51 protein-coding genes and 4 pseudogenes (1 of these 55 only partly in view) are annotated in these 49,745 nt (G+C 68.5%); 21 read left to right on the forward strand and 34 right to left on the reverse strand.

The genetic code is table 11. From position 1 onward, the window contains the following. On the forward strand, positions 1-1,916 hold the 3' portion of the coding sequence (locus tag ASC87_RS13690) for a DEAD/DEAH box helicase (RefSeq protein ID WP_056662532.1). It extends 94 nt beyond the left edge of the window; the window shows 1,916 of its 2,010 coding nt (coding positions 95-2,010); its start codon lies off the left edge, out of view; the stop codon is at positions 1,914-1,916. 23 nt (positions 1,917-1,939) lie between these two features. On the opposite strand, the gene ASC87_RS13695 is transcribed toward ASC87_RS13690, so the two are convergent. The 12 genes and pseudogenes from ASC87_RS13695 to ASC87_RS13750 form a co-directional block, all read right to left on the reverse strand. Continuing rightward, the gene (locus ASC87_RS13695; RefSeq protein WP_056662535.1) at positions 1,940-3,106 is read right to left on the reverse strand and encodes a hypothetical protein; all 1,167 of its coding nucleotides are present in this window, start codon (positions 3,104-3,106) and stop codon (positions 1,940-1,942) included. A gap of 766 nt (positions 3,107-3,872) precedes the next feature. Continuing rightward, positions 3,873-4,328 (reverse strand): PA2169 family four-helix-bundle protein, encoded by a 456-nt coding sequence (locus ASC87_RS13700; RefSeq protein ID WP_056662537.1) that lies wholly within the window; start codon positions 4,326-4,328, stop codon positions 3,873-3,875. A gap of 139 nt (positions 4,329-4,467) precedes the next feature. After that, a complete protein-coding gene (locus tag ASC87_RS13705; protein WP_056662540.1) occupies positions 4,468-5,463 on the reverse strand; it encodes an OmpA family protein in 996 nt (331 codons plus the stop codon). A gap of 100 nt (positions 5,464-5,563) precedes the next feature. Then, positions 5,564-6,220, reverse strand: a complete 657-nt coding sequence (locus tag ASC87_RS13710) for a peroxiredoxin (RefSeq protein ID WP_056662545.1) — start codon at positions 6,218-6,220, stop codon at positions 5,564-5,566. Between the two features lie 136 nt (positions 6,221-6,356). Beyond that, positions 6,357-7,106 carry a sulfite exporter TauE/SafE family protein gene (locus ASC87_RS13715; protein ID WP_056662547.1) on the reverse strand — a complete coding sequence of 250 codons (750 nt, stop codon included), beginning with the start codon at positions 7,104-7,106 and terminating at the stop codon, positions 6,357-6,359. A 66-nt stretch (positions 7,107-7,172) separates the two neighbouring features. Further along, entirely contained in the window at positions 7,173-7,559 is a 387-nt protein-coding gene (locus ASC87_RS13720) for a DUF1801 domain-containing protein (protein WP_056662550.1), read from the reverse strand. Positions 7,560-7,602: 43 nt separating this feature from the next. After that, the gene (locus tag ASC87_RS13725; protein WP_056662555.1) at positions 7,603-8,010 is read right to left on the reverse strand and encodes a VOC family protein; all 408 of its coding nucleotides are present in this window, start codon (positions 8,008-8,010) and stop codon (positions 7,603-7,605) included. Between the two features lie 7 nt (positions 8,011-8,017). Further along, positions 8,018-8,503: pseudogene (locus ASC87_RS30745) on the reverse strand (helix-turn-helix domain-containing protein); the annotation flags it as partial. A gap of 59 nt (positions 8,504-8,562) precedes the next feature. Next, entirely contained in the window at positions 8,563-9,231 is a 669-nt protein-coding gene (locus ASC87_RS13735) for a DUF2894 domain-containing protein (protein WP_056662561.1), read from the reverse strand. Further along, on the reverse strand, positions 9,228-9,863 hold the full coding sequence (locus tag ASC87_RS13740; RefSeq protein ID WP_056662565.1) for an OmpA family protein: 636 nt from the start codon (positions 9,861-9,863) through the stop codon (positions 9,228-9,230). The genes ASC87_RS13735 and ASC87_RS13740 overlap by 4 nt, the downstream gene beginning before the upstream one ends. Then, positions 9,860-11,947: a DUF802 domain-containing protein gene (locus ASC87_RS13745; protein WP_056662568.1), complete on the reverse strand. Its 2,088-nt coding sequence runs from the start codon at positions 11,945-11,947 to the stop codon at positions 9,860-9,862. Before ASC87_RS13745 ends, ASC87_RS13740 begins: the two co-directional genes overlap by 4 nt. Beyond that, a complete protein-coding gene (locus ASC87_RS13750) occupies positions 11,944-12,606 on the reverse strand; it encodes a DUF3348 family protein (protein WP_056662572.1) in 663 nt (220 codons plus the stop codon). The genes ASC87_RS13745 and ASC87_RS13750 overlap by 4 nt, the downstream gene beginning before the upstream one ends. Positions 12,607-12,728: 122 nt before the next feature. On the opposite strand from ASC87_RS13750, the gene ASC87_RS13755 reads away from it, so the two are divergent. The 10 genes from ASC87_RS13755 to ASC87_RS13800 all read left to right on the forward strand — a co-directional run bounded on the left by ASC87_RS13755 (position 12,729) and on the right by ASC87_RS13800 (position 24,414). Further along, a complete protein-coding gene (locus ASC87_RS13755; protein WP_056662575.1) occupies positions 12,729-13,511 on the forward strand; it encodes an NPP1 family protein in 783 nt (260 codons plus the stop codon). Between the two features lie 65 nt (positions 13,512-13,576). Continuing rightward, a complete protein-coding gene (locus tag ASC87_RS13760; protein WP_056662577.1) occupies positions 13,577-14,584 on the forward strand; it encodes a hypothetical protein in 1,008 nt (335 codons plus the stop codon). Between the two features lie 375 nt (positions 14,585-14,959). Further along, positions 14,960-17,503 (forward strand): nitrite reductase large subunit NirB, encoded by a 2,544-nt coding sequence (gene nirB / locus ASC87_RS13765; RefSeq protein ID WP_056662580.1) that lies wholly within the window; start codon positions 14,960-14,962, stop codon positions 17,501-17,503. 22 nt (positions 17,504-17,525) lie between these two features. Continuing rightward, complete coding sequence (gene nirD, locus ASC87_RS13770) at positions 17,526-17,864, forward strand: nitrite reductase small subunit NirD (RefSeq protein ID WP_056662583.1); 339 nt, start codon at positions 17,526-17,528, stop codon at positions 17,862-17,864. A gap of 92 nt (positions 17,865-17,956) precedes the next feature. Beyond that, entirely contained in the window at positions 17,957-19,267 is a 1,311-nt protein-coding gene (locus ASC87_RS13775; protein ID WP_056662587.1) for a nitrate- and nitrite sensing domain-containing protein, read from the forward strand. A gap of 330 nt (positions 19,268-19,597) precedes the next feature. After that, complete coding sequence (locus ASC87_RS13780; RefSeq protein WP_056662589.1) at positions 19,598-20,410, forward strand: formate/nitrite transporter family protein; 813 nt, start codon at positions 19,598-19,600, stop codon at positions 20,408-20,410. 49 nt (positions 20,411-20,459) lie between these two features. Further along, the gene (locus ASC87_RS13785) at positions 20,460-22,196 is read left to right on the forward strand and encodes a bifunctional protein-serine/threonine kinase/phosphatase (protein WP_056662591.1); all 1,737 of its coding nucleotides are present in this window, start codon (positions 20,460-20,462) and stop codon (positions 22,194-22,196) included. 324 nt (positions 22,197-22,520) lie between these two features. Continuing rightward, the gene (locus ASC87_RS13790; protein ID WP_235582165.1) at positions 22,521-23,165 is read left to right on the forward strand and encodes a hypothetical protein; all 645 of its coding nucleotides are present in this window, start codon (positions 22,521-22,523) and stop codon (positions 23,163-23,165) included. A 228-nt stretch (positions 23,166-23,393) separates the two neighbouring features. Continuing rightward, a complete protein-coding gene (locus ASC87_RS13795) occupies positions 23,394-23,765 on the forward strand; it encodes a cupin domain-containing protein (protein ID WP_056662597.1) in 372 nt (123 codons plus the stop codon). 142 nt (positions 23,766-23,907) lie between these two features. Then, entirely contained in the window at positions 23,908-24,414 is a 507-nt protein-coding gene (locus ASC87_RS13800; RefSeq protein WP_369820763.1) for a GNAT family N-acetyltransferase, read from the forward strand. Here the strand turns inward: ASC87_RS13800 and ASC87_RS13805 are convergent. Genes ASC87_RS13805 through ASC87_RS13825 form a run of 5 tightly spaced genes read right to left on the reverse strand, consistent with a single transcriptional unit; the run spans position 24,357 to position 28,199 of the window. Beyond that, positions 24,357-25,100, reverse strand: coding sequence for a thioredoxin family protein (locus ASC87_RS13805; protein WP_056662600.1), 744 nt, complete (start codon positions 25,098-25,100; stop codon positions 24,357-24,359). The genes ASC87_RS13800 and ASC87_RS13805 overlap by 58 nt on opposite strands. Beyond that, positions 25,097-25,780 (reverse strand): PQQ-binding-like beta-propeller repeat protein, encoded by a 684-nt coding sequence (locus ASC87_RS13810; protein WP_056662602.1) that lies wholly within the window; start codon positions 25,778-25,780, stop codon positions 25,097-25,099. Before ASC87_RS13810 ends, ASC87_RS13805 begins: the two co-directional genes overlap by 4 nt. Before the next feature lie 48 nt (positions 25,781-25,828). Beyond that, positions 25,829-27,049 carry a hypothetical protein gene (locus tag ASC87_RS13815; protein WP_056662605.1) on the reverse strand — a complete coding sequence of 407 codons (1,221 nt, stop codon included), beginning with the start codon at positions 27,047-27,049 and terminating at the stop codon, positions 25,829-25,831. Positions 27,050-27,075: 26 nt separating this feature from the next. After that, complete coding sequence (locus ASC87_RS13820) at positions 27,076-27,762, reverse strand: hypothetical protein (protein WP_157604034.1); 687 nt, start codon at positions 27,760-27,762, stop codon at positions 27,076-27,078. 53 nt (positions 27,763-27,815) lie between these two features. Continuing rightward, on the reverse strand, positions 27,816-28,199 hold the full coding sequence (locus ASC87_RS13825) for a DUF1801 domain-containing protein (protein WP_235582166.1): 384 nt from the start codon (positions 28,197-28,199) through the stop codon (positions 27,816-27,818). A 197-nt stretch (positions 28,200-28,396) separates the two neighbouring features. Between ASC87_RS13825 and ASC87_RS13830 the strand changes: the two genes are divergently transcribed. Continuing rightward, entirely contained in the window at positions 28,397-28,936 is a 540-nt protein-coding gene (locus tag ASC87_RS13830) for a hemerythrin domain-containing protein (protein ID WP_056662616.1), read from the forward strand. A gap of 4 nt (positions 28,937-28,940) precedes the next feature. Here ASC87_RS13830 and ASC87_RS13835 read toward each other — a convergent pair whose 3' ends face one another. Further along, complete coding sequence (locus ASC87_RS13835) at positions 28,941-29,633, reverse strand: PEP-CTERM sorting domain-containing protein (protein ID WP_056662619.1); 693 nt, start codon at positions 29,631-29,633, stop codon at positions 28,941-28,943. A 109-nt stretch (positions 29,634-29,742) separates the two neighbouring features. Continuing rightward, positions 29,743-30,171, reverse strand: coding sequence for a GFA family protein (locus ASC87_RS13840; protein WP_056662622.1), 429 nt, complete (start codon positions 30,169-30,171; stop codon positions 29,743-29,745). A gap of 109 nt (positions 30,172-30,280) precedes the next feature. Here ASC87_RS13840 and ASC87_RS13845 point away from each other — a divergent pair, with 109 nt between their 5' ends. Genes ASC87_RS13845 through ASC87_RS13855 form a run of 3 tightly spaced genes read left to right on the forward strand, consistent with a single transcriptional unit; the run spans position 30,281 to position 31,798 of the window. Continuing rightward, positions 30,281-30,640 (forward strand): helix-turn-helix transcriptional regulator, encoded by a 360-nt coding sequence (locus ASC87_RS13845; protein ID WP_056662625.1) that lies wholly within the window; start codon positions 30,281-30,283, stop codon positions 30,638-30,640. After that, positions 30,624-31,127, forward strand: a complete 504-nt coding sequence (locus ASC87_RS13850) for an SRPBCC domain-containing protein (RefSeq protein WP_056662628.1) — start codon at positions 30,624-30,626, stop codon at positions 31,125-31,127. The genes ASC87_RS13845 and ASC87_RS13850 overlap by 17 nt, the downstream gene beginning before the upstream one ends. Positions 31,128-31,138: 11 nt before the next feature. Continuing rightward, entirely contained in the window at positions 31,139-31,798 is a 660-nt protein-coding gene (locus tag ASC87_RS13855; protein WP_235582167.1) for an HAD-IA family hydrolase, read from the forward strand. 4 nt (positions 31,799-31,802) lie between these two features. On the opposite strand, the pseudogene ASC87_RS31860 reads toward ASC87_RS13855, so the two are convergent. Further along, positions 31,803-32,018: pseudogene (locus ASC87_RS31860) on the reverse strand (transposase); the annotation flags it as partial. Between the two features lie 8 nt (positions 32,019-32,026). Between ASC87_RS31860 and ASC87_RS33785 the strand changes: the two are divergent. Continuing rightward, positions 32,027-32,098 (forward strand): annotated as a pseudogene (locus ASC87_RS33785) (hypothetical protein); the annotation flags it as partial. Between the two features lie 80 nt (positions 32,099-32,178). Here ASC87_RS33785 and ASC87_RS33215 read toward each other — a convergent pair. Further along, complete coding sequence (locus ASC87_RS33215; RefSeq protein ID WP_162255160.1) at positions 32,179-32,289, reverse strand: LamG domain-containing protein; 111 nt, start codon at positions 32,287-32,289, stop codon at positions 32,179-32,181. Positions 32,290-32,351: 62 nt separating this feature from the next. On the opposite strand from ASC87_RS33215, the gene ASC87_RS33515 reads away from it, so the two are divergent. After that, a complete protein-coding gene (locus ASC87_RS33515; protein ID WP_255358928.1) occupies positions 32,352-32,477 on the forward strand; it encodes a hypothetical protein in 126 nt (41 codons plus the stop codon). 106 nt (positions 32,478-32,583) lie between these two features. On the opposite strand, the gene ASC87_RS31865 is transcribed toward ASC87_RS33515, so the two are convergent. From ASC87_RS31865 to ASC87_RS31870, 5 genes and pseudogenes are all read right to left on the reverse strand, one after another. Then, the gene (locus ASC87_RS31865; protein ID WP_157604035.1) at positions 32,584-32,760 is read right to left on the reverse strand and encodes a hypothetical protein; all 177 of its coding nucleotides are present in this window, start codon (positions 32,758-32,760) and stop codon (positions 32,584-32,586) included. Positions 32,761-32,796: 36 nt separating this feature from the next. Further along, positions 32,797-34,506 (reverse strand): RICIN domain-containing protein, encoded by a 1,710-nt coding sequence (locus tag ASC87_RS13860; RefSeq protein ID WP_082568623.1) that lies wholly within the window; start codon positions 34,504-34,506, stop codon positions 32,797-32,799. A 133-nt stretch (positions 34,507-34,639) separates the two neighbouring features. Then, positions 34,640-35,308: a DsbC family protein gene (locus ASC87_RS13865; RefSeq protein ID WP_056662638.1), complete on the reverse strand. Its 669-nt coding sequence runs from the start codon at positions 35,306-35,308 to the stop codon at positions 34,640-34,642. Between the two features lie 945 nt (positions 35,309-36,253). Continuing rightward, the gene (locus ASC87_RS13870) at positions 36,254-36,673 is read right to left on the reverse strand and encodes a LamG domain-containing protein (RefSeq protein WP_082568625.1); all 420 of its coding nucleotides are present in this window, start codon (positions 36,671-36,673) and stop codon (positions 36,254-36,256) included. A 165-nt stretch (positions 36,674-36,838) separates the two neighbouring features. Continuing rightward, positions 36,839-37,524, reverse strand: a pseudogene (locus ASC87_RS31870) (IS5 family transposase); the annotation flags it as partial. Positions 37,525-37,633: 109 nt separating this feature from the next. Between ASC87_RS31870 and ASC87_RS33220 the strand changes: the two are divergent. Beyond that, positions 37,634-37,831, forward strand: coding sequence for a hypothetical protein (locus ASC87_RS33220; RefSeq protein WP_235582168.1), 198 nt, complete (start codon positions 37,634-37,636; stop codon positions 37,829-37,831). A 213-nt stretch (positions 37,832-38,044) separates the two neighbouring features. On the opposite strand, the gene ASC87_RS13885 is transcribed toward ASC87_RS33220, so the two are convergent. The 5 genes from ASC87_RS13885 to ASC87_RS13905 form a co-directional block, all read right to left on the reverse strand. Further along, entirely contained in the window at positions 38,045-39,211 is a 1,167-nt protein-coding gene (locus ASC87_RS13885) for a diguanylate cyclase (RefSeq protein ID WP_056662644.1), read from the reverse strand. A 171-nt stretch (positions 39,212-39,382) separates the two neighbouring features. Beyond that, positions 39,383-41,605: a hypothetical protein gene (locus ASC87_RS13890; RefSeq protein ID WP_056662648.1), complete on the reverse strand. Its 2,223-nt coding sequence runs from the start codon at positions 41,603-41,605 to the stop codon at positions 39,383-39,385. After that, complete coding sequence (locus ASC87_RS13895) at positions 41,595-42,317, reverse strand: hypothetical protein (protein WP_157604036.1); 723 nt, start codon at positions 42,315-42,317, stop codon at positions 41,595-41,597. The genes ASC87_RS13890 and ASC87_RS13895 overlap by 11 nt, the downstream gene beginning before the upstream one ends. Before the next feature lie 3 nt (positions 42,318-42,320). Next, the gene (locus ASC87_RS13900) at positions 42,321-42,611 is read right to left on the reverse strand and encodes a hypothetical protein (RefSeq protein ID WP_056662654.1); all 291 of its coding nucleotides are present in this window, start codon (positions 42,609-42,611) and stop codon (positions 42,321-42,323) included. Beyond that, a complete protein-coding gene (locus ASC87_RS13905) occupies positions 42,611-43,540 on the reverse strand; it encodes a LysR substrate-binding domain-containing protein (protein WP_056662657.1) in 930 nt (309 codons plus the stop codon). Before ASC87_RS13905 ends, ASC87_RS13900 begins: the two co-directional genes overlap by 1 nt. Before the next feature lie 82 nt (positions 43,541-43,622). Here ASC87_RS13905 and ASC87_RS13910 point away from each other — a divergent pair, with 82 nt between their 5' ends. Together ASC87_RS13910 and ASC87_RS13915 are read left to right on the forward strand one after the other, a co-directional pair. Then, a complete protein-coding gene (locus tag ASC87_RS13910; RefSeq protein WP_056662661.1) occupies positions 43,623-44,225 on the forward strand; it encodes a LysE family translocator in 603 nt (200 codons plus the stop codon). A 146-nt stretch (positions 44,226-44,371) separates the two neighbouring features. After that, a complete protein-coding gene (locus ASC87_RS13915) occupies positions 44,372-46,594 on the forward strand; it encodes a LamG-like jellyroll fold domain-containing protein (protein ID WP_056662664.1) in 2,223 nt (740 codons plus the stop codon). A gap of 71 nt (positions 46,595-46,665) precedes the next feature. On the opposite strand, the gene ASC87_RS13920 is transcribed toward ASC87_RS13915, so the two are convergent. Genes ASC87_RS13920 through ASC87_RS13930 form a run of 3 tightly spaced genes read right to left on the reverse strand, consistent with a single transcriptional unit; the run spans position 46,666 to position 48,640 of the window. Then, positions 46,666-47,142 carry a CopD family protein gene (locus tag ASC87_RS13920; protein WP_056662667.1) on the reverse strand — a complete coding sequence of 159 codons (477 nt, stop codon included), beginning with the start codon at positions 47,140-47,142 and terminating at the stop codon, positions 46,666-46,668. A gap of 10 nt (positions 47,143-47,152) precedes the next feature. Then, positions 47,153-48,112, reverse strand: a complete 960-nt coding sequence (locus tag ASC87_RS13925) for an Hsp33 family molecular chaperone HslO (protein WP_056662682.1) — start codon at positions 48,110-48,112, stop codon at positions 47,153-47,155. 3 nt (positions 48,113-48,115) lie between these two features. Beyond that, on the reverse strand, positions 48,116-48,640 hold the full coding sequence (locus tag ASC87_RS13930; RefSeq protein ID WP_056662670.1) for a gamma carbonic anhydrase family protein: 525 nt from the start codon (positions 48,638-48,640) through the stop codon (positions 48,116-48,118). Between the two features lie 35 nt (positions 48,641-48,675). Here ASC87_RS13930 and ASC87_RS13935 point away from each other — a divergent pair, with 35 nt between their 5' ends. Then, positions 48,676-49,467: a ferritin-like domain-containing protein gene (locus ASC87_RS13935; protein WP_056662673.1), complete on the forward strand. Its 792-nt coding sequence runs from the start codon at positions 48,676-48,678 to the stop codon at positions 49,465-49,467. The last annotated feature ends 278 nt before the right edge of the window (positions 49,468-49,745 follow it).

Consider the following 49,745-nt stretch of genomic DNA (forward strand, 5'->3'; position numbering starts at 1 on the left):
GTGCGCTGTGGCGCGTGACGCTGGAGCCGGGGTACGTCTATGCCGATGGCCAGCGGCCGGGCCAGGCGTCGGCCCAGGCCCTGCTGGACGACAGCCTGGATGGCGCGTCCGCGTGGTGGGGTGCGCCGGTGAAGGGCGGCGCCAGCGTGCTGGCGGTGGTGGCCGAAGACGACCAGCTGGTGTTGCAGAACGCGAGCGCACGGCCGCCCGGGCCGGACTGCCTGATCCGCCTCTACCCCACGCGTTTCCTCAATGCCGTGGCCGAGGCCTGGTGGGACACGCCCTGGGCCGAACGTGCGCTCGCGTGCCTGCCCGACCTGGCCCACCCGCAGCCAGTGGACGACGGTCCGGCACTGACCGGCGCACCGTTCCGCTGGCTGCGCGCGGCGCAGCGCCAGGCCCTGTCCCTCGTGCGGCACAGCAGCGCCTTCCTCTGGGGACCACCCGGCACCGGCAAGACCACCACGCTGGGCGTGCTGCTGGCCGAGTACCTGGACACCCGGCCCACGGCCCGGGTGTTGCTGCTGTCCACCACCAACCACGCGGTGGACCTGGCCACGGTGGCCGTCGACAAGGCGCTGCAAAAGGGCCGGCGTGAGCACTGCCGGGAAGCGGTGCAGCGGCTCGGCACACGCTTCGACGCCGCGGCCTATGCCGGCCGCGAACACCTGATCCCCACCGCCGACCGCGACCTGATCGCACGGCTTGCCCGCGCCGAGGCGGCCCGGCCGTCGTCGCGCGACGCCGCGGCGCTGAAGGCGTGGGCCGACCGCGTGGCCGCACTGCGCGACGCGCTGCGCACGTCGTCACTGCAGGTGTTGCAGCGTTGCCGGCTGGCCAGCATGACCACCACTCGCGCCGCATTCACGCTGAAGACCCTGCGGGAACTGGCACCGGACGGCGGGCCGCCGTTCGACCTGGTGGTCTTCGACGAGGCCAGCCAGGTGAGCCTCGCGCACGCGCTCGCCCTCATGCCACTGGGCCGCGCCCGGCTGTTCGCTGGCGACCCGCAACAGCTCTCGCCGGTGCTGCGGAGCACCGACCGTGGGGCGCGCCAGTGGCTGGGCCGCTCGGCGTTCGCCGAGAAGCCGCGCCAGGCGCCATCGGTCGCGCTGCTGGACGAGCAGTCGCGCATGGCCGGTCCCATCAGTGACCTGGTCAGCGACCTCTTCTACGACGGCGCACTGCACGTGGCCGCCGACGCGGCCGCCCTGCCCGGCTGGCAGGCGGCGCGCCAGCGTGCGCTGGGGGAGGTCGATGCCAACACCCACGTCCACGTGCACCGGCTGAAGACCGATGGCGCCTGGTCGGCGGCCGAACGAGGGCCGGTGCGCCGGGAGTCGGCAGAGGCCATTGCCACCCTGGTGGCCGCCGCGCTGGACAGTGGCGAGTGGCAGCCGCACGAGCTGATCGTGCTGACTCCGTTCCGCGCGCAGCGGGCGCTGATACGCCAACGCCTGCGTGCCCACGGTGTCTCCGAGGCCGTGAAGGTCAGCACCGTCCACCGCGCGCAGGGCAGCGAGGCGCCGGTGGTGCTGTTCGACCCGGCAGACGGCGCCCAGCCTTTCCTGCAGACCGAGGAAGCACAGCGGCTGGTGAACGTGGCCCTGAGCCGCGCGCAAGGGAAAGTGGTGGTCTTCCTGTCGGCGGCCGATGCGGCCAACCCGCTGCTCTCACCCATCGTGCAGCGCCTGCGGTTGGCCGGCGATGCACGCGAGGCGGTGCCCCTGCTGGACCTGGCCCGGCAGCCGGGCTTCCCGGCCAATGCGCTGGGCCTGCGTGTCCGTGCCGGACGCCACACCGGCGAGGTGTCGCGGCTGAGCCCGGACGGGCAGCAGTTCTGGCTGGTCAACGAACGCACAGGCGCCACGCAGCTCTTCGACACCGCGTTCTGGCGCGCCCGTGCGAGGGATTGATTCCGCCGGGGTCACGACCGACGTCAATGCCCTGGCCACCCGCGGGGCCGCAGCGACAGCAGGAACCCCTGGTGCCCGCCCGTGATGCTGTTGAACGCTTCGCCCGTGATCCAGCCGTGGTCGTTGATGCCGGTCGCAGCACCAAGGTACCAGCCCGCGTCGCGGGTGGCCGCGTCGAGCAGGCTGTTCAGGTCGATGGCCACGTTGCCGCGCCACAGCGCCGCATGCCCATTGGGGTCGTTGGCGAGCGAACTCCACCCGACCGCCAGGCCGGCGTTGTTGACATCGTGTGCGGCGGCAGTCTCGCCGCCGAGCGTGCCCAGGTCGGTCAGCCTGCCGCGGCGCCACATGACAGCGCGTGGTCCCGACTCCGTGCCCGGCGGGGAACTGCTGCCGACGATCAGGCCTGCGTCGTTGATCGCGTTGGCATGGTGCTCCGTTCCGCCCAACCCGGCGAGTTCGATCACGGCACCGTCGCGCCACACGGTCGCATGCCGGCCCGTGGGCTCCCCCGTGGTGCTCCAGCCCACGATGGTGCCGGCGTTGTTGATGTCGTTCGCCGAGCTGTAGACACCGCCCAGCGTGCCGAGGTCGGTCAACCGGCCGGCACGCCACAACGTGGCGTGCAACGGCGCCAGGGTCTCGGGGCCCAGATAGCTCCAGCCCACGATCAGTCCGGCGTTGTTGATGCCCGTGGCACCGCTGGCAACGGCGTTGTTCAGGACACCCAGGTCGACAGGGCGGCCGCCAACCCACAAGGTCGCGTGCGAGGACGAGCCGTTGGGGATGATGGCGACGGTGCTGTTTCCCACGATCTTGCCGGCATCGTTGATGGCCGAGGCACTGCCGCTGCCGATGCCACCGATCGTCGGGAACCGGGTGGCCGAACCGCGGTACCACAACGTGGTGCCGAAGTCGGCGGCTTCACCGGCCCCTGATGTGCCCACGACCTGCGTGGCGTTGTTGAGCGCGCGCCCGGAGCTCTCCGTGCCGTCCACCGGGGCCAGCAGCGTGAAGGCCTGCCGCACGGCCCGGAGGTCCGAGGCCGACACCTCCTCCCCGGTCACGCTCGCCAGCGCCTTCGACGCGTCCGCGTCGGCACTGGCCTCGGGGTTGTCATCCCCTCCCCCACCGCAGGCGGCCAGCGCCAGCGGGGCAAGTCCGGACATCACGAAGGTTCTGCGCTGCATTGCTGCTCCTCAACGGTGATCCACCCACCTTCCGGTACAGCAGACCACGCACGAGATGGGGTGTGAACACGACGTGGTCGGCCATCGTATGCCCGAGGCATGGGCGATGCAATCCGCTTCGCGGGGCATCGTCATCCAGATTCACGACGCCCAATCGGCCGTTGCGCATTCAGGCCATCCGGCCGGCGGATCAGTGGGCGAGCCGGTCCGCCAGGTGGGCTGCAGCGCGCCCCGCGCAAACTGGGAACCCGATCAACCCAGGCGAACGCCGGGACCCGCTGGACGCGTGTGCCTGAGCATGTGATGCAGAGCAAGTGGCGCCTGCAGCGGGCGCCAAGCGTTCCACATTGTCGAGAGAATCGTGAGGCGAGGAGTTTCAGTCCAGATGTGACCGGGACGTCGCGGCGCCTGGGCACGGTGGGCCCCGACCTCCGTCGGGGTGACGGGGATTTTCCCCGGACAGCAGTGTCACTGCTGTCCGGAATAATGCCCCCCAGTTGAAGCGTTGCCAGTAGGTATCGGGGAAGTAGCCTCAGCGACCGAGAAGCGACTCAATTCTCGAACTGACCACCGACGCTGTGGAGCGAGATGCGCAACGCCAGACAAGTGCCAGCGCCGGCGTGCCAGGCCAGGGTGGAGACCCCGGCCTGCGCCGGGGTGACGGCTGAGGCGAAGGCCGTGGGCAAGGTGTTGATCCGGCTGCGGTAGCGATGCGTCCGGAATGCACCACGCCCCGCCGCCTGCCGGCGGGGCGTGGGCACCGGCGTCAGGCCCGCACGCTGTCGCGCAGTGCCTTCACCTGGTCGTGGTTCGCGCGAGCGCCTTGAAGCTGGCGTTCGATCACCGTGCGGACGTCCGCAGGGAGCCCGGTGGTGGCAGCGGCCTTGCGGTACATCGCAACGGCCTTGTCCTCGCCACGTTCACATTCCGAGAGGATCGCGTGGTCCTCGTGGGCGCTGGTGGACACGGCCGCCTTGACCGCCACCCACCCGCGGTGCAGCGCGCCCATGGCGGTGCCGTCATCCTCGGGCTCGCCGCCGTATTGGCGCACGAAGCTCTGGAGTTCCGCGGCGGCCGCGGCACAGGCCGAGGCCCGGGCAGAAAGGGCCGACCTCACGGCCGCGCTGTGTGCCCGTTCCGCGCTGGTGCGAAAACCATACTCGCCGTCCTTCGACACTTCGACCAAGTCATTCAAGATGTCCACGATGTCGTCGTTGTCCACGTCAATCTCCTTGCGGTTGCGGAACCCACAGCATGCGCAAACCGGCCGGCGTTGGCTGCCGGAGGCGAGCCCGAAGCCACGTGCGCGCAGGCCTACAGCGGTTGCTCGCCGGATCTGCGGCCGTGGCCGGCGCCGGACGCTATTGCTTCACCAGCTCCACGCGCCGGTTCTTCTCGCGCCCCGCATCGCTGTCGTTCGACGCGACGGGGGCCAGTGACGCCACCCCTCTCGGCAGCAAGCGCTTCGCCTCGATCTTGTGGTTGGCCTCCAGCGCCTTGACCACCATCTCGGCGCGCCGCTGCGACAGGTCCGCGTTGGCGGCGAGGCTGCCCTGGCTGTCGGTGTGGCCCACGATGTAGACGTTCAGGGCCGGCTGGCTCTTCAGCAGCTTCGCCATCTCGTCGAGCGCGGCCTTGGATTCGGGCTTGACGTCGGCCTTGCCGGTGTCGAAGTACACGCCGTAGACGGCGACCTTGCCATCGTCGGCGATGCGCTTGGCCATGGTCTCGGCACTCAGGTTGGCGCTGACCTTGCCCGCTTCCATCGCCCGGCTTTCCACCAGCTCGATGTAGACACCACCGTTCTGCTTGTCCACCGGGTCCACCACGTAGACCGCCGCGTGCACCGTGGAGCCGTCGGGCCTGGTGCCTTGCGCCAGCACGTACCGCGTGCTGTAGCGCCCGTAGTTGAATGCCGACCAGTAGCTGGTGTCGGGGAAGATCTTCGTCCCCACACGCTCGAGCATGAGCCCGCCGAACTGCTTGCCACACGTTTCCTTCGCGCACGCGTAAAGCATCGTCAGGCCGGCCTGCTTCAGCGCGGCCTCGTAGTTGCGCATCACCTCGAGCGAAGAACGTTCCTGCGGGTAGTTGTAGGCCAGCCGCGTGTAGCGGCCCTCCAGCGGCAGCCACTTCTCGGGGGAGCGCTTGCCGTCGTCGATCACCTTGCCGGCGACCAGCTGGACGTCGATGTACTCCTTGGCTTCGTGGCCCACGAGCCTGGCGCCGTCGAACCGTGACAGCAGCGGGTGGTCCTTCACGCCCGTCACGGTGTCCTGCGCGGGCATGCCGAGGGCGTGGGCGAAACTTGCGGCGGCCAGCAAGCCGGCCCCGAACAACAGTTGGTGCTTTCTCATCTGTGCTCCCTGGTCAACAGCGGCGGATTCTAGAACCAGGGATGCAAGCCCCCGCGGCGGGGCACACGGGCCGCGGGAGGGGCAAATGCCGTCGGGGTGTTCAGCCCGGCTGCTTCGTGGTGCGCAGGTAGGGCTTGATGGTCTTGAAGCCCGGGAACGACTTCTCGGCTTCCTCGTTGCTCACCGCCGTGGTGATGATCACGTCGTCGCCTTGCTTCCAGTTCACCGGCGTGGCGACCTTGTGCTTCGCGGTGAGCTGCATCGAGTCGAGCACGCGCAGGATCTCGTCGAAGTTGCGGCCGGTGGTCATGGGGTACGTCAGCATCAGCTTGATCTTCTTGTCCGGGCCGATGATGAAGACCGAACGCACCGTGGCGTTGGTGGCCGCGGTGCGGCCCTCGGCGGTGCCGGCTTCGTCCGCCGGCAACATGTTGTACAGCTTGGCCACGGCCAGGTCGGTGTCACCGATCATGGGGTACTTGACGGTGGCACCCTGCGTTTCCTCGATGTCGGCCACCCACTTGCCGTGGCTCTCCACCGGGTCGACCGACAGGCCGATCAGCTTGCAGTTGCGCCGGGTGAACTCCGGTTCGATCTTGGCCATGTAGCCGAGTTCGGTGGTGCACACCGGGGTGAAGTCCTTGGGGTGCGAGAACAGGCAAGCCCAGCCGTCGCCGATCCAGCTGTGGAAGTCGATGGGGCCCTGCGTGGTCTGCGCGGTGAAGTTGGGAGCGGTGTCGTTGATGCGAAGTGACATGGCAGTCTCCGGTTGAAAGTGCCTTCAGCATCTTGCCGCGAGACGAGGTGCCTGTGAAAAAAAACGCTACTCGGCACGCATAAGGGAATACCCTTTGCATCGATCCAGACGTTTGCTTTCCGGCCTTCCCCCAGCCCTACCCGCGAAGCAGCGATGGCACTGACGCCACCAGCAATGCCACGCCGGACGCCGTCAGCAGGCACAGCACCAACTTCCTGAACGTGGCCTCGGAGAGGCCGACATAGAGGCGTCCACCCAGCAGCGCGGGGACAAGCATCGCCGGGGCGACGATGGCGAACATGGGCAGCATGTCGCGGGTGACGATGCCCTTGGCCAGATACACGCCCATGGTCACCATGAGCGCGGCCAGGTTGAAATTCTGGATGATGGCGCGCTGCTCATCCTTCTGGAAGCCCCGGAGGGTGCACCACAGCGTCGGAATGGTCCCCGTGAAACCGCCGAGGCCACCCATGATGCCGCCGACACCTCCGATGACGCCGTCTGCCAGCCTGCCGCCTGCCTTGATCTTCGGCAGGTGGCTCGCAAAGAGCATCGCGGGGCACCAGAGGATCAGGAACAGGCCCAGCGCCGCCTTGAAAACCTGCACGTCGAGCAGCGGAAGGATGGCCACGCCGATCGGGATGCCCACAAGACCGCCCAGCAAGAAGGGCAACAGCTTGGCCAGGTCGAAACCTCGCCGCACGGTCACCGCGGCAATGACCTGCCCCGTGAGCGCACCAAACACGGCCAGGGCCGCTGCAAGCTTGGGGTCGAGGGACCATGCCCAGAAAGACATGGCGGTCAGTCCGAAGGCAAAGCCGGACAGGCCCTGGACAAAACCGGCGACCACCGCGCCGATGGCTACCACGATCATTGCGTTGTCCATGCGCCCGGTGTTTCCTGTGGGTCTCTTGGTGTTGTTGCCTGGAAGGCGGGCCAGGCCCGACAGCGCCTAGGAAGCCTTGTTCAGCGCCACGGCTGCCCGGATGAGCGCCTTCAGCGCCTTCTCGTCGAGCTTGTCGCCCTCGTGGACATCGATGGCACGCCGCACGTTGCCGTCCAGGCTCGCGTTGAAGAGGCCCGACGGGTCATCGAGTGCGGCGCCCTTGGCGAAGGTCATCTTCACGGCCTTCTTGTACGTCTCGCCGGTGCAGATCAGCCCGTGGTGCGACCAGACCGGGTTCGACCACTTCCACTCCTCGACCACGCCGGGGTCCGCCGCCAGGATCAGCGCACGGACCCGGGCGAGCATCTCGCCCCGCCAGTCACCCAGGGTGGCGATGCGCTCATCGATCAGTTCGGCTGGCGACGCCACCGCGTTCACCGGGCTCTTGTTCATGCGATCCACCTTTCTCCGGACGACCCCGGGTTTCCGTTCATCGTCAGCCACGCGCCTGGATCATCTTCCACCCGTTCCCCGACGGGTCACGGAACCCGGCATCCACGGTGCCGAATCGTTCCACCGGCTCCTGCGTGAACTCCACCCCGCGGGCCAGCAGCCGGTCATAGGCGGCGCGGCAGTTGTCCACGGTCAGCACCAGCGGCGGCATCGCGCCCTTGGCCACCACCGCGCGCAGCGCCTGGGCCGTCGCCGCGTCATGAACCGGCGGCCCCGGCGTGAAGAGCCCCAGCTGGAACGACGGCTGGTCGGGATGCTGCACCGTCAGCCAGCGGTAGTCACCATTGCCCACGTCCGTGTGGACGCGAAACCCGAGCTTGTCGACGTAGAACGCGAGCGCTTCGGCCTGATCGTGGACGTACAGGCCCACCACTTGAACACCTTGACTCATCGGAGACCTCCTTGTTGTGTCGAGATCCGTTTATATCGTCGGCCTCGCGGCGCCGCTTCTCCGAAACTGCTGTGATGAGGTCGGGCCGCTGCGCGGCGCCCACGATGCAGGCGGGTACCCGGTCGAGCCCCTGGGCCGAGGCGGCCGCACGCGTGCGGATCGCGCTCGGGCTGTCGCCCGTGATGTCGCGGAAAGTGCGCCCGAACGTGCCCAGGCTCTGCCAGCCGGTCTGGAAGGCGATGTCGGTGATGGGCTGGTCGGTGTCGCGGAGCAGGGCCGTGGCCCGCTCGATGCGCCGCGTGAGCAGGTAGCGGTGCGGCGGGATGCCGAAGGCCTGCTTGAACGACCGCGCGAAGTGGGCTTCGGAGACGTCGCTCACACGCGCCAGCCGCTCGATGGGCCAGTCCTCGTGCGAAGCGGCGTCCATCCGGTCCTTGGCGCGCAGCAGGCGGCGCAGCAGGGCGGGGTCCTGGGTGATGGGGTCGTCGCTCACGTCGGCAGGCTCGTCATGGGTCAGCCCGTCACTGTAGCGCCTGCCGGCCGCCTTGCCCCTCAGGCCTTGCGCGTGGCCTTCGCGGTGGGCCGCCGCTTGCCGTCGCCCGACGCCGCGGCACGAGGTGTCAGGTCGCCCGCCCCACTGGCCTGCTCCAGCCACTGCAGCGTGTCGACGTGCGACATGAACGCGTCGAGGTACTCCGGCGACAGGTCGTGCATCGCCTGCAGCGCGCGGTTCACCACGTGCGACGAGTTGAGCGGGCCGGCCAGCGCCGGCACATGGGCCAGGGCCTGCCGCAGGCGGTGTTCCGCACGCAGCCGCGACCAGGTGCCCTTGAACGCCGTCATCGCTTTCAGCGGCCGCAGCGGTGCGGTGCGCGACAGCGGCACCTCGGGCTGGCGGGCGGCCGCGGCGGCCGACCGCACGGGCGTCGCGGCCGATCGGCCCAGGCGGTCCACCAGGGCGGTCAGTGCGGCCAGCGCACTTCGGCCCATGGCGGGCTCGCCGGGCGCCGCGCCGGCCTCGGCCTTGGGCACCGCGTGCCGGGCCATCAAGGCCTCGACACGCTGCACCAGCAACCCGCGGGCTTCGCCCTCCAACGTCGCCGCGCGGCGCGCCAGGGCCTCGATGACACCGAACGCCACGGGGTCGGCCGTGGCCGCGCCCTGCGCGCGCCAGGCGGCCACCGCCCCCACGGGATCGGCCACCGTGTCGTTGGCGCTCATGTCGCCTTGGGCCGCGGCGTGGGTGCCATCTCGACACGCCGGTTGAGTGCCCGGCCCGCGGCTTCGGCGTTCGAGGCCACGGGTTGCTCGGCCCCGAAGGCCGCGGCGAACACCGCGGGCGATGGCACCCCCTCCTCGATCAGCGCACGGGTCACGGTGAGCGCGCGCTGGGCGGAGAGCTCCCAGTTGTCGGCGAACTTCGCGCGGCCGGTGTCGCGCACCTGCCGGTCGTCGGTGAACCCGCTCACCATCAGCACCTCGTCGCGCGCGGCCAGGTAGGCAGCCAGTGGCCCGGCCAGGGTCTTCAGGAGTTGCCGCCCTTCGGGCTGCAGCTCGGCCGAGTTGAGGGCGAACAGCACGCTGCCGCTGATGGCGATGCGGCCGTTGGCCAGGGTCACGCGGCCCGCCGCGAGCGGAATGGCCAGGGCGCGCTCCAGCGCAGCGGTGCGCTGCGCCGCGGCCTGGCGCTGCTTCACCTCGGCCTGCAGCCGTTCGGCCAGGTCGAGCTGCATGCCCATCACGCACACCAGGATCAGCACGAAGGCCCCCAGCAGCCCGGCCATCAGGTCGCCGAAGACGGCCCACACCGGCGTGGCCGAATCGAGGCTGTCGTCCAGCTCGTCGTGGGTCATGCGGGATCGGCCTCCACAGGCACCCGGGTGAGCTGCTGCAGGTCCTCGAAGATCTGCTTTTGCGAACCGAGCGTCAGGTCGACGATCTCGCGCGCTTGCGCCACGTAGTAGGCCAGTTGTTCGTCACTGCGCGCCATCGTGTGGCCAAGCGCGGACTCGATGCGCTCCAGCTGAGCGATCATCTGCTCGCTGCTGCGGCTGAACAGCTGCACGGCCAGGCCGAAGCCTTCGCCCAGGCTCGCCACCTCGGCGGCGCCGCCGGTCACCTGCGCGGCCACGGTCTGCAGCGTGCGCGACTCGGCCGCCACGGTGTCGGCGAACCGTGCGCCCACGCGGTCCAGCACGTCGGTGGTGGTGTTCACCAGCGTGTCGATGGCGGCGCGCTGTTCGGTGCTGGCGTGGTTGACGGCGTCGAGCAGGCCTGCCAGCGTGGCCATCAGGCGGTTGCGTTCGTCCAGTGCGGCGTTGTCGCGCACCAGGCTGTCGCTGAGCGCATGGCGCAGTTCGCCGATGACCTCGGCGGCGGCCCGCGGCGCCTCGGAGGCCGCCTGCACCAGCCGCGTGATCTCGCCGATGGTGGCGCGTGCATGCGCCTCGGCCTGTGCGGCGATGGCCTGCGCGGTGTGCTCCAGCGTCGTGCAGATCTGCTGCTGGCGTTCGGCCACCGTGGCGCCATCCTGCAGGGCCTGTTGCTGAAGCGTCCGGGTGACGCCGGCCAAACCATCCTGGAACGCAGCCAGTCGCGTCTGTTCGCGCGCCGCTGCGGCAGCGTCCCAGGCCACATGGGCATCGGCCACGCTCTTCAGCAACGAGGCCGCTTGCTGCTCGAACCCGGCCACCGTGGCGGACCAGGCCTCGCGCGTGTGCGCCGACAGCACCTCGTTGCCCTGCCGCTGCTGGGCCAGCGCCTCGCCCCACGACGCGGACCACTGGTCGGCGCTGCGGTCCAGGCGCGCGGCCACGCCGTCCAGCAGCGTGGTGGAGCGCTGTTCGAAGGTTGCCGCGAAACGGTCCATGCCGGCGTGCAAGCCCTGCGTCACCGCCTCGCTGTGGCGCTGCTGGTCCGCCAGGGCGGCCTGCCAGCGCTCGGCCAGCGTGGTGGTGGTGGTGTCGAGGCGCGCCGTCACGCCGTCGAGCTGCTGCTGCACCGCGGCGGTGAGCGTGTGGCGCAAGGTGGTGGCTTCGCTGGTCAAGCCGGCCATCGTGGCCTGGACCGCGGGTTCGATGGCGGCACTGGCCAGGCGTGCGCTGTCGGTGAGGCTGGCCCTCAGCGTCCGGTCCACGGACTCGGCCAGCCCCGTGTAGGCGCGCTGGGCCTCGCCCTGGAACTCGGCTTGGCTGGCGATCAGCCGGTCGTGCAGGGCCAGGCCCTGGCGTTCCATCTGCACCACGAGGCCCTGCAGCTGGGTCACGAGTGCCGGCATCACCTCGGCCTGCGCCTGCAGCAGGCGCAGCGATTCCTCGCGCTGGTGCGCGCGCGAGAAACCCCGCAACGTGGTCGCTATGCGCGCATCCAGCTGCAGGCCCGTGCGCTGCCGCTCGCGCCGCGCGAGCGCTGACATCAGCCCCAGCATCGCCGAGGCCGCCACCCCCGCCACCGAGGTGCCGAAGGCCAGGCCCAGGCCCTTCACCGGTGCGGCAAGCGACGCGCGGATGGCGTCCACGTCGGTGGCGTTCTCGAGCGCGAGGCCCGTGCCCTTGAGCGTCACCACCATGCCGAGGAACGTGCCCAGCATGCCCAGCAGCACCAGCAGGCCGGCCAGGTAGGGCGTGAGCGATGGGCCGGGCAGCGCCACCCGCTCACCCTCCACGCGCAGCCGCACCGTGTGCTGCAGGCTCGGGTGCAACGGCGCGAGCCAGGTGCCCAGGGCCGCCGGAGGTTCGTGGGCCGCGCCCACCACCCGCGCGAGGCTGGTGGTGGCCTGCTGGAAGTGGTGCAGTTCCAGCGCCCCCATCAAGAAGAAGGCGCCGATGAGCAGCACCAGCGCCAAGGCGAGCAGGTTGCCGGGGAAGTAGCCCGCGCCCACCCAGGCGATGGCCGCCAGGCCCACCGCGAAGGCGGCGTGATGAAGTGATCTGTTCATGTCGGTTGGTGCGTGCGAAGTGTGTCCAGCAGGCCCTGCGCCGGCAGCAGCCGGTGCGCCAGTTCGGCCTGCAGCACGTGGTCCATGTCGGCCTGGAAGGTGTCCGGCCAGCGGGTGTGGTCGTCGCCTGCGGCGCGTGCCATCCGTTCGAAGTGCGCCTGCAGGCGCAGCGGCACGAGGCCCAGCAGGCCCCGTTCCTGCGCGGCGAGCGCGTGGTCCAGCACGGCGTCGATGGCGGCCAGGCGCGCAAGCGCGGGCGAGCGCCGCGACAGCGCATCGCGCAGCCGCTGGCGCAGCGCGCCAATGGCGTCCTGCATCGCCTGTTGTTGGGCGTTGCAGTGGCGGCGGTACGGGCCGAAGTCGGTCGGGCTCGACGCGGGTTCGCGGGGGCCTGCGGCGATGGACGCCTGCAGGGCCGCGCACACACGCTGGAAGTCCGCCTCCTCGCCGCCCTGCCCATGCGGCTGCCCGAGGGCCGTTGCAGGTGGACCGGCGTTCAACGCCGCGGACAGCGAGATGGCATCGGCCCAGCCGAGCCACTGGCCCAGGCGCTCGGCAAATGCCGGGCGGTTTTCCGCGGGTGGGGCGTCCGCCAGGCGAGCCAGGAGGCGGGTGAGTTCCGAACCGGCGACGCCCGGGCTGTGTGACCCGTGCAGCATGAAAGCCAGTCGAAGGTTCCGTGAAAGGACGGGCAGTTTACTACGGCCACGCCAGCCGCTTCACGCCATTGACATGCGGCACGGTCAGCATCGGCGCCTTCTCCAACCCCAGAGAGACACCCATGCTTCGCCAACTCGGTTTCACCGCCCTCGGCCTGCTGCTGGCCACCGCCGCCCTCGCAGACGACTTCTACCGGCTCGACGCCGCGTGGCCGGCCGGCGTCGACATCAGCGCCACCTACCCGGTGTTCGACTTCGATGGCGACAGCTGCCTGCCGAGCGCCGGCATCAGCCGCCAGGGTCAGCAGAACGGTGGCCTCGCCGCGTCGGGCAGCATCACCGGCGGCTGCCGCGCCGGCAGTTTCCTGAACACGTCCAACACCTTGCACCGGCACGCCTGCGTGCGCAGCGGTGGCGACATCTACTGCGGCCACTTCTACGCGCTGTACTTCCTGAAGGACCAAGCCACGGTGTTCGGCGGCGGGCACCGCCACGACTGGGAACACGCGGCCATCTGGACGAAGAACGGCGTGGTCACCCACGGTGGCTACAGCGCCCACGGCAAGCTGTACAACCAGGACGCGGCCACGCTGGACAAGCAGGACGGCCATGTGAAGATCGTGTATCACAAGGACGGCGCGACGACCCATGCGATGCGGTTCGCAGGCGCGGGTGAAGTGGCCGAGAACGCCTATGGGCAGTTCGTAACCCCCACCATCGTCAGCTGGCAGGTGCTGTGGGGCGATGGGCTGGGCAACGCACAGATGCGCGCCAAGCTCAACGGGTTCGACTACGGCTCCGCCACGATCCCGCTGCGCGACAACAACTTCCTCGACAACCTCAACACCTACAAGCCGGGCGCGTATCCGGCGTTCACGGCGGCGAGCCTGGATTCGGCCGGCTGATCGATCGAACCCGCTAGCATCCTCCCCCAACGGCCCCACCCCGGTGGCCGAGACATGAGGCACTGATGGCGAAGACATCCCCCTGGGTCCTGCTGGCCGGCCTGGCCTGGGCCACCGTGGCGGGCGCGAGCGAGCCCGCGTCCGGTTCGTTCGTGGCGGCCCAGTCGTGCGAGGCCTACCAGTCCATGCGCAAGCAGACCAACCCGGGCGGTGTACGGGTGCAGCCCGGCGTCGCCTACCCGGTGCGCGAAGCGAACGGCCCGGGGCGGGAATGGTTGCGCGTGGAGGTGCCGGGGGCCAGCGAACCCTTGCGGTGGGTGCGGGCCGACTGCGGCAAGGCGTCCGGCACGTCGGCCAGCACGTCGACCGCGCCGCCCGCCCGTCAATCGACACGCACGCCGGCCGGCGCCCAGTGCAGCATCGCCGGCCAGCAGGACAGCTACGTGCTCGCCATGTCCTGGCAGCCCGGCTTCTGCGAACACGTGAAGTACGAAGGCCGCAAGCCCGAGTGCGATCGCATGGCGGAAGGCCGGCTGGTTGTGTCGCACCTCACGCTGCACGGGCTGTGGCCGAACCGGCAGGCCTGCGGCACACGCTACGGCAGCTGTGGGGGTGCCGCGCTCGACCTGCGGCCCGACACGGTGGACTACATCCAGCCCTGGATGCCGAACTTCTTCTTCGAGCAGGCCTTCGGCCGGTACGAGTGGAACAAGCACGGCACCTGCGCGTCGATGGACGACGACACCTACTTCCGCCGGGCGGTGGACGCCGTGAAGACGATCGACCGCTCGGCCGCAGGCCAGTACATCGCGGCGAACGTGGGCAAGGCCATCTCGCGGAAGGCGTTCGACGAGCGGGTGCGCGCCGACACGGGCCGGACCGACGCGGTGAACGCGATCACCCTGCTGTGCACCAACAAGCACCTGTACGAGGTTCGGGTGCAGTTGCCGGTGGACTTCAAGGAAGGGGGCTCGCTGAACGACCTGCTGGGCGCCACGCTGCCGCCGCACCCGTCCGACGACAGGAAGGCGTGCCGGGGCGACGAGATCCTGATCGAGGCGAGCGGGCGCTGAGCGGCCTAGGCCGGCTGGCCGCCACGCCCCAACTTGGGGCCAACCCGCACCGCGACGACGCAGCCCTGGGCCGCCCACGGCCGAAAGACGTGCATTCCCCGCTGCCAACCCACCGCCAGAGGCTAAAAACGGTGGCATGGACGTTGCATACAGGTGTCCCGTCCGGCGGTGACGCTGCCCCCGGACTGATGAAACCCTCCGCTAATGATGGCGGAACCCTGGACGAACCCTGGCCCACGTGGCCGCTCGTCCGGTTGTTCCAACCCACACCCGTGGTTCCGCGGAGGGTGCGTTGTGTCGTCTGCCCTGAGGGTGGCCGAGGCACAGTGCCCTGCACCCAGTTCCCGCGCCGCCCGGATTCTTGCAGGATCAGACATGAAGATCATCGTTGTTGGCCACGGCATGGTGGGCCACAAGTTCCTTGAAAGCCTCGCCGAAACCGGCCTGTCGAACGTCGACGTCACGGTGTTGTGCGAAGAGCCGCGGCCAGCGTACGACCGCGTGCACCTCTCCGAATTCTTCAGCGGCAAGGCAGCCGAAGACCTCTCGCTGGTCGAACCCGGCTTTTTCGAACGCACCGGCTTCACGCTGCGCCTGGCCGCCCGTGCCGCGTCGGTGGACCGCCGTGCCCACACGGTGACCACCGCCGACGGCGAAGTGCTCCCGTACGACAAGCTCGTGCTCGCCACCGGCTCCAACCCGTTCGTGCCGCCGGTACCGGGGCGTGACCGTGCCAACTGCTTCGTGTACCGCACCATCGAGGACCTGGAGGCCATGAAGGCCGCGGGCGCCAAGTCCACCACCGGCGTGGTGATCGGGGGCGGCCTGCTGGGCCTCGAATGCGCCAAGGCGCTGCGCGACATGGGCCTCGACACCCACGTCGTCGAATTCGCCCCGCGCCTGATGGCGATTCAGGTGGACGAAGGTGGCGGCCGCGTGCTGCAGGCCAAGATCGAGGAACTGGGCGTGCACGTGCACACCGGCCGCAACACGCAGGAGATCACCGACGGCGCCCGCGCCCGCCACCGCATGGTGTTCGCGGACGGCAGCCACCTCGAGACCGACATGATCGTGTTCTCGGCCGGCATCCGCCCGCGCGACGAACTGGCCCGCCAGTGCGTGCTGGCCATCGGCCCGCGCGGTGGTGTCGTGATCGACAGCGCCTGCCGCACGAGCGACCACGACGTGTACGCCATCGGCGAATGCGCATCCTGGAACGACCAGACCTTCGGCCTCGTGGCCCCGGGCTACGACATGGCCCGCGTGGCCGCCCGCCACATCGCCGGTGACACCGACGCCGCCTTCGTGGGCGCCGACCTGAGCACCAAGCTCAAGCTGATGGGCGTGGACGTGGCGAGCATCGGCGACGCCCATGGCCGCACGCCGCACAGCCGCGCCTGCCAGTACATCGACGAGCGCCGCCAGGTCTACAAGAAGATCGTCATCAGCCAGGACGGCAAGCAACTGCTGGGCGCCGTGCTGGTGGGCGATGCCACCGAATACGGCACGCTGCTGCAGATGGCCCTGAACGGCATCACGCTGCCCGAGGAACCCGAGTTCCTGATCCTGCCGTCCAGCGACGGCAAGGCCAAGCCCGGCCTCGGCGTGGACGCCCTGCCCGACACCGCCCAGATCTGCTCGTGCAACAACGTCACGAAGGCCGGCATCTGCGCCGCCGTGGGCGAAGGCGCCACCACCATCGCCGAGATGAAGGCCTGCACGAAGGCCGGCGCCACCTGCGGCGGCTGCGTGCCGCTGGTCACGCAGGTGATGAAGATGGAGATGTCCCGCCGCGGCATGGCGGTGAACAACCACCTCTGCGAGCACTTCCCGTACTCGCGCCAGGAGCTGTACCACCTGGTGCGCGTGGGCGAGATCCGCACGTTCGACGACCTGCTGCACAAACACGGCAAGGGCCTCGGCTGCGACATCTGCAAGCCCGTGGCGGCCAGCGTGTTCGCGTCCTGCTGGAACGAGTTCGTGCTGAAGAAGGACCTCGCCGGCCTGCAAGACAGCAACGACTACTACCTGGGCAACATCCAGAAGGACGGCACCTACTCGGTGGTGCCTCGCATGCCGGGCGGTGAAGTCACGCCCGACGGCCTCATCGCCGTGGGCCAGGTGGCCAAGAAGTACGGCCTGTACACCAAGGTCACCGGCGGCGCCCGCGTGGACATGTTCGGCGCGCGCATCGAGCAACTGCCCTTCATCTGGGAAGAACTGATCGCCGCCGGCTTCGAGTCCGGCCACGCATACGGCAAGTCGCTGCGCACGGTGAAGAGCTGCGTGGGCTCCACGTGGTGCCGCTACGGCGTGGACGACAGCGTGGGCCTCGCCGTCGAGCTGGAGAACCGCTACAAGGGCCTGCGCGCACCGCACAAGATCAAGTTCGGTGTGTCGGGTTGCACGCGCGAATGCGCCGAAGCCCAAGGCAAGGACGTGGGCGTGATCGCCACGGAAAAGGGCTGGAACCTCTACGTGTGCGGCAACGGTGGCATGAAACCGCGCCACGCCGAACTGATCGCGTCGGACCTCTCGAAGGCCGAACTGATCCGCCTGATCGACCGCTTCCTGATGTTCTACGTGCGCACCGCCGACCGCCTGCAGCGCACCAGCACCTGGCGCGACAACCTCGAAGGCGGCCTCGACTACCTGAAGGGCGTGCTGCTGAACGACACGCTGGGCCTCTGCGCCGAGCTGGAAGGCCAGATGCAGCACGTGGTGAACACGTACCAGTGCGAATGGAAGACCGCGGTCAACGACCCCGAGACCCGCAAGCGCTTCCGTTCGTTCGTCAACAGCAACAAGACCGACGAACACATCGTGTTCGTGGAGGAACGCGGCCAGATCCGGCCGGCGCGCCCCGAGGAACGCACGCCCGAGCTGGCCGGCAGCGCCCCCGGCGCCACCCAGTCCTGATCGACGTCCAAGGAGTTTGCCCATGACCACCGACACCCTCACCTGGACCGACGTCTGCGCGGTCGACGACATCCTGCCCAACACCGGCGTGTGCGCGCTCGTGGAAGACCGCCACGTGGGCGTCTTCCGCCTCGGCGCCGACCAGTTCTTCGCCATCGACAACGTGGACCCGAAGTCCGGCGCCAGCGTGCTCTCGCGCGGCCTGCTCGGCAGCCTCGGCGACCGCGTGGTCGTGGCCTCGCCGCTGTACAAGAACCACTTCGACCTGCGCACCGGTGAATGCCTGGAAGCACCCGAGCAGTCGGTGCGCGCCCACGGCGTGCGCATCGACAGCGGACGGGTGCGCGTGACGCTGGCCTGACGGACGCCGGCTCAAGCGACGACAATCAGGTCTCTGGCGCCTCCCATGGCGCCGAGACCCTTTTGCCTTTGCCTTGAACCAGGAGTCCGTGCATGCCCGACCCGGCCGTGCCCTTGTCCGTGTCCACCCTCGTGCTGCGTGCCAAGCAGCTCGAGATCGACGCGGTGCGCCACCTTGCCAGCCGTGCCGAGCTGGTGGACGTCATCGGGCAGCTGATCCAGGCATTGCAACGCGAACGGGGTGCGTCGAGCATCTTCCTCGCCTCCCAGGGCCAGCGGTTCACCGACGTGCGCCGCACCCTTGTCGATGAAGCCCGCCCGGTGGAGACGCGCGTGCGCGACGTGTTCGCCGTGCACCTCGACCCCGCGCAGGGGGCCACGGCCAAGGCGCTGTCGCTGATGGCCTGGGCGCTGCTGGGCCTCGACGCCCTGGAGGCGCTGCGCACGCAGATCGAACGCCAGGCACTGACCGCCCACGATTCGGTGGCCGCCTACAGCCACCTGATCGCCGGGCTCATCGAACTCGTCTTCCACGTGGCCGACGCCGCCGTGCTGCCCAGCGTGTCGCGGCTGCTGGTGGCCATCCTGCACCTCGTGCAGGCCCAGGAAGCGGCCGGCCAGGAGCGCGCCGTGGGCGCCCTGCTCTACGCCTCGGGACTGTGCGACGAGGCCCACCAGCAGCGCGTGATCCACCTGATCGATGCGCAGGAGCGCAGCCTGCAGGTGTTCGCCGAGTTCGCCGAACCGGCATTGCGCGCCCGCTGGGAACAGCAGCAGCTGGGCCCCGGGGTCGCGAAGCTCGAGCGCCTGCGCCGCACGCTCTGCGCGGCCAAGGCCGGCGCCACGCTCGACAGCAACCTGAGCGACACCTGGTTCGACGTGTGCACCGACCGCATCAACGAGCTGTGGCAGCTGCAGGTGGCGCTGGTGAAGCGGCTGCGGGAAGACTGCGAGACCCGCATCGTGGAGGCCCAGCAGGACCTCCAGGACTCCCGGGGGCTGCTCAAGCGCCTGCGCGACAACCCGCCCGCCCGCACGCACGCGGTGGACCGCTTCTTCGACATCGCCACCATGCCCGGGGCCGTGCCCGAGCTGGTGGGAACCCCGGGCGCGGCCGAATCCCCCTCGCTGCTCGACCTGCTGCAGGCCCAGTCGGCCCGCATGGCCGGCATGGAGGCCGAACTCGACGCGGCCCGCCGCGCGCTCAACGAGCGCAAGGTGATCGAGCGGGCCAAGGGCGTGCTGATGGCGCGGCTCGGCATGAACGAGGAAGCGGCCTTCCGCGCGCTGCAGAAGACGTCGATGGACCAGAACCGGCGGCTGCTCGACGTGGCCGAGGCCACGCTGTCGTTGCCGGACTTCGCCTTCCCGCAGCCGGCCGGCCGGGGCGACAAGCCGGCTTGACGAACCATTGCGGTGCACATCGTGCACCGACCCGAGGCTTGCCCGCCGGTTGGCGCCTCACTTCGGCACCGGATCGGCCCGCGCGCCCGGGTTTTCAGCAGAAATGAACGGCATGAAACCTGCATGACGGTGGGGCCATCGAGCTAAAGGCGGCTCGATGACCGGCGCCTGCGGAGTCTCCGCGGGCGCCGGAATTGCACACCCAGGATAACGGCGTCCCTTGCGCCACCCGCACCCCGCGGGTGGCCCAGCGGACGCCGTTTTCGTTTCCGCGTTGCACCGGCACCGCCCGGCGGCGCTTGTCCGTCCCCCCGTCCCAAAGGAATTCAAATGGCCTACCTCGCTCCTGCCGAGTTCGTGACCAAGATGGTCGATGCCGGTGAATCGAAACTGCTGATGTCCACCCGCGACACGCTGATCCGGTCCTACATGGCCGGCGCCATCCTGGCGCTGGGCGCGGCGTTTGCCGTGACGGTCACGGTGAACACCGGCAACGCGCTGGTCGGCGCGATGCTGTTCCCCGTGGGCTTCATCCTGCTGTACCTGCTGGGCTTCGACCTGCTGACCGGCGTGTTCACACTGGTGCCGCTCGCAGTGCTCGACAAGCGCCCGGGTGCCACCTGGGGTGGTGTGGCGCGCAACTGGAGCCTCGTGTTCGTGGGCAACTTCGCGGGCGCGCTCACGGTGGCCTTTTTCATGGCCATCATCTTCACCTTCGGCTTCACTGAGGCGCCGAACGCCGTGGGCCAGAAGCTCGGCAGCATTGGCGAAGGCCGCACGGTGGGTTACGCTGCACACGGCGCGGCCGGCATGCTCACGCTGTTCATCCGGGGTGTCATGTGCAACTGGATGGTGTCCACCGGTGTGGTGGCGGCGATGATGTCCACCACGGTGTCGGGCAAGGCCATCGGCATGTGGATGCCGGTCATGGTGTTCTTCTACATGGGCTTCGAACACTCCATCGTCAACATGTTCCTGTTCCCCACCGGCCTGATGCTCGGCGGCAACTTCACGCTGATGGATTACTTCATCTGGAACGAACTGCCCACGGTGGTGGGCAACCTGGTGGGTGGTGCCACGTTCGTGGGTGCCACGCTGTACTCCACGCACTACAAGACCGCGCCGAAGCGCGTGGTGGTGTGATCCCATCGTGGAACGGGGCCCGCCTGCTTGCCGGGCTGGGCCCGCCCCCATGACCCACGCGTTGCGCGTGACGCTCGGCCAGCACTCGCGGGCCGGGCACAAGGCCATCAACCAGGACTTCCATGGTGCGATGCTGCCGGCAGGTCCCCTGCGCAGCGCCAAGGGCATCGTGGTGGCGCTGGCCGACGGCATCGGCTCCAGCGCCGTCAGCCAGGAAGCCAGTGCGGCCGCGGTGCGCGGTTTCCTGGAAGACTATTACGCCACGTCCGACGCCTGGTCGGTGCGCCGCTCGGCGCAGCGTGTGCTGGGTGCCACCAACGCGTGGCTGCATGCGCAGACCATGCGCGGCCACGCACGCTTCGACAAGGACCGCGGCCACGTCTGCACCTTCAGCGCGCTGATCCTGAAGGGCCGTGACGTGCACCTGCTGCACGTGGGCGACACCCGCATCTACCGCCTGCACGCGCAGGCCCTCGAACAGCTGACCGAGGACCACCGCGTGCACCTCTCGTCCGTCGAGTCGTACCTCGGCCGAGCATTGGGCGTGGGCCCGAACGTCGAGATCGACTACCGCTGCCTGCCGGCAGCAGCCGGCGAGGTGTACCTGCTGGCCACCGATGGTGCCTATGCGCACCTCGACGCCGCCGCCGTGCACGACGCACTCGTGTCCTGCGCCGACGACTTCGACGCGGCCGCCGAGGCGCTGGTGGCCACCGCCCAGGCCCGCGGCGCCCAGGACGACATGACCGTGCAGCTGCTGCGCATCGACGCGCTGCCCGACGCCGACCCGCTGACGCTGCTGGCGCAGCGCGAGGGCCTGGCGCTGCCGCCCCCACTGTCACCACGGGCGCAGTTCGAGGGCTACACCGTCGTGCGCGAACTGCACGCCAGCTCGCGCAGCCACGTGCACCTGGCCGTGGACGACCACACCGGGCAGCAGGTGGTGCTGAAGACACCGTCGGTCGACCTGGGGCACAACGCCGACTACCTCGACAGCTTCCTCCTCGAAGAATGGGTGGCACGCCGCCTGCACAGCCCGCACGTGCTGCGGCCCGGCGCCAGCGACCGCCCGCGCCAGCACGTGTACGTCGCGATGGAATTCGTGGACGGGCACACGCTCACCCAGTGGATGACCGACCACCCCCGCCCCGACCTGGACACCGTGCGCAGCCTCGTCGCGCAGGTGGCCAAGGGCTTGCAGGCATTCCATGGCCGCGAGATGCTGCACCAGGACCTGCGGCCCGACAACGTGATGATCGACCGCACCGGCACGGTGAAGCTCATCGACTTCGCGTCCACGCACGTGGCCGGCCTCACCGAAGGCACCCGTGGGGCCCGGGCCGACGCCATCGCCGGCACCTTGCAATACACCGCACCGGAGTACTTCGTGTCGGCCGGGGGCAGTCCCCGCTCCGACCTGTTTTCGCTGGCGGTGCTGGCCTACCAGATGCTCACCGCCCAGTTGCCCTACGGCCTGCAGGTCACCCGCCTGCGGTCGCCCGCCGACCTGAAGGGGTTGCGGTACGTGCCGGTGCGCCACCTGCGGCCTGAGCTGCCCGACTGGCTCGACACGGTGTTGCAGAAGGCCCTGCACCCGGACCCGCTGAAACGCCACGAGGCCGTGTCCGAGTTCGTGCACGACCTGCAGTCGCCTGCACCGCGGTTCCAGCGCTTGCGTGCACCGCCGCTCATCGAGCGCCATCCGGTGGTGTTCTGGCAGGTGACGGCGCTGGTGTCGACGCTGGTGGCGGTGGTGTTGTTGGGGTTGAGGGTGATGGGGCGCTGAGGGGCGGGTAGGCCGAGTGGCGCATTCTCCATCTGCGCCCGCGCCACTTGGAGCGACTGCGTGGACACTCGACGGGTCGAAGCTGCCCGTCGAAGACAGGGACCCAACGGGCGAGGTCCCGACACACGACAGAAGGGTCGCCTGTCATCATCCATCTCACGTTGGGCACCTGGACTTCCCAGGTGGCCGGACGACCTTCCGAAGTGCCTTTATCAAACATTGATGCTTATGCCAAGTCGTCAGCTGTCAGGTGCAGATGCACATTCCGTAGCAGACGTGTTTGATGCGTTGGCAGATCGTCTGCCTCCGCAGCATGAGCGGTGCGTGGCGTATTCAGAAGTTGTTTTATCGAATACAAGAGATCTAAAGAAAATGCTGGCCCAGGGCTCCCTGATTGTTGCCAGCTACAACAACGTCCGGCTCGGAAATTTGGATCGGCACCGCGATTTCTTCGTCACCTGGACGTATGGATCTCTTGGGAGCTTGCTCGTTCTGATGTTAGTCGGAGGCGTGCTTGGAATTCTCGAAGACAGCAATTTCTCGGCAGTCATCACGTTCGGCTTGAGCCTCTTGACGGGACTCGTCTTGGCATTTCGATACTCGCTCGTGCTGCCGCCAATGGCCCAGCAAAGTGTCACCGTAATCAACGGTCAGTCTCGGGAGTTGATTTACGCATGCCGTGAATTCAGTGACCAGCCTCTGGAGCGACTGGTGCGAATCCCACTTGGCGACCTCGTCGTCAAGCTTTCCTGGGGCCAGATCGCCGACCATTCCCCTTCATTCATCGGCGTTTTTCTCTGCGCAAATCCGTCGACCGGAGATGGCAATCAGAATTGGCCCAGCCTTTGTCTGGCCAATCAAAATCACCAATATCCTGCGCCCGCGCCCGAAGAGCTGATTCGCAAAGCAAAGGATTTTTCCGAGACGTTGGGGGCCAGGTATGTCGGATTGGAGCCGTGGGTGGCATGAGGACGAATCGAGCTGCGAGCAATGCCGGCTGGTGCTTGGCGCAGGGGCGTTCATCTTTGGCAAGGCCCGGTGCTCACCGATGAGCAGGTCATCCAAGAGCAGTTCCCGGGTACGGGCCGTGTCTTCAAGTAAAACGAGACCTGACCCATCCATCGAGCGAGCAGCTTCCGCGGGCTTCGTCCGCCTGCAGCCGCCGCTCATGTCAAACGCACACTGGAGGCAATTGCAATGCAAGAAATCGTCTCTCCCGCGAAGGTCGCGGCTACGCTCTCCGAGCACTGGTCGCCACGCGTAGTCGCCGAGCTTGATGACTCGTTCGTGAAGGTGGCCAAGGTGCACGGCTCGCTTGCCTGGCACAGCCACGAAAACGAAGATGAACTCTTCTACATCCTTAAAGGCTCCCTGACGATAGAGATGGAAGACAAGACAGTCGTCCTTCGGGAGGGCGAAGCATTTGTTGTTCCCAAGGGCGTTCGTCACAACCCGATCGCTGAGCATGAATGTCACATCATGCTGATCGAGAGAAAGTCGACGCTCCACACCGGAAGCGAAATCACTGACAAGACGCGCAGCCTCGCCGACCAGCTTCGCCCAGTGTGAGATCCGCGCATGCGATGCCTGACCCTTCCATTGAGCAGACGTCCCGGATCCTTCGGCTTTGTCCCGCTCACGTCAAACGCCAGAGCCGCACACCATGCAACTCCGCCGTTTCCGCCCCGGTGACGAAGCCGCCCTGCACCGCGTGCACTTCTCCGCGGTGCATGTCACCGCCGCGCGCGACTACACACCCGAGCAGCTCGAAGCCTGGGCCTCGTCAGCGCCGGACACTGCCGCCTGGGCTCGGCGCATCCAAGGCATCAACCCGTTCGTCGTGGAGATCGACGGGATCATCGCGGGATATGCCGACGTCCAGCCCACCGGGTACATCGATCACTTCTTCGTGTCGGCCGACTACCCTCGCCAGGGCGTCGGGCGGCTCCTGATGGATCGGATTCACGACGAAGCAGCCCGGCTGGGGCTGAACACACTGACGTCGGATGTGAGCAGGACAGCGCAGCCGTTCTTCGAGCGCTTCGGTTTTCGTGTCATCGAACAACGGCAGCCGGTGCGGCACGGTGTCACGATCCCGAACGCACTGATGCGCAAGGACCTTGGCCGTGAGACGGACCGGCGCGCTGGTTCGGCAACAGTTCAGCGCTTCGCCGAACAGCACGACGACGCCGACGACGCCCCCTCGTACCGATCGTGATGCCGCACCCACGCCATGCCCTCGTGCACCCCCTCGTCGCGGCCCTTCGGCGTGAGGTCCAGCAGCCGGTAGGTGCCCATCATCACCTCCACGCCCCGCCCGTAGGTCGAGTAGGTGTGGCAGACGGCGCCCGTGTCGTCCTTGTAGAACACGCTGACACCGGGGGCTTCGTCCTGCGGAAAGGCCTGCATGCGGTAGTTGTAGTGCACTTGCCCACGCACCCGCTCTTCCGGCGCGAAGGTCACGCCGAAGTCGCGGTTGAAGTCGTTGGCGGCCGAGGACACCCAGTCGAACTGCCACCCCATGCGCTGGCGAAACCGCTCGATTTGCGCGAGCGGCGCCCGCGAGACGGCCACCAGCGTGACGTCGCGCTGCGCGAGGTGCACGTTCATGGCGTCGGTGTGGTCGGCCATGAACGAGCAGCTCGGGCACCCCTGCGCCCACTCGGGCGGGAACATGAAGTGCTGCACCAGCAACTGGCTCCGCCCACCGAACAGATCCGCCAGCGTGCGCGGGCCGGCGAGGCCGTCGAACACGTAGTCTTTCTCGATGCGCACCCACGGCAGCGCACGGCGCTCGCGGGCGATCTGGTCGCCCAGGCGCGTCAACTCCTTTTCACGGGCCAGCAGGGCCTGGCGATCGGTGAGCCAGCGGTCCCTGGTGACGACGGGGTGGTTCGTGCTCATGCGCGCTTCTCCTTCGGGCGCCGCACGGCACGCACCTTGCCGCTCGGCCCGCCGCCGCAGTAGAAGAGCCCGGCCCCGTCGGACTCCAGGCCGCTCACGCCCATGCCCGCCGGCATCTCGAGGCGCTCGAGCACGGTGCCGGTGTCGGGGTCGATGTGGCGGATGTCGCTCTCGTCACCATCCCAGGTGGCGTGCCACAGTTCTCCGTCCACCCAGGTCACCCCGGTGACAAAGCGGTTGGACTCGATGGTGCGCAGGATGGCGCCGGTGGCGGGGTCGACCTGGTAGATCTTGCGTTCGCGGTAGTGCCCCACCCACAGGCTGCCTTCGGCCCAGGCCATGCCCGAGTCACCGCCGTGGCCGGGCGCGGGAATGGACTTCAGCACGTCGCCGGTGGCGGGGTCGATCTTGTCGATGCGCGACTCGGCGATCTGGTAGAGGTGCGTGCCGTCGAAGGCCGTGCCGGCGTCGCTGGCACGGTCGAGCGTGCGGGCCACCTCGCCGCTGTCGGGATCGATGGCCAGCAGCCGGGTGCCGGTGGCGGCCCAGACGCGGTCACCGTCGTGGGTGACACCAGCGATCTTGTCGGCGCCGGCGAAGGGGCCGTATTCGCGCACGATCTCGGCGGCACGCGCGGGGATCTGCGGGGTGGCAGGGGAACGTTCGAGGGTGGTGGGCATCGCGGGGCTCCTGTCGGCGCACTCGGATGCGGCGCCGTGAAACCCAATTTACGTGAACGGCAGCGCAGCGGGGAGTAACAAGATCGTCGTGAATCCGGACAACGGCGGCGACAGCCAGCGTTGCGCACGCGCCCGGCCGATCGAACGCACCCTGCCTTCGGTTTCCAGCTCGGCCAGCGCCCGTTGCACCGTGCGCTGGCTGTCGCCCAGGGCCAGCGCCAGGGCCGACGTGGACCACGCGGCGCCATCGGCCAGCAGCGCCAGCAGCGAGGCCTGCTCGCCGCCGATGGGCGGCACCAGCACGACGACAGTGCGGCCGTCCCGCGGTTGGAGCGCAAAGCCGCGTGCCGTGGCCTCGATGGACGCCAGCGGCGCGACGAGTGCGCGCAACCGGCCGATCTCGACACGCAACCGCGCCCGGTGGGTCTCGTTGGGACGGCCAGTGCGGAACGCACGGGCGATCAAGGCGTGCCGTTCCACGTCACCGGGCCAGGCCTCGGCCAGCGCCCGCAGCAATGCGAACAGAACCGGCCGGCCCGCCAGCGGCCGCCACACCGTGCCGGCCCGCAGGCCGCGGCGGCACGCGTCAACCACCAGCGCGCCCGACGCCATCAGCGCTTCCACCTCGCCGAGGTTCAGCGGCTGCTCACCGCCCTCGTGGACACGCCGGGCGGCGGGGCGGTGCAGTGCGGCAAGCGCCTCGGCCACTTCGGCGAGCAACGCAGGCACACCGGCATGTTCGGCGGCGGCCTGCGCCCGGCCCAGGGCCTCACGGGCCGGTGCGGTGCGCAACGAGCGCAGCGCCAGTTCGGCCGCGGCCAGCTCGGCCACCGCCTGCAGCGCGGGAGGCCCACCGCGTGTGTCGAGGTGGGCCAGCGCGGCCGCGGCCTCGTCCAGCCGGCCGAGCAGCAGCCAACGGCGCAACGCGACGACGTGCGCCTGCAGCGCATTGGCACGGTCCGCTCGCGCTTCGAGCGCGGCCGCCGCGGCCGCCAGGGTGCGCGGCGAACCCCGCAGGTCGCGCATGGCCAGCGCCACCTCGGCTTCGGCCACCACGCAGCGGGCGCGGGCCAGTTCCTCGTGGGACCCGAACCCGCGGGCCGCGCGCCGCAGCAGGTCGCGGGCGCGCGGGTGTTCGCCCAGCTGGGCCATGGCAATGCCACGCAGGGCGAGTGCCGGCGGATCGTCGCGCAGGCCCACGCGCTGGAGGGCACCGAGCACGTCGCCCACCGCGAGCGCACGCGCAGCGGCGGTGATCAGGGAATCCATCGTGACGGGGTTCGCTGCGCCGCCGCTCAGCGCCGGGGCAGGAGCGCCTTGGCCGCTTCGATGCGCAGGGCCAGCGCCACGGAGGGGTCGTTCATGACCTGCAGCAGGAACCGCTCGGGGTCGAAGCCGGGCACCCCTGCGGGACCGGGTGAGCCCTTGGCGGCGGGCGGTGTGGCGGGCTCGAGCCGCGCCGACGCGGCCTCGAAGGCCGGCGCCTTGATGCGGCCGAGGCTGCTGAGCAACGCCGATTGGCCTTCCTCATTGGGCGGGATGTCGAGCCACGGGGTGTCCGCAAACACCGGGGCGAGGTCGGGTGCCACGAACGCGGACCAGTTGCCGGTGTCTCCCTGCGGCGCCGGCACCAGCCGGGCATGTGAGGCGGGTTCCGTGCCCGGCATCAGGCGCAGGCGCCGGGGGGCGACACCTGGCAAGTAACGCGCGCACAACGCCGCCAGGAACGCCTGCGCCTGGGCTGCCGGCAGGGGCGCCTCGAGCGAGAACCAGAGTTGAAGCCCGTCCGTCCCCGACACCGCAATGGCGGGCGCCGGCAGTTCCAGGTCCGCCTGCACCCCGCGCCACACGGCCGACAGCACGTCCCAATCGGCCGGCCCCGTCAGTTCCAGCACCATGGCGCGCACCCTGCCCTGCTCGTCGAGCAGGCTGGCCTCGTCAGCCAGGTAGAGGCGGTGCAACTCGGACTGCAATCGGTTCATGGTGTGGGTGCGGAGATTGGCGAATGGTGTGGGTGCGACTCTACCGCCACGGCTCACCGCAGTGCCGTGGGGTCACCAAGTGACCCGTTCAACGCCACCGCGGCCCGGACCAGGTCGACCACCGTCGAGCGTTCCAATGGTGTGTCCGCCACCAGCACCAGCGTGGCCATCTCGTACTTGCCGCCCGGTTTCAGCCGCGGCTCGATGCCGCGCAGGCGCTGGCCTCGCCAGAACCCCAGCAGCACGCGAGCGGTTTCGGCGCGGATGAGCAGCACCGGCCCGTTCGAGGCGTACACCAGGTGCCCCCAGCGTATGGCCTCCACCAACGGCGCCGTGTGGGCGACGGTGGCACGCAAGGCCGCCACCTGGCGTTGCTGCCATCCGGCGAGCGAGGCCACGTAGGCGTCGGGGCTGGCCGCGGGAACCGATCGGGTCATCGTCATCGCATGGGCACCCCGGCAAGTTCGGCCGGACGTTTCTGACTGCCCGTCCGGAGGAACATCATGCCACCCCGATGCCTGTGCCGCAGGCAAGGCAATTTGCGGCCGGTGCGGCCCGCGCCTATAGTGGTTTGGAAGGGGTACCGGCCCGCCGCGGCCGAACCTCGGACAACCCGGAACGAGGAGAAGCACCAATGCTCGCCGCGGAGTGTGCATGGACGATCCTGCAAGCCGATCACGCGAAGATGCGCCGGCTCCTCGACGCCATCGCGCGTGAGGCGGGAGACGGTCCCTGGCGCGTCGCGGGCCCCGAGCCCGCGCGCCTGAAGGAGTTCATCGACACACTGCGAACCTTCGACCACGTGTCCCACCGGCCCAAGGGCACAGCCTTGCTGGGCGTGCTGCGCGGGCGTTCACCCGACGCCGACCGCCTGCTGGACGAGATGGAACTGGAGCGCGAGGAGGACGACGCAGTGCTGGATCAGGCGCTCGCCCGCCTCGATGCATTCACGCGTGGAGAGACGGAGGCGGGTGCCGAGTGCGCGGCCTTGCTGGCCCAGCACCGCAACCGCGTGTTGCTGCACCTGGACCAGGAAGACACGTTGTTGCGGGCACAGACCGAACAGCTGCTCGACCACGAGGAATGGGCCCACGTGGTGTCGCTCATTTCCACCTCGCTGTACCCGACGGCGAACGCCAACCACCTCGGCGCCGCCCCGGAAAAACCCCGCTGACGAACTACGCTGCGGCAACGGTGCGTGCTGTCGGAAGACCCGTGCCGGCGGCCTTCCGCCGCCGTGCCCACACCAGCACCCCGCCGCCCAGCGCGAACAGCGCCCAGGTTTCGGGCTCGGGTACCGGCGCGGCGATGGCGAGCAAACGGTGCGTGAGGCCCGCCCCGAACCCGACCGCCCAGAAGTTGCCGCTGGGACTGTTGAACTCGTTCCGGATGATGCCGCCGATCGACGAGCCTTCTCCACCGGTATCCACTTGACCGTCTTCGCGGATGGGGATGAGGTCAAGGTCATCCAGCGCAAACGGCAAGCTCAGGGTCAGGCGGTAGCTGAGCGGGTCGTTGGCGTGCGAGCGGCCCAGCAGGAAGGTCATGCTGCTGGATTCGCAGTTCTGGAAGAAGTTGCAAGGCGTGACGATGTCGCGCGAGAGGATGGACCCGCCGGTGCCTTCGAGCACGATGCCGCCGGAGCCATAGGGCAGCTTCATGCCCTCGACGTGGAAGCTGACGATGGCATCGAGGAACGAGCCCCGGCCTTCGGCATCGACGGCGTCAGCGGCCCCGCGGTCGTAGATGATGGACCCGGAGCCGAAGCGGCCGCCCCAACTCAACTCTGCCAACGCCGCGTTGGCGGCCCATGGTGTGGCCAGGGCCAACAGGCTGGCCGCAGCCAGTGCACGTCTCCAGGTCTTGTTCATCGCGAGCCTCCCGGGCCACACCGTGCAACACGGCCCACGGACTGTAGGCCCCGTGCGCACGGCCATCAACCGAACGCAGGACGGACGCAGGGCCATTGGCGCAATGCGGTCAATCAGCGCCCTCGTGCCCAACGTGCTGCGGCAGGCCGTCGCCGATCGTGTACCAGGGCGCCTTCGAGCCCGTGAAGATGTGGGCGGTGGGCCGCAGCGTGGGGGCATCGGTCAGCGAACCCAGCGCCACGTGGACATACTCACCGTCGCGCACGATCGAATAGAGCAGCGAACCGCACACCTTGCAGCGCGCATCGTGGCCCTCGGGCTTGCCGTAGCGCATCAGTTGGTCTTCGCCCTGGGTGACCTGGAACTGCCCGCGCAGGATGCCCCCGAACGGCTTGAACGCCGACCCGGTGGCACGGCGGCAGTTCGCGCAATGGCAGTTGGCTGCGTACGCGAAGGCGTCGGGCACGGTGTAGTGCACGGCCCCGCAGCCGCACCGGCCGGCAAGGGTTCGACGGGGCGGGTCATGGGGGTTGGTCATGAGGCACTCCTTGGAAGGAAGACGCACTTTAGCCGCACGGCCATCGGGTTGACATCGGTCGTGGTCGTTCTTATATTCACATCTGGCTATATTCATAATCATGCATGCAATGGCCCCCGACCAACTGAACCGCGCCTTCGCCGCCCTCGCCGACCCCACCCGCCGCGCCATCGTGGCGCGCCTGGCCTCGGGCGAGGCCACCGTGATGCAGCTGGCCGAGCCGTTTGCGCTGACCCAGCCGTCCATCTCCAAGCACCTGAAGGTGCTGGAACGGGCGGGGCTCATCTCGCGCGGCCGCGCCGCGCAGACGCGGCCATGCCGGCTCGAACCGGCGCCGCTGCAGCACATCGCCCAGTGGGTGGCGGTGTACCGCACGCTGTGGGAAGACAGCTTCGATCGCCTCGATGCCTTCCTGGCATCCACCCAACCCCCGCCCCCGAAAGGAAAGCCCCATGGCCGCCAACGCTGACCCCATCGTGTTCGAGTTGATCCGCCGCTTCAACCACCCGCGCGACACCGTGTGGCAGGCATGGAGCCAGGCCGGCCAATTGCAGCGGTGGTGGGGGCCCGCGGGCTGCACCATCGAGGTGGTCCTCTTCGAGTTCCGGCCGGGCGGCTTCTTCCACTACGGCATGACCTTCGACCAGGCGCCCACCATGTGGGGCCGCTTCAACTACCGCGAGATCGCGGGGCCCGGGCGGCTGGTGTGGCTCAACTCGTTTGCGAACGCGCGCGGTGGCATCGCCCGCGCGCCCTTCGCCGACAGCTGCCCGCTCGAGATCCAGAACACCGTCACGTTCACCGAGCAGGCGGGGGTCACCACGGTCACGCTGCAGGCGCAGCCGTTTGGCGAACTCCCCGCGGAACGACAATACTTCGACGACTTGCAGCCGTCGCTCGAACAAGGGTACGGCGGCACCTTTGATCGCCTGGCCAATCACCTCACCTCCCGATGAGCCTTCCACCCGTGCAACCTGCCCTGTTCCCCGACCGCCGCTTCGCCGCCTTCCTGTTCGACATGGACGGCACCCTCCTCACCTCCATCCGGGCCTCCGAACGTGTGTGGTCCGCCTGGGCCCGCGGGCACGGGGTCGACGTCGAGGCCTTCCTGCCCACCATCCACGGCAAACGTGCCATCGAGACCGTGCGCCAGCTCGGCCTGCCCGGCATCGATGTGGAAGCGGAAACGGCCATCATCACCCGCGGGGAGATCGCCGACGTCGACGGGGTGGAACCCATTGGCGGCGCGGCGGCGTTCCTCGCCTCGCTGCCGCCAGGCCGGTGGACCATCGTCACGTCCGCGAGCCGCGAGCTGGCCGAACGCCGGCTGGGTGCAGCGGGCCTGCCGGTGCCACCCGCGATGGTGACGGCCGAAGACGTCACCCACGGCAAGCCCGCGCCCGACTGCTTCCTGCTGGCCGCGCAGCGCCTGGGCGTGCCCATTGCCGACTGCCTGGTGTTCGAGGACGCCCCCGCCGGCATCGCCGCGGCGGAAGCGGCGGGCGCCTCGGTGGCGGTGATCACCGCCACCCACACGCACCCCGTCGCCACGCGCCATCCCGTGCTGCCCGGCTACCACACCGTGGTGTGCCAGTCCACGGCCACCGGCGGGCTGGCGTTTTTCTAGGGCCCTACTGCACTAGCCCGGATATTTCATCAAGACGGCCGTGGGGCCGGTGGATGGGGGTTGCGGTTGCCGAGGGCTTCAGTGGGTGCTGCGCTGCAAGCAGCAGCCTGACGCGGCGGGTGTTGCGTACGACGGCCGCTCCGATCTTGAGCAGCCCGGTTCGGATGGTGGCGGTTTAGGCCCGCTCCAGTTCCGTACCGGTCAGCGCGATGCGCCGCAGGGCTTCAGGTGCTCAACGCCATCCTGTATGTCGCTGAGCATGGCTGCAAGTGGCGCGGCCTGCCCAAGCGCTTTGGCAACTGGCACACGATCTACACGCGCATGAACCGATGGGCGAAGTCGGGCGTGCTGGATCGGGCCTTCGAGCAATTGCAGCGAGCTCAGGCCAGGGCCGGAACCGCGGTGGCGTCGAGCGCGTTGCGCCAGATCCGGAAGTCGCCGATGCGGCCGTCGAACCCCGGATCCGGCGTGAACTGCGACCGCCCGATCAAGTTGTTGGGCGTGTGGGGCCCGTGCCTGCGCGGGCCGTCAGCATCAAGTCGGAATCCCGGCGATGGCTGCCAACCGGGTGACCTTCATGCGCATCCTGGACCGCACGACCAACAACACGAACCCCAAGATCATCGCCGGCATTGTGCTCATGCACGTGATTCGCAAGGGCCAGTGGGCCGGCCCCTAAGGCCAGGTCATGTCCTCACTAGAGCTGTTCTACAGCCTGGCCTTCTGACTTCCGCCTCGCCCCCGCCTCAGGTCCATTGCTCTCTGCCATTGCGACAGAGCCAGGATCAGAGCCCGCCGCCGCCGCGGCCCTCGCTCAGGTAGTCGCTGATCAGGGAAAGCTGCTGGGCGTTGGTCTCGCGCTTCCAGGCCGGGCCCTGCGCATAGTCGGTGAGCACGTGGACTTCCACCGGCTTGCCGGAAGCCTTGGCCTTGTCGACAAACAGCTGCGACGCGCCGGCCATGCCGTCAGGGTCGGCACGGCCGGCGCAGCCGATGCGTCACTTCATCGAGACGCCGCCCTGGCTGTAGTACTTCTTCGCAAGATTCACCATGTATCCGCCATCCGTTCCGGTGTGCGTCTGGTGCGACTCGCCAGCACCGAACTGGATCGCGAACACGTGCGCGTTCTGCAGGTCCGTCATCCGATTGAAGATGTACCAGACCTTGTTGTCCTGCCAATGGTTGTCATAGTTCGTCATGTTCATGTTGCCCAGGGGAACCTGCCACAGCTGCATGGGCTTGCCGATGGTTTCGGTCACGAGCTTGATCATGGCGACGTACTTGTTCCACTTCGCGTCGTCCCATACGTAGCTCTTGCCGTTCCACGACTGGTTCCGTACGGCCCATTCGGCGTCGCGGTCCGTCACGTCGGTCGCGAGGAAGTCGCCCTTGCCCGCACTGAGCTGCTGGTAGTACTTGGCGCACGCCTTGGGCCCGCTCGTGGCCGTATCGTCATCCGCCCAGTCCCAGCAGGTGAAGTGCAGCCCCACCGTGGAATTGGGTGCATAGGCGCGGGCCATCTTGATCAGGCAGCTCGTCATGCCCGCCACGCTGTTCTCCTCGGACGCGCAGTCGGTCTGGTTGGCAGCCTGCACCTGGGCCGGCACGAAGTGCGGATCATTGGGGTGGTCGCCGGTCTTGTTGCGCACGAAGCCCCAGAAGTCGGGTTCCAGGTGGATCATGGTGCGGCTCTTGCCGATCTTCTGCAGGAAGAACCGGTAGTCATCCATGTAGCCCTTCAACAGCGTCTTGTTGTTGATGGCGCCCTTGTAGTTCTTGTGGCCGTCGGTGCCGGCGTACAGCTTCTCCAGGGCCCCTTGCGCAATGCCGATGTCCTCGGCTGAGTACCAAACGTATTGCTGGATCACGGGGTGATCCGAAGTGCCCCTCGGGTGGGCATTGGCATAGGTGATCTGCAATCCGGACGAGTTGTCCCATTGGCTCGACCCCCAGCAACCCCACCAGTTGTTCGCGTCGCAGCCTGACTCGCACTTTTCATAGCACGCGGCGCGCGGCGCCGGCTGGCTGTGGATGTACTGGTAGGACACGTCGAACGGCGCGCTCTTCAGGTCGTCGTCGCTGACCTGCCCGCCGATGAGGATCTTGGTGCGGCCCATGAAGCTGCCGAAAGATCCGGTCGTCGTGCTGCTGCCGCTGCACTTGCCGTCCACCGGATTGAAGTACCAGTTCTGCCGCCCGGAACCCGGCGAGTGCTGCGTCAGGGGCGTGCCCGCCGAGTCGTTGGCAGCCGTCAGGAGCTTCTTCGACTGGTTCGACGTGATCGTGTAGCTGCCCCCCGCCGCGGAGATCAGCCATTGCTGGTTGGGATTGCCCGTATAGGCCCACTGCTTGATCGGAGCGTTCTCGCTGGAGTCGAAGTTGTACAGGTCGAGCGCGGAGCCGCTGTGCGCCGCGACCATCGTCCAGATGCCGTTGTTCAACTCCTTCAGCGTCCACTGCTGGTTGGCCTGCCCGTTGCCATGCCACAGGAAGACGGTCGTCCCGTTGTCCTTGGAGTACCCGTGCACGTCCACCTGCAGGCCGCTGTCCTTGTTGACGACGTAGTACTTGTTTCCGCTGACCGGCGGGTCGCTGCAGTTCGCCGCGCTGGCGGCGCCTGCGACACACAGGCCCGCCGCGAACATGGCAATGCGTGCAAGGGCCGCATGGCCCCGGCCCGTCGTCGGAAGTGGATGTCGTTCATTCATGGCTTGTACGGTCCTCGTTCATTACGGAGTGAGCTCGAACAGGTTCGGCTTCCGGCGGCCGATTCGCGCTGTCCCAGCGGATTCATCGTATTTGTGGACTCGCGGCAAGACATGATGGAACAATGATCAGTGGTTACGGTTTGTGCATGGACCCGAATTCGGCCAGTTCGCGTTCCAGCTGCAGCGCGCCCAGTGCGCCGCTGGTCCGCGTGCCGTTCTCGAAGACGAGCGTCGGCGTGCCCCGGATAGAATGCTTGTTGCGCAGCGCCAGGTTGCGATCCAGCGCACTCGTGTCGCAGTCGGGCCGGGCGGCCGGCAACTTGCCCTCGCGCATCCAGGCATCCCAGGCCGCGCCCCGGTCCTCGGCACACCAGATGGCTTTGGCCTTTTCCATCGAGCCAGGCCCCAGGATCGGCATGAGAAAGGTATAGACGGTGACGTCGTCGCGCCCCCGCAGCGTGGCCTCCAACTGCTTGCAGTACGGGCATTCGGGGTCGGCGAAGACCGCGAGCTTGCGCGTGCCCCGGCCACGCATGGAGACGACGGCGTCCTGGATCGGCAAGCTGGCGAAGGCGAGGTTCGAGAGCTTCGCGATGCGGGCTTCCGTCAGGTTCATCTGCGTGCGGGTGTCGAGGATCTCGCCGCGCACGATGTAGTCGCCGTGCCGATCGGCATAGAACACCGACGTGCCCGACCGCACCTCGTACAGCCCCTCGATCGGCGAGGGGGTCACCGCGTCGACGACGACCGACGGCGGCAGGCGCGCAGCCAGCGCCTTGCGGATCTCGGCCTCCTGCGCCATGGCGGCGTGGGCCAGAGTACCCAGGCCGATAACGAGCCCGAGCCGGCGCGCGATCGATCGGACCCTGCACGACGCGGCCCGCGTGCGATGAATGTGTGGCATTGCTGTACTCCTGCGTGGGCTCACGCAGCGCACTGCGCACCACGTTTGCATGCGGCCATGGTGGCCCGGAACGGTACGCGAGTCATGACGGCGGCATGACCATTGCCGCGCGGCGATCGGGAAGGCCGCGAACTCGTGCAGGTACTGCTCAATGAAATGGCTGGTGTGATGTGATGTTGTCGTTCGCGCTCTGCCGTGGCCGATCCGCTGAACTACCAGCCAACGAGAATGCTCCAGCAACGACGCGCAGCGTCCTCGACCCAAAGCATTCGCTCTTCTGCTGGTTTCGAGAGGAGCTCCGCAGCCACATCGCTCAGCGGTCGTCTTGTAGAGACCTTCGCTTTTCCGCAACGCAGTTCTCGGACCGTCAAGTGGCCGAGATCAGGATCCATCCTCCATCGCCTGCGACTACCCCGACTTCCCCAACCACTTCGGCTTCTTTCTGTCGCTGGCCGGCATCTCTACCGTCGACCCATTCGTGAGCGCGCTCGTCGATGACGAGCCACCTGGTTTCCGACCGATTGGCCCGCTGTCCTGGCGTGGCATGGAGGCAAACGGCATACGCTAGCGTTGGATGTTGCGTGCCGTGGACTGCGGTGCACTTCGAGCTCTCGACCGCATCCGCAGATGTTGCCGATCAGTTCACAGTAGCAGCCAGACTCGGCGAAGGCCGCCTGAGAAGAACCTCTCGGCTGAAGATCAAAAGCTGAACTTCGAAGAGATTGTCAAGAACACGTTCCGAGGCTCCGAACTTTGCCATTCGTATCAACTCCGACTGAATCCAAACGACTCGGACCACCAGTGCATGATCTCCCGCAACGCCTCGACAGCCCGGCCGCCTGATCAGGCCGCGGCCAGGGCCGCGACCGCGGTGGCGTCGAGCGCACTGCGCCAGATGCGGAAGTCGTTGAACCGGCCGTTGAACCCCGGATCCGACACGAATTGCGACCGTCCGATCCAGTTGTTGGGCGTGGGGCCTACCTGCGCCGGCGTCAGCGCCATGTCCGTGTTCACGCCGGCGGCGAGACCGTCGACGTACAGGGTCGCCCTCCGTCCCGACAGCGTCACCGCGAGGTGCACCCAGCGGCCGATCGGCGGGGCGGCGGTGCTCTCGACGAACTGCTCGCCGTAGGTGCCGCTGACGGTGATGGCGAAGCGGAGCAGGCCCGACCGCGAGCGGCGGGCCAGCATCAGGTAGCGGCCGGTGCCCGAGCCGAACCGATCGGTAACGAATCTATCAATGGATGGTGCCGCAGTGGTCACAGCGCGATGATCATTTGATGACCAATGGTGTCAGGACGTACGGCGCCGAAACCGTGAACAACTGCGTGCTGCGGAGCTGGCCGCTGGCACACACCGACGCTTCGGCAGGCACTGCTCTCCCATCATTCGCGAACGCTTCGCTCTTATCGCCGACGGCTTGCGCTAGATGCGGCGATAGCCCTTGAGCCGGCGGAACAACCGCTCGACCTCGTTGCGACGCTTGTACATCTCGCGGTCGTATTCCCAGGGCTCAACGCGAGTTCGCAGCGGTGGCACAACGGGAGTGAAGCCCAAATCAAGCGCCAACTGGCGGGTCTCGTTGCCTTCATAGGCGCGATCCATGGGCAAGTGCAAGGGGCGATTCGGCGCCCCGAGCCTCTTGAGCAACTCGCGACCTTCTGGCGCATCGTGCGCTTGCCCAGGTGACAGCGAGAAGGTTATGGCCGTGCGCGCGTCCGCCGCGAGGAGGTGGATCTTGGTGTTCCACCCTCCACGGGATTTGCCGATAGCCTGCGGACCGTTTTTTTTGGCACGCCGGTGCCATCTGGGTGCACCTTCACGCTCGTGCTGTCCAACGACACCGCTTCGACTTCGATCTTGATCTGCACGACCTGAGCGCGCTGCAATTGCTCGAAGGCCCGATCCAGCACGCCCGACTTCGCCCATCGGTTCATGCGCGTGTAGATCGTGTGCCAGTTGCCAAAACGCTTGGGCAGGCCGCGCCACTTGCAGCCAAGCTCAGCGACTTACAGGATGGCGTTGAGCACCTGCAGATTCGTCAGACTGACGTTGCCGCGCTGCCTTGGCAGACAGTGCTTGACCTTCTCGAATTGGGCTGCTGTGATCTCCATGCGATCACTGTCGCATTCAAATTGCTTCAGCGCAATTAGTGTCCACAGACCCTAGTTCACAGTCAACCGCCAAGCGAACCGCTTCAGCGCTTTCATGGAGGAACGCCACGTGGCCACAGTCGAAATCCTCAATGCAGATAAGAAGCCCAGACAAGACACCGAGATGTGGGTTTTCACAGTGAACGTTGACGGGCAGGTCGGGTACTTCACCGCCGGTTTTCCTCTGGGCACCTCGGAGGAACGTGCCAGGAGAGCAGTCGTCACGGCGCTTGAAGACAATCCCGGAGACTTAGAGGGATCAGTGTAAACCGACGCCGATGACGGCGACACCGATGACGCCGAGGGCGATGACGACGGCGGCAGCGGGGACGGCAGCGAAGATGCAACCGATGACCCAGACCAAGGGGATGGTGTAGGCAGCAACCCGAGCCGCGGACTGCAAATCGCCAGGGCATTCGCGAGGGCACTCGCTTCGAGACGGAACCGGCCGTCCCGTCCCCAGCGTCGGGCCTGGTTCCTACTAGGCCAGGGCTGGATCGAGAAACGGCCGCACGCCGTTGCGGCCAGCCGCCTTCGCCTGGTAGAGCGCAAGGTCGGCCTGCCGGGTGCCGACGTCCCAGTCGGCCTGTCCCGGCACGCAGCGCGACACCCCCACGCTCACGGTGCACGTGACGTGCTCGACGCCCCCGGCCGCAGCCACCCGCAACTGCCCCACCCGTTCGTTCAGCCGCTGGGCCAGTGCAAGCGCCACGGCGGGCTGTGCGCCGGCACAGCCCACGAGGAACTCCTCGCCACCCACCCGTGCCACGAAGTCCTCCGCGCGCAGTTGTGACACCAGCGTGCGCGCCACGGCCTGGAGCAGCAGGTCGCCGGTGGCATGCCCGAACGAGTCGTTCACGCGCTTGAAGTGGTCGATGTCGACGAGCAGCACCGTGAGTGGCGGTGCGTCACGGCGCTCGAAATGGCGTGTGACACGCTCGTCGAGGCCGTTGCGGTTGAGCACGCCGGTCAATGCGTCGCGGGTGGCCTGGTCGGCCAGCTGGCCGTTGAGCCGCAAGAACAGCATCCACACGAGCGTGAGCCCCACCACCACCGCGGCGAGCGACGCGTAGACGTAGAAGACCTGCGCGAGGACACCGTGGAAGGCCACGCCCATGCCGTCGCCATGGATGCTGCGCGACCGCACCAGCGCCAGCACACACATGCCGCCAAGGACCGAGGCCAGCAGCCGGAGCGGCGCGCGCAGCGGCGCCGGTTGGCGGCGCAATTCAACAACAATCAGACCCACCATCAACCCGTACAGGCACCCGATGGAGAGGTTCAGCACGGTGTGGCGGGCGCGCGGGCCACCGGCCCAGGCCGCGGCCGCCTCGCTCACCACCAGCACGGCGAGCAGGCCCACCGTGAACTGCCAGCGCCAGACGCGCCGGCCCACGAACTCGCGCAGGCCATCGCTGAACAGCAGCACGGCCAGCAGCATCATGCCGTCACCGAGGAGGCCGGCCGCGTCGACGGCCTCGGCGCCGGCGAAGAGCCGCCCGAGGTAAGCCAGGCCGAACAGGCAGCTCGCGACCCACCACCGCCCGAGGCCAGGCGCATCGGGCATCAACCGCCAGACGAAAAACATCAGGGCGCCGCTGCCCACGAGGTGGACGGCGAGCATGATGATGACGGTGAAGGGATCCATGAGGCGGCCTGGGCAGGCGCCATTGTCACCATGGGCGCCGCGGTTTCGTGTCAGCGGGGGCTGCAGCGCACGAGGGCGTGAAGTACGACCGAAGTCCGTGGGGTCCCTTGGTCGTCCGCGCCGCCGCCGTCATCACGGAACGACCGGATGGAGCCGGCCCCGCGGCGTTGCCTACTTCGCCACCAGGCGCTCCGCATCGCGCTTCACCGCGGCCGCCTCGGGATGCGGGCAGGCCTCGGTGGCGGTGGACTGGGCCACGAGTTTCATCAGCGAGGCGAGGTTGGGCTCGTTCGGGTGGCGGCGCGCGTAGTCGAGGGACTGGCGCGCGAACCACTGGGGGCCGCTGCCGAGCTTCGCGAGCTGGGCCAGTTCGGCGTCGCGGCGGGCCGGGTCGGAGCCCAGCGTGACGGGGATCAGGCGCTGCACGCGTTGCACCTTCTCGAGGCCCCGGGCATCGAACCAGCACCAGGCGTCACCCGCCGTGCCTTGCCGGCGCGCCAGTGCAAACTGGGCGAGCGGTGCCCGGAAGGCCAGCGGCGACACACCTGCCCGCACCGCGGCCACCAGCACCACGTCGTGCTTGTCCTCGGGCGCCGTCTTGCCGAGGTAGGCCTCGAGGATGCCCCGCAGCGTGGGCACGACACCCAGCGCCACGCGGGCGGCCTGGTCGGCGGTGTCGAACTGGTCGAGCAGGTCGGCACGGAACCATGCCGCCACCGCGAGCTGGCGCTGCAACGGCACCGGCGTGGCGGGCGCCTGGGCCAGTGCCAGCATGTCCTTCACGGTGAGGCGCCGGTTGAGCAGCTCGTCGCCGTCGGCCCCGATGTCCACCACGTTGACGCTGCGTGCCGCCTTGTAGCTGCGCACCAGGTGGGGCGTGGCGGCGGCCAGGTCGGGGCTCAGCGCCACGCGCAGCTGCTTCAGCAGGTTCGCGCTGCTGCGGTCCTTCGGGGCGCTGGCCAGCGCCCCGTCCACCAGCGCGCGGGCGCTGTCGAGCCGGCCCGACTCGCGCATCACGCGGGCCGCGTGGTAGCGCAACGTGAGCCAGCCCACCGCGTTGTCGTCGACCCGCAGCGCCGCCTCGACTGCACCGATGTTGGCCGCGGTGACCTTGGGCGCCGTCACCAGCGTGGCCACGAGCCACACGTGGGCGCCGGTGCGTTTCCACTCGTCGAGTGCGTGGGCGTGTTCGTCGTCGCAGCGCCCCGTGAAGTTGGGCGACGCCGGGTTGTCGACGCAGCCCTGCACGGTGCGGATCCAGTCGAAGTACACCGCACGCTGGCGCAACGGGGTCACGTCGGGCCCGGGCGGGCCGAAGTCCAGCAGCCGGTCGCCCAGGTCCTCCCAGTTCGACAGCACACCATGGGTGTACGGGTTGCGGTCGAGTTTCTCGAGTTCCGCACCGTACAGGCCGTAGGCGCGCCACGGGTCCAGCATGCTCACCGCCTGCCGCAACAACGCGCGGATGGCCGGGTGCATCGCAGCCAGGTCCGGGTTGTCCAGCATCGCCACCGCGCGGGTCTCGATGGCGGTCATCGCGGCGCGGCGGCGCTCGTTGTGCACCTTCGCGGCCGCCGAGATCGCGGCCTGCTTGTCGGCCGCCGGCAGGCTGCCCCGGTTCAGTTCGCCGAAACGGCGCTCCCACACCATGTCGAGCGAGGCATCGCGCAGCGTGGCGCGCAGGCTGGCGAGCGCCGCCCAGCCGCGCAGCGGGTGATCCTTCACGTCGGCGATCTGCGCGAACCCGGCCTGCGCCTGGGTGTACTGGCCCCCGTAGAACTGCGCGGCCGCCTCCTGGTACTGCCGCAGTTGCCGCAGCCGGGCCGGTGCACCGGCATCGAGCGGCGCAGGCACGGCGGGGCTGCCGGGTGTGCCGGGCACGTGGGTGCAGAACTCGAACACGCTGTCCTGCGCGTCGAGCCACTGGCGCACCTCGCGCGCACCCACGTCGCGCTTGAGGTCGGCAAGCGTCTGCGTCGCGAGCTCGAAGGCGCCCGGCGTGCAGTTGATGAACGAGCCGAGGCTGTCCTGCGCCTGCAGCCGGTACAGGTCGATCTCCCGCCGGGGGGCTTCGCCCTTGATCGCCTTGCGCGCCTCGAGCCAGGCGGCGAGCGCCCCTTCCTGGTCCCGCGCGTTGCGCTGCCACTTGTGGTCTTCGCCGGCCACGGCCGCACGGCCGAGGGACAAGGCCCGGAACGCCTCGTACAGCGGCGCGCGGGCATAGCTCGTCAGCACGATGCCCAGGTCGCCCTTCGCGAAACGCTCCGCGTCGTCCGGGCGGCCCCGGGACACGAACGGGTCCATCGGGTCGCCCACGGTGAACGGCTGGGCCGTGGCGGAGAACGTCGCGGCGGCGGCGAGCAGGGCTAGCAGCCCTCGGGAATCAAGTCGCATGGCGGGCAGGTGTGGGCAAGGGAGTGGACCAGTTCCGTTCATGGAACCAGTAGCGGCGGGTGTAGCGGTCGAACACGGGGGACGCGGGCATCTCCTGCACGGCAAACCCGACGGCGGGCCCGCGGCAACGGGCATGCAGGCGCTCGGGGTTGTGCAGCCACAGGCGCCGCCAGTCTTCCGATTCGGGGCCCAGGCGGTACAGCATGGGCACCACCTCGTCGGCCTCGATGCGGTCGAGCCAATCGCCCTGGCGGCACCACGACGCCAGCGCGGTGACGCTCAGCTTCAGCGTGCGAGGCAGGAGCCGCCGGGCGTCGGCCACCAGCGCCAGGTAGGCCTCGCGCTGGCGGGGCGGCGCTTCGAAATCGAGCTGCACCGTGCCCGAACTGGCACGGGGCGCGTAACGTTGCAGTGCGGCGAGCACCGCGTGGCGCTGGGCCGGGGTGAAGACCGCCCCGCTGCCCGCACCGGCCTGCACGTGGACCACGGGGGTGACCGCCACGCCCGGCGCCATCACGAGCGCTTGCATGCGCGGCCGGCGGACCACGCCGTGGCCCTGCAGCACCACGGTCTCGACCAGCACCGCGGCCTCGCGCAGCGGGCCCGGTGGCGCGCCACTCGTGGGCCAGATCCAGGCGATGTCGTCGGCCGCATGGGCCGTGGCGCCGGCAAGCAGCGCAAGCCCTGCCACCCACGCGGCCCGGGCTGCCAACGTTCAGCCCGCCTCGGGGTGGTCGGCCTGCAACCAGCGCACGAGGCCGGCCTTGTCGGCCACCATGTCGAGCGCGTCGTCGTCGAGGGCAATGAAGTTGGGCTGCACGCCTTCAGCCTCGCCGGCGAGGAACGAGTGGGCGTCCTGGAAGCAGTGCCGCGACGGGGAGTTTTCATCGAGCGCGGCCACGCCCATGTAGATGAACGACCCGATCGACGGCACCGTGAGCTTTTCGTCGACGAATCCGACGACGAAGTACGGTTGACCGATCACCAGGTTCGAGTGCCAGCGCATCAGGGAACTTTCGACAGTGGGGATTGGGCGGCATTGTCGCCTGCGGACGCCATTTCGTGGCGCACCCACGCGAGGAAATCGGCACGCCGCGGGTCGCCGTCGAACGGCGCCATGGACAGCATCACGTAGGCCGAGCCGTCGGCCACGAACCCGAACGGCGCCACGAGCCGGCCGTCGCGCAGGTCGTCGGCCACCATCCACGCCGACCCGATGGCCACGCCGAGGCCGGCGGCCGCGGCCTGGAGGCTGAGGTAGAAGTGTTCGAAGTGGGTGGTGGTGTCCGACACCACGGTGTGCCCCGACCGCTGGCGCCAGCGCGCCCAGGCGTTCGGCCGCGTGCGCGAATGCAGCAGCGTCACGGGCAGCCCCTTGCGAAGGGCCTTGGCCAGCGCCGGCAAGCAGACCGGCCCCACCTGCTCGGCCACCACCCGCTCGGCGTGGCAGCCGTCGTCCCAGCGGAAGTCGTCACGGCGCAGGGCCACGTCCACCCGGTCGCGGGTGAAATCGACCGGGCCGCCGGCGGCCAGGAGGTGCACCTCGTGCCCTGGATGCTGCATGCGGAACGCCGGCAGCCGCGGGATCAGCCAGCGCATGGCCAGCGTGGGCTCGCACGACACCACGAGCGGCGGCGCCCCCATGGGCGCACGGACGCGGCGCACCGCCTCATCCAGCGTGGCCATGGCCGCGTCACAGGCCTCGAGCAGCACATCGGCCTGCGGCGTGCGGAATACCGCCCGGTTGCGGCGCTCGAACAACGGCACCCCGAGCATCGCCTCGAGCTGGCTGACCTGCCGGCTCACCGCGCCATGGGTGACATGCAGTTCGCCTGCGGCGCGGGTGAAGCTCTCCAGCCGCGCCGCGGCCTCGAACACCCGCAGGCTGTTGAGGGGTGGCACGCGGCCGTCAAACGGTGATTTTTTCTCACGCATGCGGGTGAGGATATCTCGATATTCAACCTTTGTAGCGTCCGGAACAATCGGTGACCTCGCATCACCCCATCTGGAGCTTCCCATGATCGAACTGCTGGCCGTGGCCACCCTCACCGTGCTGGCGGTCATCAGCCCCGGCGCCGATTTCGCGATGGTCACGCGCAACAGCCTGCTGCACGGGCGCCCGGCCGGATTGCTGGCGTCGCTGGGCGTGGCGCTTGGCGTGCAGTTGCACGTGCTCTACACGATGCTCGGCGTGGGCCTGGTGCTGCGCCACTCGCCGCAAGCCATGGGGGCCATTCGGCTGGCCGGCGCGGTGTACCTGGTGTGGGTGGGGTGCTCGACGTTCCGCGCGCGTCCCGCGGCCGACGGCGCGGCGGCCGCCACCGGCCTCACGGCGTGGCAGGCGGTGCGCACCGGCTTTTTCACGAATGCGCTGAACCCGAAGACCACGCTGTTCGTGCTGAGCGTGTACACGCAGGTGGTGGGCGCCGGCACGCCGCTGCCGGTGCAAGTGGCCTATGGCCTCTTCATGTCGGGCGCGCACCTGGTGTGGTTCGCGGCGGTGGCGGTGGTGTTCTCGCAGGCGGCGCTGCGGGCCCGGCTGCTGCAGCGGCAGCAGCAGGTGAACCGGGTCATCGGTGCCGTGCTGATGGCGCTGGGGCTTTGGCTGGCGATCGGCTAGAAGCCGATGCAACGAAAGGCCTGGCACCTGTCAGCTGAGCCGCCAACTGGCAAGCAGGGTAACGAGACGTTCCGTCAGAACTCCGTCAAGACTTGTGGACACGCGTCGCCTAACGTGCATTGCCCCCACCAACCGGATGAGCCAACGTGTCCAAGACCCAAACTGAACGCGAGGTTGCGCAGGTCCTCCCAGATCAAGCGCGCCGCAGATTGTCGATGGGACTTGGCCTGTTTCCCATGCTGCCGCTACTGCCGGCCTGTGACTTCGGCAGCGACGAGTTCAACGATGCGAGGGCAGGCTCCGACGCCGACTCGTCGGGCTCGAAGGTCGCCATGGGCGCGTCGCAGACCGGCGCCTTCCGCCATCCCGGGCTGGTGCTCGCCGACGCCGACTTCGCGCGCATCCGCGAGCACATCGTGGCCGGCGCCCAGCCTTGGTCCAACTGGTGGAGCAAGATGTGCGCAGACAGCATCTCCAGCCTGGACTCCAAGCCCAACCCGCAGGAGGGCGTGTACCGGGCAACGAACGCCGGCGTCATGTACCGGGACATACAGCGCGCCTATTGTCTTGCGCTGCGCTGGAAGCTGTCGGGCGACACGGACTACGCCGACAAGGCGGTGGAGACGCTCGATGCCTGGTCCGGCAAGCTGAAGGAGGTATGGACGAAGCCTCCCGGCTCCGGCGCACACGAGGACTGGACCGGCTTCCTGCTGGGCGGCATGCAGGGCCACCAATGGGCCCAGGTCGGCGAGATCATGCGCACCTACCCGGGCTGGGCACCGCAGAATCTGGCGCGCTTCCAGAACATGCTGGTCAAGGTCTTCGTCGGGTTGTCGTCGGGCTGGCTCACCGGTGTGACGGACTTGGGGCAGCACCGCGAAGCCAATACCAGCTGGGACATGGCCGCGCTGTGCGGCACCATGGCCATCGGCATCTTCTGCGACCGGCACGACCTGTACATGCAGGCGTACGACTATTACACCGCCAACAACCGCGGCAACGACCGGAAGACGTTCAATACCGGTGCCCTGGTACACGGCGTCTACTTCATGCACCCGGGCCACTTCGGCCAGTGGCAGGAGGCCGGGCGCGACCAGGGCCATGCGACGCTGGGCATGTCGCTCGGCGGCGTGCTGCTCGAGATGGCGTGGAACCAGGGGGACGACCTTTACGCACTGCACAACAACCGGTTCCTCGCGGCGGCCGAGTACGTTGCCCGATGCAACCTGAAAGACGAGGCCGGCAACACGTACCCGATGCCGTTCGTGCCCAAACGAGAAAGCGTGAACCAGTCGTTCCAGAACTTTCGCGGCGCCTGGGAGCCGATTTACAACCACTACGTCAACCGAATGGGGCTGGCGGCACCCAACGTCGAGCGGATGATCGCGCTCTGCGAGTCGAACCAGTGGGCCAACAGTGACGACTTGATGTTCACCACGCTCACGCACCGTCGCGCGCCCTATGCCGGCCCGATGAAGGCGCCATCCGGCCTGACGGCGGTCGGCGTGGGGGGGCGTGCCGTGCTGTCGTGGTGGGGCAGCACTGGCGCGACGGGCTACCAGGTGGGCCGCAGCACAGCGGCGAACGGCCCGTTCAGTGTGATCGGCACCGCGAAGTCGGGCGAGACCCTGACGCTCGCCGACACGCCACCGGCCGGCACCTGGTTCTACCGGGTCACGGCGCTCGGCGCGGACAAGGCGGACAGTGGCCGGTCATCGACGGCGGTGCGCATCGTGCTGCCGGGCGAGCTGCGGTATGCGATGCCGCTTGACGACGGCAGTGGCAAGGCTGCACGGGGTTGGCGCGTAGACGGTGCGGGGCGCAAGGTGCAGTTGGATGCGGCACTCGCCAGCGGAACCGGGTGGGGCAATGGGCGCTCCTCCGGCAAGGCAATCGCTCTGGACGGCAACGAGTCCTCGGTCGAGCTCCCTGCAGGCCTGTTCCAGGACCTTGACGACTTCACGCTCGCGATGTGGGTCAACCTGAAATCGGTTGCCTGGGACAGCTGCCTGATGTTCGTTGGCCAGGACAACCAGAATTACATGCTTCTGCTGCCGGCGGCCGACAGACTGCGGTTCTCGATCAGCGCGGGCAGGGGGGAAATGACGGTGACGGCCCCCGCCCCCCTGCCAACCGGCCTCTGGGTCCACGTCGCCGTGACGCTGCAGGACACGACGGCCAAGCTCTACGTGGACGGCAAGTTGGAGGCGACGGACGATTCGATCCTGTTGTCTCCGCGCCAGATCGGCGATCAAATCCGGCGGCTGGGCCGGACCGATGTCCACCGGGCACTCGACGGCAGTCTGCAGGACTTCCGGCTGTACTCGGGCGCACTGAGTGCCGCGGAAATCGCATCGCTGATGCGCTGAACGTTCTCGCTCGCCATCGACGTCTTCGCACACCGGCTCGTGGTGGCCGGTGCATGAGCGGCCGCATGACGCTAGTTCGCCGTGCCCATCAGCACCACCAGCACGATCACCGCCCCGATGGTCAGGTTGATGGCCACCCAGCCGCGGATGGACGCGAGCGCCTCGCCGCCGGCCGGCCAGTCCTGCGCGGCCACGGCCCGCCGCAGCCGCTTGTAGAGAGCGAAGCGGATGTGCCCGAAGATCAGCATCATCGCCACGCCCAGCACCACCATCACGTGCCACTCGAGCGGCATGTTGAACGGGCCGCCGGTCTGTTTCGTGGTGACCACCACGCGCCACAGCATCCAGCCGCCCGACACGAGGATCAGCCCGATCGAGACCGCCACCGCCTGGAAGAAGCGGCCGAGCGCGATGGCCATCAGCGGCACCCGCTGTGGCGGCGGCAGTGTCATGGCCGCCGGGCGCAGGCAGAAGTGGGTGAAGAACATGCCGCCCAGCCACACCACCACGGCAAGGAGGTGGGCCGTCTTCAGCAGGGCATAGGCCATGGTGGGGTACTCAGTTCAGCGAGGTGGAACCTGGCGGCTGGTCGCGCGCCGGGATGAAGAGCTCATCGACGTCGATGGGGTCGAAGACGTACTGCCGGCCGCAGAAATCGCAGCCCACCTCGACCTTGCCCTGTTCGATGACGATGCCGTCCACCTCGTCCTGGCCGAGGTTGCGCAGCATGTCGGACACCCGGTCGCGCGAGCAGGTGCAGGCGAACCGGGGCTCGACGGGCTCGAAGCGGCGCACGTCCTCTTCCCAGAACAGCCGGCGCAGCACGGTTTCGGCGTCGAGCGTGAGCAGTTCTTCGCTCGTGAGCGTGGCGGCCAGGTGGGCGATGCGGTTGTACGCCTCGTTGAGGCCGATCTCGTCCTCGTGGCGCTCGCGCTCGAGGTTGCGCGAACCTTCCAGCGGCAGGCGCTGGATCAGCAGGCCAGCGGCGGTGTTGTCGTCGGCCGCGAGGATGAGCTTGGTGTCGAGCTGCTCCGACTGCAGCATGTAGTGTTCGAGCACCTCGCTGAGCTTCTGCAGCGGCTCGCGCTTGTCGCCATGCAGGGCCACCACACCCTGGTAGGGCTGCTGGCCCGGCACACGGCCCTGCGGGTCGAGCGTGATGGCGCAGCGCCCGTGGCCCTTCACATTGACGAGGGCCTCGAGCCGCGCGTCTTCGGGCACGTTGCCCACCACCTTGGCGGTGACACGAAACGCCAGGTCGGACTGCACCTCGGCCACGGCCAGCTTGACCGGCCCGTCACCATGCACCTGCAGCACGATGGCCCCGTTGAAGCTGATGTTGGACTGCATCAGCACGCCGGCGGCGGCCATTTCACCCATCAGCTCGCGCACCGGTGGCGGGAACGCATCGCCCGCTTCTTCGCGCCGCTTGAGCACCTCCTGCCAGCCTTCGGTCAGGCGCACGAGCATGCCGCGCACCGGCAGGCCCTCGAACAGGAACTTGTGCAATTCACTCATCATTCAACCGATCTTCTTCAAGCCCGTCGCAAAGCGCCGGGCGTTCAACACATAGTGGGCCGTGCCGCGGTGCATGCCGGCGATCTGTTCGGGCGTCATCTGGCGCACGACCTTCGCGGGCGTGCCCATGATCAACGACCCGTCGGGGAATTCCTTGCCTTCGGTGATCAGCGCTCCGGCGCCCACCAGGCAGTTTCGCCCGATCCTGGCGCCGTTGAGCACCACGGCCTGGATGCCGATCAGCGACCCTTCGCCAATGGTGCACCCGTGCAGCATCACCTGGTGCCCGACCGTGACGTTGTCGCCGATGTCGAGCGGCACGCCGTGGTCCGCATGGAGCACCGAGCCGTCCTGGATGTTCGAGTTGCGGCCGATGGTGATGTGGTCGGTGTCACCGCGCACGACCGCACCGAACCAGACGCTGCTGTTTTCGGCCATCGTGACGGCGCCGATCACCTGGGCGCTGTCGGCCACCCAGGCCGTGGGATCGATGTCCGGCGCTTCGTCGCCCAGCTGGTAGATGGCCATGTCCGTTCCCGAGTGCAAAAGCCATAATTCTAGGGATGAACCCACGCGAGCGTGCCCTGGGGGTGCTCACCCTCACCGATCCGGCCGAAAAGGCGTTGCAGGCGCGCGCGCTGTTCGACGCGCTCGACCCCGCCACCATCGACCCGCAGGCCGTCTTTGCCGACCCGGGCGGCCTGCCCGGCCGGCCCGACCGCCCGCACCTGCGGCCGGCCCGCGAAGTGCCGTCGCGCAGCCCGTTCACCCCGGAGGGCCGGGCGGCGCTGATCCATTCCATCGCCCACATCGAGTTCAACGCCATCAACCTCGCCCTCGACGCGGCCTTCCGCTTCCCGGGCATGCCGGTGGCGTTCTACGTGGACTGGTTGCGCGTGGCAAGCGAAGAGGCCCTGCACTTCGGCCTGCTGCGCACGCACCTGCAATCGCTCGGCTTCGACTACGGCGATTTCGATGCGCACGACGGGCTGTGGCAGATGACCCAGCGCACCGCGGGCGACGTGCTGGCCCGCATGGCCCTCGTGCCCCGCACGCTGGAGGCGCGCGGGCTCGATGCCACGCCACCGCTCCAGGCCAAGTTCGCGAAGGCGGGTGACCCGCGGGCAGTGGAGATCCTCGCGATCATCCTGCGCGACGAGGTGGGGCACGTGGCCATCGGCAACCACTGGTACCGCTGGCTGTGCCGGCGCGACGGGTTCGACCCGATCGCCCACTACCCCGTGCTGGCCGACCGCTACGAGGCGCCGAAGATCCGGCCGCCGTTCAACGTGGAGGCGCGCACGGCGGCCGGGTTCACGGCGGAAGAAATCGCGTTCCTGACCGAGCGGGCCTAGAAAGCGGTGCGCGCCCCGGCCATCATGGCCGACCTACGCCGCGGCGCGCCAGTGGGCAAAGAGCGGCGAAGCCGTCACCCCGGCGCAGGCCGGGGTCTGCACCCTGTCCAAGCACGCCGACGGTGGCACTTGAGCCATCTCCAGCGGTGGTCGGGAAAGCCGTTGTTCGGCGAGAAGGTGGAGATCCCGGCCTGCGCCAATGGGATGGACGCCCCACCCCTAACGGCATCGATGTGCCAAAGTGGAAGTGTCTAAGCAACCACTGACGAAAGCGAGGC

Origin of the sequence: Rhizobacter sp. Root1221 (assembly GCF_001425785.1) — a bacterium.
Taxonomy (GTDB): domain Bacteria; phylum Pseudomonadota; class Gammaproteobacteria; order Burkholderiales; family Burkholderiaceae_C; genus Rhizobacter.

Excerpts from the sequence above, each read along its gene's own strand:
- ASC87_RS13805 (WP_056662600.1), bottom strand. The coding sequence starts at position 25,100 with ATGAGCACGAACCACCCCGTCGTCACCAGGGACCGCTGGCTCACCGAT.
- ASC87_RS13935 (WP_056662673.1), top strand. The coding sequence starts at position 48,676 with ATGAACCCACGCGAGCGTGCCCTGGGGGTGCTCACCCTCACCGATCCG.
- ASC87_RS13815 (WP_056662605.1), bottom strand. The coding sequence starts at position 27,049 with ATGGATTCCCTGATCACCGCCGCTGCGCGTGCGCTCGCGGTGGGCGAC.
- ASC87_RS13860 (WP_082568623.1), bottom strand. The coding sequence starts at position 34,506 with ATGAATGAACGACATCCACTTCCGACGACGGGCCGGGGCCATGCGGCC.
- ASC87_RS13795 (WP_056662597.1), top strand. The coding sequence starts at position 23,394 with ATGCAAGAAATCGTCTCTCCCGCGAAGGTCGCGGCTACGCTCTCCGAG.
- ASC87_RS13705 (WP_056662540.1), bottom strand. The coding sequence starts at position 5,463 with ATGAGAAAGCACCAACTGTTGTTCGGGGCCGGCTTGCTGGCCGCCGCA.
- ASC87_RS13850 (WP_056662628.1), top strand. The coding sequence starts at position 30,624 with ATGGCCGCCAACGCTGACCCCATCGTGTTCGAGTTGATCCGCCGCTTC.
- ASC87_RS13715 (WP_056662547.1), bottom strand. The coding sequence starts at position 7,106 with ATGGACAACGCAATGATCGTGGTAGCCATCGGCGCGGTGGTCGCCGGT.
- ASC87_RS13900 (WP_056662654.1), bottom strand. The coding sequence starts at position 42,611 with ATGCGCTGGCACTCGAACCTGGTGATCGGTCAACCGTACTTCGTCGTC.
- ASC87_RS13785 (WP_056662591.1), top strand. The coding sequence starts at position 20,460 with ATGACCCACGCGTTGCGCGTGACGCTCGGCCAGCACTCGCGGGCCGGG.
- ASC87_RS13760 (WP_056662577.1), top strand. The coding sequence starts at position 13,577 with ATGGCGAAGACATCCCCCTGGGTCCTGCTGGCCGGCCTGGCCTGGGCC.
- ASC87_RS13750 (WP_056662572.1), bottom strand. The coding sequence starts at position 12,606 with ATGCTGCACGGGTCACACAGCCCGGGCGTCGCCGGTTCGGAACTCACC.
- ASC87_RS13845 (WP_056662625.1), top strand. The coding sequence starts at position 30,281 with ATGGCCCCCGACCAACTGAACCGCGCCTTCGCCGCCCTCGCCGACCCC.
- ASC87_RS13905 (WP_056662657.1), bottom strand. The coding sequence starts at position 43,540 with ATGCGTGAGAAAAAATCACCGTTTGACGGCCGCGTGCCACCCCTCAAC.
- ASC87_RS13725 (WP_056662555.1), bottom strand. The coding sequence starts at position 8,010 with ATGAGTCAAGGTGTTCAAGTGGTGGGCCTGTACGTCCACGATCAGGCC.
- ASC87_RS13830 (WP_056662616.1), top strand. The coding sequence starts at position 28,397 with ATGCTCGCCGCGGAGTGTGCATGGACGATCCTGCAAGCCGATCACGCG.
- ASC87_RS13890 (WP_056662648.1), bottom strand. The coding sequence starts at position 41,605 with ATGCGACTTGATTCCCGAGGGCTGCTAGCCCTGCTCGCCGCCGCCGCG.
- ASC87_RS13810 (WP_056662602.1), bottom strand. The coding sequence starts at position 25,780 with ATGCCCACCACCCTCGAACGTTCCCCTGCCACCCCGCAGATCCCCGCG.
- ASC87_RS13920 (WP_056662667.1), bottom strand. The coding sequence starts at position 47,142 with ATGGCCTATGCCCTGCTGAAGACGGCCCACCTCCTTGCCGTGGTGGTG.
- ASC87_RS13925 (WP_056662682.1), bottom strand. The coding sequence starts at position 48,112 with ATGAGTGAATTGCACAAGTTCCTGTTCGAGGGCCTGCCGGTGCGCGGC.
- ASC87_RS13710 (WP_056662545.1), bottom strand. The coding sequence starts at position 6,220 with ATGTCACTTCGCATCAACGACACCGCTCCCAACTTCACCGCGCAGACC.
- ASC87_RS13885 (WP_056662644.1), bottom strand. The coding sequence starts at position 39,211 with ATGGATCCCTTCACCGTCATCATCATGCTCGCCGTCCACCTCGTGGGC.
- ASC87_RS13910 (WP_056662661.1), top strand. The coding sequence starts at position 43,623 with ATGATCGAACTGCTGGCCGTGGCCACCCTCACCGTGCTGGCGGTCATC.
- ASC87_RS13865 (WP_056662638.1), bottom strand. The coding sequence starts at position 35,308 with ATGGCGCAGGAGGCCGAGATCCGCAAGGCGCTGGCTGCGCGCCTGCCG.
- ASC87_RS31865 (WP_157604035.1), bottom strand. The coding sequence starts at position 32,760 with ATGGCCGGCGCGTCGCAGCTGTTTGTCGACAAGGCCAAGGCTTCCGGC.
- nirB (WP_056662580.1), top strand. The coding sequence starts at position 14,960 with ATGAAGATCATCGTTGTTGGCCACGGCATGGTGGGCCACAAGTTCCTT.
- ASC87_RS13755 (WP_056662575.1), top strand. The coding sequence starts at position 12,729 with ATGCTTCGCCAACTCGGTTTCACCGCCCTCGGCCTGCTGCTGGCCACC.
- ASC87_RS33515 (WP_255358928.1), top strand. The coding sequence starts at position 32,352 with ATGGCTGCCAACCGGGTGACCTTCATGCGCATCCTGGACCGCACGACC.
- ASC87_RS13720 (WP_056662550.1), bottom strand. The coding sequence starts at position 7,559 with ATGAACAAGAGCCCGGTGAACGCGGTGGCGTCGCCAGCCGAACTGATC.
- ASC87_RS13775 (WP_056662587.1), top strand. The coding sequence starts at position 17,957 with ATGCCCGACCCGGCCGTGCCCTTGTCCGTGTCCACCCTCGTGCTGCGT.
- nirD (WP_056662583.1), top strand. The coding sequence starts at position 17,526 with ATGACCACCGACACCCTCACCTGGACCGACGTCTGCGCGGTCGACGAC.
- ASC87_RS13930 (WP_056662670.1), bottom strand. The coding sequence starts at position 48,640 with ATGGCCATCTACCAGCTGGGCGACGAAGCGCCGGACATCGATCCCACG.
- ASC87_RS13820 (WP_157604034.1), bottom strand. The coding sequence starts at position 27,762 with ATGAACCGATTGCAGTCCGAGTTGCACCGCCTCTACCTGGCTGACGAG.
- ASC87_RS13780 (WP_056662589.1), top strand. The coding sequence starts at position 19,598 with ATGGCCTACCTCGCTCCTGCCGAGTTCGTGACCAAGATGGTCGATGCC.
- ASC87_RS13840 (WP_056662622.1), bottom strand. The coding sequence starts at position 30,171 with ATGACCAACCCCCATGACCCGCCCCGTCGAACCCTTGCCGGCCGGTGC.
- ASC87_RS13835 (WP_056662619.1), bottom strand. The coding sequence starts at position 29,633 with ATGAACAAGACCTGGAGACGTGCACTGGCTGCGGCCAGCCTGTTGGCC.
- ASC87_RS13740 (WP_056662565.1), bottom strand. The coding sequence starts at position 9,863 with ATGACCCACGACGAGCTGGACGACAGCCTCGATTCGGCCACGCCGGTG.
- ASC87_RS13745 (WP_056662568.1), bottom strand. The coding sequence starts at position 11,947 with ATGAACAGATCACTTCATCACGCCGCCTTCGCGGTGGGCCTGGCGGCC.
- ASC87_RS13695 (WP_056662535.1), bottom strand. The coding sequence starts at position 3,106 with ATGCAGCGCAGAACCTTCGTGATGTCCGGACTTGCCCCGCTGGCGCTG.
- ASC87_RS13825 (WP_235582166.1), bottom strand. The coding sequence starts at position 28,199 with ATGACCCGATCGGTTCCCGCGGCCAGCCCCGACGCCTACGTGGCCTCG.
- ASC87_RS13735 (WP_056662561.1), bottom strand. The coding sequence starts at position 9,231 with ATGAGCGCCAACGACACGGTGGCCGATCCCGTGGGGGCGGTGGCCGCC.